Raw genomic sequence first — 55,327 nt, forward strand, 5'->3', positions numbered from 1 at the left:
CCGCGGCGACGGCGTGGACCTCGGCGCCGGCGCCCGGCGTGAAGTCCGTGCCGTGGTGCGCGCGCGAGAACTTCGACAGGTACGACGTCGAACCGAACTGCGCCGAGATCGGCACACCCACCGGGAACGGCCACTGCACGGCGGCCGTCTCGTCGTTCACCCAGGTGCCGGCGAACTGCGTCACACCGGACTGGGCGGCGACGTCGGCCATGGACTCGATGTCGTACTCCCCCGAACGGGCGAGCGTGGTCTCACCGGCGTCCGAGTTGGCGACGTACGCCTGGATCTCGGGAGCGTCGGCGTCGGTCGCATCGGCGGCGAGCGAGATGTCACCCGTGACGTCCTGACCGAACGAGCCGACGGCCGAGACGGGGGTGGTCGTGCCGATCGCGAGAAGACCGACGACGCCGACCACGCTCAGGGAGAAGGATGCCGCAGCAGCCCGCTTCAGCAGCACGCGACCACGTCGCGGGCGGCGCGGCTGCTCGGCCATGCGGACGCGGGTCGTGCGCCGTGCGTGCTCCTCGGCGTCGACGGCGGCCCGGGCGACCTGGACGGGCGTCTCACCGGTGAAGGAGAACACCTTCGCCGCCAACTCGAACTCGTCGACGGCGGGTCCCGCATCCTGCGGCGAGGTGTGGGTCGAGGACGCCGACGGCAGGACGATCGTCTCGTCGAGAAACTGGGGCACCCGCGGAGCTTCGGGGACGGGCGGAACGACTGTCGCCGTACGCGGGGTGCGCGTACGGCGACGAAGAGGAAGGGTGGCGGCGGAGGTATCCGAGAGCGCCTCGGCGAGGGTCTCAGCGACGACCGACTCGACGATCGAGGGGGACGCGGACTCGCGGTTCGCGGATTCCGACTCGGCGACGGTGGACTCCGCCGACGCGGCGGCGCGGTCGCGACGACGGCGCAGCGCCGGGGTCTCGCTCGCCTGGACCATTGCGATGACCTCGCCCATCGCCGCGACAGCCTGCACCGCGGCGACCTCGGCCTCGCTCGCAGCCGGAGCGGCGGCGGCGCGGCGCCGAAGCTCCGCACGGGTCAGCGGCGTGGCGCCGGACACAGGGGACTGCCGGTCGCGACGCGTTGCGGGCGCGTCGGTGGGGGAGGTCTCGAAAGTCAAACGTGCGGGCTCTCGGGTAGAGCGGCGGGGGCCGCGGGCTGCAAGGTCAGAATCCTCCGCTCGGGCAGCGAAGGTAACGATCAGATAAACACGCTACACGACGGGGCTGAGAATGGCATGTCCGTTCACAACCCGATCGCGGCGACGATCCTGTGGAGGAGGTCCGGTCCGGCGGCGACCGTCATCTCGCGGCCGGGGAAAACGTCCGGCGCACCCGTCACGAGACCGCCCGCCTCGGTCACCAGCAGCGCACCCGCGGCGTGGTCCCACGGATGCAGACCGCGCTCGAAATAGCCGTCCAGGCGCCCCGCCGCGACGTACGCGAGGTCGAGCGAGGCCGCGCCGGCACGGCGGAGGTCCCGCACGAGCGGCATGACCGCCGCGACGCGGGCGAGGTCGCCCTCGTGGTGCTTCGGGTCGTACCCGAATCCGGTCGCCACCAGCCCGCCGGCCGCGCCGACCTGCGACACCGTGAGGCGCTGCTCGTCCCGCCAGGCGCCGCCGCCGCGGACGGCGTGGAACGTCTCCCCCACCGCCGGGTTGTGCACGACGCCCGCGAGCGCTGTCCAGGTGGGCGGTGTCGGCTCACCGGAGACCGCGGCGATGCTGACGGCGTAGTGCGGCATCCCATAGGCGTAGTTCACCGTGCCGTCGATCGGATCGACCACCCAGGTGATGTCCGAGGTGCCCCGCTCGGCGCCGGACTCCTCGCCGAGGAAACCGTCGTCCGGGCGCTCGGCGGCGAGCCGCGCCCGGATGAGCGCCTCGACTTCGCGGTCGGCCTCGGTCACGATGTCGGCGATCGCGGACTTCGTCGCGGCGATGGCCACACCCTCCTCGCGGCGCTGCCAGGCGAGGGCACCGGCTTCGCGGGCGATGTCGAGGGCGAGGTCGGCGAGCGCAGCGGCATCCATCCCTCCACGCTACGCCGCTAGGTTGAGCACCATGAGCGCCAGTCGCGACGTCATCATCATCGGCGGAGGCCACAACGCCCTCGTCGCCGCCGCCTACCTCGCCCGGGCAGGACGCACCGTCACGGTGCTGGAGCGGCAGGACCACGTCGGCGGCGCCGCCGTCTCGGAACGGCCGTGGGCGGGCGTCGACGCACGCCTCTCGCGCTACTCGTACCTCGTGAGCCTGCTCCCCCGCACCGTCATCGACGACCTGGGGCTGCGCATCCGCCTGGAACGCCGCCGCTACTCGTCGTACACGCCCCTGCCGGACGACCCGAGCCGGGGCATCCTCATCGACAACGCGGATGCCGCGGCCACCGCCGCGAGCTTCGCGCGGGCCACCGGGGACGCCGACGAAGCGGGCCGGTTCGCGCGCTTCTCGGAGCGTCTCGCCCCGCTCGGCGCGGCGCTGTTCCCCACCGTGACCGCGCCGCTGCAGCGGGAACGCGACGCCCGCGCGGCCGTCGGCGACGACGCCCTGTGGGAGGCCGTGAGCGCCCGTCCGCTCGGGGAGTTCCTGCGCGACGGCCTGCAGACCGACGTCGCTCGCGGTATCGCCTTCACCGACGGACTGATCGGCACGTTCGCGCGCTCGGACGACACCTCCCTGCGCCAGAACCGGTGTTTCCTGTACCACGTCATCGGCGGCGGGACCGGGGACTGGGACGTCCCGGTCGGCGGCATGGGTGCGGTCAGCGGCGAGCTCGAGCGGGCCGCACGCGCTGCCGGCGCCGAGATCCGCACCGGCGCCGAGGTCACCGCGGCCTCACCGGACGGCGAGGTCGTCCTCGCCGACGGCGATCGGCTCGGTGCCCGCGTGCTGCTCAGCGGCGTCGGTGCGGCGGTTCTCGACCGCCTCCTCCGCGCGGGCGGCGCCGCGGGAACGGGAGCCCCGACGCCCGAGGGCGCGCAGATCAAGGTCAACATGCTGCTCTCGCGACTTCCGCGTCTGCGCGACACGGCGGTGGACCCGCGCGCCGCGTTCGCGGGGACGTTCCACATCAACGAGACGCTCTCGCAGCTGGATGCCGCCTACGACCGGGCGGCGGAGGGCGGCATCCCGAATCCGCTGCCGGCCGAGATCTACTGCCACTCCCTGACCGACCCGTCGATTCTCGGGCCGGAGCTGCGGGCCTCGGGTGCGCAGACGCTGACCCTGTTCGGACTGCAGGTGCCGCACCGGCTCGTCGCGGAGGGCGTCGTCGACCGGGACGCCCTGTGGGCCGCCGCGCAGCGTTCGCTCGACGCGGTGCTCGCCGAACCGATCGCCGACGTGCTGTACCGCGCACCGGACGGCTCGCCGTGCGTGGAGGCGCGGACGACGGCCGACCTCGAGCGGGATCTCGGGATGCTGGGCGGCGACATCTTCCACGGCGACCTGTCGTGGCCGTGGGCCGCGGACGACGAACCGCTCGAGACCCCCGCGGATCGGTGGGGGGTCTCGAGCGGTGTCGAGGGTGTTCTGCTGTGCGGGTCGAGCGCCCGGCGCGGCGGCGCCGTCAGCGGGATCGGCGGCCACAACGCCGCGATGGCGGCCTTGGAGATGCTGTCGCGCTGAGGCTCAGTGCTGCTGCGGCGGGACGGGCGGCGCCGGGGGCGCGTCGGGCGCGCCCGGGAGGGGCGGCACCGGCGGGACTTGCGGCGAGGGAGCATCCGGAGCAGCGGGCGCGTCCGGCGCGGATGCGGGCGCCGGCGGAGCAGCGGGAGCTGCCGGGGCCGCCGGAGCCGCCTCGGGAGCCGACGCCCCGTCCGGCGTCGTGGCGCCGTAGGGCTGCTGCGGGTAGGTGGGCCAGCCGGTGTAGTACGCGTTCCAGTCGGGGCTGCCGTCGGGCATGACCGGCAGGGGCGTGCGACCGTCGGCGTACGTGGGCCACGCCTGCGCAGGCGCCGTGGCCGACGCCGTGTACGCACCACCATCGGGCTGACCCGACGTGGCGTACGCCTGCGCGCCGTAGGGCGCCGCGACCTGCGGACGCTCCTTCTTCGGGGCGAAGAGGGCGTTCACGAGCGGGACGAGCGCCGTGCCCACGGCGGCGAGGATCGCGACCGACACGAGCACGCGCCAGTAGATCTCGCGGAACTCGACGAACTCCTCGAGCATCAGCGGGATGATCAGCATGACCGCGAGGATCACGACGAGACCCATCGTCACGTAGGTGACGATGCTCGTGAAGGTGGTCTGGTAACGGGCGAAGGCCTTCGCGTAGAGGCGGATGTGCAGCAGCGCGCCCTGCAGGATCAGCAGGATGAGGAGGAACTTGAAGAAGCGCTCGGCGCCGACGCCGTAGTCGCCGGCGGCCTCCGGCATCCAGATCATGAACGCGCCGATGATGAGCGCGACGACCCACGACACGATGCTCGCGAGAGCGAACCACGCGGGGCGACGGCTGGCGAGGGATGCCTCGAGGATCGAGATCCCGGCGAAGGCCGCGAGCAGCAGGATCGTCAGGAACGCTCGCCCGACGATGCCGTTCGAGTCCCCGAGGAGCACCCACACGACGCAGACGATCGCCGCGGCGATCAGGGCGCCGATCGCGACCCAGATCGCTGCGCGGAAGATCCTGTTCGAACGGGGGGCGGTGATCGGTTCGCTCATCCTCGACATCCCTTCGGCGGAGGCCTCCCCCGCACTCGCCCCCATCCTGTCAGACCGGCCGATGAGCAGGTCGGATGTCCACAGGGGTGGCGGCGCGTCACCGGGGTGTGGAGGACATCACCCGGGGAGGACGACCACCGGCAGCTCGTCGGCGCTCACCTCGTCGATCTGCGCGACGTCGGCGTACGCCTCCACCACGCGGGGCGACCCCCACTCGGTGCGCCACACGGTGGCGTCGGGCCACAGGACGACGTTGTCGTGCGGGCCGATCCAGATCGTCGTGATCTCGATCTCGCGGCCGTCGGTGAGGATCAGCCGACTGGACTGGGTCTGCGCGCCGTCGAACTCATCCGGCTCGTCGGGGGTGTACGCGCGCAGCGGCATGTCGGTGAAGGCCCGCATCCACTCCGTGATGAGCGCGGGGTCGCGCACCGTGAGCCGATCGACGGTGTCGGGCACGTCGGTCGAGGGGTACTCGAAGAACTCGATGGCGGCGACCTGGTCGGGGGCGACGGCGATCGAGCGTTCCGCGACCGGCGCGCATCCCGCGAACGCGACGGCGAGAGCGGCGGCTGTCGCGGCGGCGGCGGCGCGGATCGATCGGTGCGTGGTCATCCTGCCCGCAGGCTATCGCGCGGCATCCCCCGCGGGAACGGGAAAGGGCTGCGGAGATCTCCGCAGCCCTTCGTGGTGGCGAGTGAGGGATTCGAACCCCCGAATGCAATGCAGTCTGATTTACAGTCAGATCCCTTTGGCCGCTTGGGTAACTCGCCAGGTGCGCACCCGCCCGGCTTGTGCAGTCGACCGGAGGCGCGATCCCCTACTCTACCCTCCCCGCGGGCGTGACGAAAACCGCGGCGTCAGGCGGCCGACGCGACGCGCTCGACGAAGGATTCGAGGCGGTGGCGCGTGCCGTCGATGCGGCGATCCACGCTCGCCCGGATCTCGCTCGGAGCCAGCGGCCCCGCGATGCGGACGTTGTCGTGGCAGGTCAGGTCGGCGCACACGTAGGTGCCGACGCTGTCGCCGCGGTCACCGGCATCCCCGGTCCGTCGAGCGGTGAACATCGTGACCTGATTGCCCGGCTGCATCGTGTGGCAGATGTTGCACATGGCGGAGCGACCTTGCGTCGCGCCGTTCGCGGCGCGCAGCACGATGCCGGTCGGGTGCCCGTCGATCTCGGCGACGACGTAGCCGCGGCTGCGCGTCGTGGGATCGCGCCACGCGAGGAAGTCGAGGTGATCCCACTCGAGCAGCGGGAAGTCGTGGGGCGGCTCGAGGCGTTCCCGCTCGTCCTTCGTCGCATTCACCAGCACGTCGCGCAACTGGTCCTCTGTCAGCGGCCGCATCAGCCCATTGTACGAAGGGGCGGATGCCGCGGCTCCGCCGACGTCAGGCGCCGAGGTTAAGGATGAGCGAGGCGGTGCCGACGAGACCGATCCCCGATGCCGTGCCGATCGCGGGCCACAGGAACCCGCGGCGGCGGATGCCCGCGAAGACGAGACCGACGATGCCGGTGAGCATCGCGACCGACCCGCCGCCGACCAGGAGGGCGAAGGCCGGAATCAGGAGCCAGCCGTACTGTTCGTCGACGGTCGCGGCGAGCAGCAGGACGAACAGGGTCGGCAGCACCGAGAGCACGACGAGCGCGACGGCGGCGATGCCCCACGCGCGCTGGGCGAGAAGCGGAACGGCGGGCGTGGTCACCCCGTCAGGCTACGGGTGGACGCGATCGCGGATGCGGCGACGCGCGGAACGTCAGCCCTGCGCCGCGATCGTGCGGCTCGTCGGCCGCAACTGCACGCGGTCGCCGGGCTGCAGGACGTGCTCCGGTCCGCCCGCCTCGTTGAACGCCTGCACGGTGATCGCGTCGACGCAGAAGCGGTCGCCGATGCCGCGGTAGGTGTCCCCCGGCTGCACGGTGTAGAAGGTGGGCTTGCCGTCGACCTTCTCGACCGGGCCCTCGGCGTACTCGCCCTTGCCGGTGTCGACGACCGTGCCCGACATGCTGACCGGGATCCGACCTTTCGCGTTGGGCTCTGCGAGGGAGATGCGCGCGATGGCGTCGCAGTCCTGATGCGTGCGGTAACCGCCCTTGGCCGCCTCGTTGAGCGCCAGCGCCTCGGGCTGCCCCTCGGCGAGGACGGCGAGGTAGTCGCCGGCGTAGATGTCGCCCGCACCGCCGAAGTTGTTCGCGCTGTTGAAGTCCTCGCTGGCGAGGCAGAAGCGCTCGACGATCGCCCAGTACGAGTCGCCCGAGACCACCCGGTAGACCGTCGCGAGGCCCTTCCCGTTGGAGCGCTCGACCACGCCGGTCGCTCCGGGCGAGATGTCGCCGCGGTCCGTGCCCGCCGGAACGCCCAGGCACTTGCTCTCGGGCGCCGGGGTCGTCTCGACGGGCGTGGGAAGCGGCACGAGCCGCGTTGGCGTTGGTGTGGGCGTGGGTGTCGCCGTCCACGGCGGTGCCGCCGACGTGGGCGGCGCCTCGGCGACCACCTCGTCGGTCGGGATCATCCCGATGACAGCGGGCGCGGCGAGAGCCAGCAGGCCCACCACCGACCCCACGGCGATACCGAGCATGATCTTCCCCCGACGATCCATACCTCGACGCTATCCGTCCCGGGTCACGGGCGCGCAACGATCGTCCGGCGCTACGCGAATGACCGACACGCCGCGATTGATCGAATGGCGAGAGGCCCGGCTACGTTCGAACCGATGAATCGCGCTCAGAAGATCACCGTCGGCATCTGCGCCGCCGTCTTCGTCGGCCTCGCCGGCATGACGGTCGCTCCGCTTCTGGCTGTTCCCACCGCCGATCCGGAGGCTGTTCCCACCGCCGATCCGGACCTGGTCGTTGCGCCGAAGCCAACCGCGGTTGCGTCAGCGACGCCGACCACCGCGCCGATCCCCCACGCGCCGCTCGACGACTACTCCTACGTCTCGATCATCTGCGACCAGCGACCTCCGGGGACCGACCTCGGAGAGATGTGGTCCAGCGGCGCTCAGGGTACGGTCGAGGACCGGAACGCTGATGGCCTCGCCACGCTCTACACCGTGGGCCGAGGTGATGTCTACACGTCGGTGGTGGAGCGCTTCTGCCTCGACGCCCGCGAGTTCGACCGGCTCAACGGCATCACCGACGGCCAGCTCTACTACGGCGACGTCGTCGCCTTCCATGAGGAGGCCGCAGGCCGCGCCCAGCGCGCCGACCGCATCCCCAGCGACAGCGGCCCGGTCTACTACACCCACCAGGACTGCACCGGCCCGATCGCCCGCGTCGACATCTACTCGATCGAGGGCGACCCGGAGGGCGAGATGCGCGTGGGCATGACCGGCACCCCGCGCGACACCCGCGAAGGGAAGTACGCCTCGGGCAACGTCGAGATCGTGGACGGCCAGCCGGTCTACTACTTCGTCGAGGCGGGCGACACCTGGCGCGGCATTGGCGATCGCTTCTGCACCGACTCACTCATGCTCTCGATGTACAACGAGCGCGCGGGGCTCGTCGGAGATCCGCTCCACCCCGGCGACGTCGTCGAGATCACGCCCCAGCGCAAGACGGTCCCCGACATGGAGCCGAGCGCGTGACCATGCCGACCCCCGCGAAGCTCGCCTCCGCCGTCGTCGCCGGTCTGCTCTCGATCGCGCTCGCCGGATGCACGATCGGCACCACCCCGGAGCCGTCGGAGACGATGGGCACCGTCCCGCCGCCCGCTCCGGCTCACTCAACGCCGCCGCCCCGCCCTGTCGTCAGCGACGAGCAGATCGCCGCGATCGAGGTCGCGCCCACCGATTACGTCGTCGTCGAGGGCGACACCGCCTGGGGGATGGCCAGGGCGCACGGCATCCCGATCTGGTACGTCCCGAACGGCTGGCTCCACCCCGGCGACGTCATCGACCTGACCGTCGATCGTTCCGACCAGTGGCGCGAATACCTCGACAGCACGAACTGATCGAACGCGCCACGTCGTCGCGGGGCCTCGCCATCTCGACGGCGGTACCCTCGAACGCATGGCCAGCGACAGCTCATTCGACATCGTCAGCAAGATCGATCGCCAGGAGGCGGACAACGCGCTCAACCAGGCGCGCAAGGAGGTCGAGCAGCGCTACGACTTCAAGGGCACCGGCGCCTCGATCGAGTGGAGCGGCGAGTCGATCCTCATCAAGGCGAACAGCGACGAGCGCGCCAAGGCGGTGCTCGACGTCTTCCAGTCGAAGCTGATCAAGCGCGGCATCTCGCTGAAGAGCCTCGACTCCGGCGAGCCCCAGCCCTCAGGCAAGGAGTTCCGCATCGTCTCGACCCTCAAGGAGGGCATCTCCTCCGAGGACGCGAAGAAGATCAGCAAGATGATCCGCGACGAGGGCCCCAAGTCGGTGAAGGCGCAGATCCAGGGCGACGAGCTGCGCGTGCAGTCGAAGTCCCGCGACGACCTGCAGGAAGTGCAGCGGATGCTGAAGGCCGCCGACCTCGACGTCGACCTCCAGTTCGTCAACTACCGCTGAGCACAGCGCCCGAGCACCACGGGAGCGCGGGCGGGTTGTCAAGCCCGCGCGAGCGTCGGAGCCCTCACTTAGCGTGGCAGGTCAGCACCACGAGCTTGTGAGGTCCCCGCTGTGCCTGAGCACCACCATTCCACCCCCGGCACGGTCTGGGCGCGCGTCGAGGACGGCTTCCACGTCGGCAGTCGCGACGGCAACTTCCTGGGGTACATCGAACGGCGGGGGGACAGCCGCTACGTCGCGTTCGACATGCGCTCCACCGCGGTCGGCACCTTCGCCGACCTCGTCTCCGCGATGCGGACGCTGTCCGCCGAGACCGTTGCCGGGACCGCCGGCATCCTGACGATCCGGGAGAACCGATGACCGACTCCCCCGCCGTGTTCTCCGTCGTGTATTCGAGCATGGCGACCGCGCCGCTCGATGACGGCGCGCTGCGCGAACTCCTCGAGCAGAGCCGGACCTCGAACGCCGAGCGCGACGTGACGGGGATGCTGCTGTACCGGAACGGCCGCTTCATCCAGATCCTCGAGGGCCCCGAACGGGCCGTCCGCGACACGATGGCGAAGATCGAACGGGACCCCCGCCACGACCACCTCCGGGTGCTGATCGACGAGTTCATCGACGAGCGCAACTTCGCCGAGTGGACCATGGGCTTCGAACCCATCACGACCCCGGACGCCGAGGCGCCGGAAGGCTTCCGTGACACGTTCGACGACCTCGAAGCGCACGGCGACCCGTCGGCCACCCTGCGGGCGGCACGCGAGCTGAGCCTCTGGTTCCGCGTCCGCGCGACTCAGCCGCGCTGACCGGACGACGAACGGCCCGAACCCCCTGAAGGATCCGGGTCGTCGTCGCGTCAGCGGCTCAGAGCGTGCGGGCGAACGGGTCGAAGTCGACCGGCACCGGCGGGACCGTTGCAACGGTGCTGTCGATCTCGAGGTACTGGCCGGTCTCGGCCGAGTCCTGCGCCGAGAGCAGCACGTCGAGCACGTGGAAGCCGAGCTCGCCGGTCGCGACGTGCGGCCGGTTCTCTGCCACGGCGCGCACCATGTCGAGCACGCCGAGGCCGCGGCCGACGACCGTGCCCTGCTGCTCGACCTCGATCCACTCCTGCTCGGTCTTCATACCGTCGCGGAACACACCGAGCGGCTTGACGTACGCCGTGCGCCCCTCGAAGCGGTTGGGATCGGGCAGCACGATCGAGCCCTCGGTGCCGTGGATCTCCACGACGCCGTGACGCTCGAGCGCCGAGTCGAAGCTCAGCAGGTGCGTGCCGTGCTGGCCGCCCTCGAAGGTCGAGAGGACCTGCACCGACGAGGGCACCTCGACGGGGAAGGTCTCGCCCGCGCGGGGACCGGTGTGGATGTGACGCTCCGTGCGGAATCGCGACCCGCGCGCGGCGACGCCGGCGATAGGCCCCAGCAGGCTGACGAGGGCCGAGAAGTAGTACGGACCCATGTCGAGCAGCGGGCCGGCACCCTTCGCGAACAGGAACGCGGGCTCGGGATGCCACAGGTCGGGGCCCTGCGTCTGGAACGCGGTCTGCACGAACAGCGGGGTGCCGATGACACCCTCGGCGATCGCACGCTTCGCGGTCTGGAAACCCGGGCCGAGGATCGTGTCGGGCGCCGAACCGACGCGGACACCCGCGGCCTCGGCATCCTTCAGCAGCTGACGAGCACCCTCACGGTCGAGGCCCAGCGGCTTCTCGGTCCACACGTGCTTGCCGGCGGCGACCGCCTGCGCCGAGACCGCGATGTGCGACTCGGGGATCGTGAGGTTGACGACGAGCTCGACCTCGGGGTTGGCGAGGACGTCCTCGAGCGTGCCCCACGAGGGCACCCCGTGCTCCTCGGCCTTCGCCTTCGCGCGCTCGGGGATCAGGTCGCCGATCGCGACCACCTGCACGTCGGGGAACGACGTGAGGTTCTCGAGGTAGGTCTGGCTGATGACACCGGCACCGACGATGCCGACTCCGACGGGACCGGTCATGCGATGAACCCGCCGTCCTTCAGGAAGGCGTACGAGGCCGCGATGTCCTCGAAGACGTCGCCGGGAGCCTTGTCGTACTCGATGACGGCGAACTTGATGCCCGTGCCCGCCTGCAGCGACTCGGCGAGGGGCACGTCGCCCGTGCCGGCGCGCAGCTGCTCGAGCGAGTCGGAACCGAACGCGTCGGCGCCGGGCGCCCACGGGTTGGATGCCGGGGCGATGCCGTCCTTGACGTGCACGGCGACGAGCCGGTCGCCGAGGCTCTTCACGAGCGCCGGCACGTCCTGGCCGCCGGTGAGCGCCCAGAACAGGTCGAGCTCGATCTCGACGCGGTCGTCGGTCAGCTCGAGGAAGCGCTCGTAGGCGGTCTGACCGCCGAAGTCCGCCACGAACTCCTGCGCGTGGTTGTGGTACCCGACCGTCAGGCCGAACTCCGCGGCCTTCTCGGCGGCGCGGTTCATGCGCTCGGCGATGTCGGCGACACCCTCTTCGGTGAGCCAGCGCTCGGCGGGCACGAACGGGTCGATGACCGTCGTCATGCCGATCGTCGCGGCCGCCTCGAAGACGACCTCGGGAGCGGGGGTCGGGATCGAGCCGTCCGGGGTCCAGAGCTCGTCCGAGAGCAGCGGCGCGTGGCCGGTGGGAGAGGCGAGGCCGCTGGCGTCGAGGGCCGCGCGGATCTCGTCGGGACGCCGCACGAAGTCGAACGCCTCCACGTTGCGCAGGCCGATCGCAGCCAGCTTGTCGAGCGATCCGGACATGTCCTCGCTGAACTCTTTGGCGAGTGTGTAGAGCTGGACAGAGGCGAGTGGCAGAGCCATGGGCCTTCCTTCGTACGTCGTTGTCGGATGCCGCGGGGCGGCGTGGCCACGACGATAGCAGAAAAACCTCCAGTTGGAGGTTTTTCGTCGACGGCCCTACTCTGTCCCCATGGGTCAGGACGACGAGGGCGTGATCGGCCGCCGCGGATCGCAGCCGAAGGGCGTCGCCCGGCGGCAGGAGATCCTCGATCGCGCGATCGAGGTCTTCCGCGAGCGCGGGGCGCACGGCACGTCACTCCGCAAGATCGCCGAGGCCATCGGCGTCTCGCACGCCGCCCTGCTGCACTACTTCGACTCGCGCGAACAGCTGCTCGTCGCCGTCTACAAGCACGCCGAGGACAGCCGCGTCGACTCCCCCGACCTCCGCCCCGGCATCGACACCATGATCGAGGCGGCGATCAAGAACGTCGAGGTGCCCGGTCTCGTCACCCTGTATTCCACCCTGCTCGCCGCCTCGCTCGAGACGGAGTCCGGCGTCGGGCGCGAGTTCTTCACGGCCCGTTTCACCGGGCTCCGCGCCACGATGACCGAGAGCCTGCGGCGACAGCAGGCCGAGGGCCTGGTGCGCGACGACGTCTCGGCCGAACACCTCGCGTCGCTTCTGATCGCGGCATCCGACGGTCTGCAGATCCAGTGGCTGCTCGATCCGGCGGTCGGGCTGGAATCGACCCTGCGCACCCTCGGCGCGCTCTTGCGCCCGCCCGCATGACCGGGCCGCACCTCACGCGCCGGCTCGTCGTCGTCCTCGGCTTCCTCTCGGCGGTCGGTCCGTTCGCGATCGACATGTACCTCGCGTCGCTGCCGCAGATCGCCCGCGAGCTCGACGCTGCGCCCGCGACGGTGCAGTTGACGCTGACGGCTTTTCTCTTGGGCCTCGGTGTCGGCCAACTGCTGCTCGGACCGCTCTCGGACATGTGGGGACGTCGACGGGTGCTCCTGCTCGCGACGAGCGCCTTCACCCTCACGAGCATCGCCCTCGTCGCGGCGCCGACCATCGAGGTGTTCATCGCCCTGCGGCTGGTGCAGGGACTGGCGGGCGCGGCCGGCGTCGTGATCGCCCGCGCCATCGCCGTCGACCTCAGCACGGGCCGCACCGCGGTCCGGGCCCTCAGTCTGATCGCGACGGTCGGCGGCCTCGGCCCCCTCGTCGCTCCCCCGATCGGCGGACTGGTCGCCTCGTTCTCGGGGTGGCGCGGGGTGCTCACGGCCCTCGCGGTCATCGCCGTCCTGATGCTCGCGCTCGCCTGGCTCGTCGTGCCGGAGTCACTGCCTCGCGAACTCCGCCACACCGGCGGGCTGCGAGCCATGCGATCGTCGTTCGCCCACTTCGTGCGGGACCCGATCTACCTCGGCTACACCGGTGCGTACGTCGCCGGGTTCGCGGGCCTGTTCGCCTACGTCGCGGCATCCCCCTTCGTCGCCCAGGTGATCCTCGGGATGCCGCCCTTCCTCTACGGCCTCGGCTTCGCCGGGGGCGGGGTCGCACTGCTCGTCGCGAACCTGATCAACGCGACCTACGCACCGCGCATCGGACCGGAACGGATGCTGGTGGTCGGCGCCGCGCTGGGCGTCGCGTCCGCGACGGTCATGACGGTCTCGGCGGCCACCGGCATCCTGTCGATCCCGCTCTTCCTCGGCTGCGCCTTCGCCACCATGGGGGCGGCGGGTCTCACATTCGGCAACGCGAACGCGCTCGGCCTCGCCCGGGCGACGCCCCGCAACCGCGGCGCTGGCGCGGCCCTCATGGGCGCGTCCCAGTTCGCGGTCGGCGCGCTCATCACCCCCGTGGTGGGCCTGTGGGGCGAGGAGACCGCGGTGCCGATGGCGTGCGTCATGCTCGTCGGCGCGCTGCTCAGCCTGACGCTCGGGATCGCCTCGAACCGCGCGAGCGCCCGATCGCACCCGTCGTGAGCCACCTTTCGAGCGCACGGTAGGCCTGCTCGCGAGGGCCCGGACGCGACAGGAAGAGGTCGTGGATGCCGCCCTCGATCCGCGCGAGCGTGATGTCGCGCCCGATCCGGGTGGCGGCGCGGGCGATGTCGTCGACGACGAGCACCGAGTCGCTGCCGGTCATCTCGGCGTTCCACGCGAACGGATTCGTCGACGCGGTCGACAGCATCACGAGGGTCGGAACACCCACGTCGATGCCCGCCGACACCCGACGGTGCCCCTCGACGATCGCGGCGAGCCAGCCCGGGTGCGTCGGGAACCCGCGCTCAGGCCGCCACTCGCGCCGGTAACCGCGGACGGGCAGCGCGCCGACCTCGGTCTGCGCGCGGGTGTAGAAGCCGAGGTCGACGACGGGGTGCGCACCCAACGGATCGACGCGCGCCCGCATCTGCACGAGGGGCGACAGTGCCTGGCGCCCGAGGGTGCCGATCTGCAGCTCGAGCCACGGGCTGTTGAGGACGAGCCCCGCGAGGCGGCCGTGGTGCCGCGAGGCCCAGAGCGTCGCGGTGAGGCCGCCCGTCGAATGCCCCATCATCACGAGCCGACGCCGCGACGGCGCACCCTCGGGACCGTGGCCCATCGCGTCGAGGGCTGTGGCGATGTCGGCGTCGTACACCTCGAGCGACGTCACGAACCCGGGCGTCTGGCCGGGGCGCAGGCTGCGGCCGTACTTGCGCAAGTCGAGCGCGTGGAAGCGCGCTCCGTGCGAAGTCCAGAACCGGGCGAGCTCGACCTGGAAGAAGTAGTCGGACCAGCCGTGCAGATAGAGGACGTCGACGTCGCGCAGCGGCCCCGTCAGCCGCGCGAGCGTCGGCGGCTCGAGGCGGACGAGCGTCGCGACGACCTCGCCCTCCTGGTCGGTGCCGAGGGGCAGCGTCAGGGACTGGAACGGACGCCCGAGGACATCCGTCTCCCACTGGCCGCTCATCGGAGCCTCACTCCCCGCGCGAGACCCGCACCATCTCGTCGCGGTCGACGACCTTGATCCGCTCGCGCTCATGAGGTGCGCCGAGGGCGACCTCGTGCTCGTCGAGCCGGTGCCAGCCGTCGAGGTCGGTCCACGCGACCTGACGCTCGGCGAGGAGCGCGATGATCGCCTCGTCGGACGGGTCCTCGGGGGTCCACCACGAGGCCTGGTCGTTGATGAGGTGACGGATCGTCTCCATGGCGTCGGACTTCGTGTGACCGATGAGGCCGACCGGGCCGCGCTTGATCCAGCCGGTCGCGTACACGCCGGGGACCCGCTCGTTCGAGCCCTTCTTCAGCACCTGACCCTCATGGTTCGGGATGACGCCGTGTCGCTTGTCGAACGGCACGTCCGGCAGCGGCGAACCGAAGTAGCCCACGGCACGGTAGACCTGGCCGACCGGGATCTCGCGGAGCTCGCCCGTGCCCTCGACCCCGCCGGAGCCGTCGGGACGGGTGCGCTCGGTGACGATCGCCGCGACGCGGCCGTCGGCATCCTTGGTGATCTCGACGGGACGCGCCCAGAAGTGCAGGTGCAGCCGGCGACTCGCCTCGCCGCCGGCATTGTTGACGCTCGGCCGCTGGCGCCACGACTGCAGGACGCGGTCGATGACCATGACCTGCTTGTTCGAGGCGATCGCGGCCTTCGAGGCCTCGTCGTAGTCGAAGTCCTCGTCGTAGACGACCATGTCGACGTCGCGCAGCTCGCCGAGCTCGCGCAGCTCGAGGGGGGTGAACTTCACCTGCGCGGGACCGCGACGGCCGAACACGTGCACGTCGGTGACGGGCGAGGCCTTCAGACCCTCGTAGACGTTCGCGGGGATCTCGGTGGGCAGCAGGTCGTCGGCGTGCTTGGCGAGCACGCGCGCCACGTCGAGCGCGACGTTGCCGTTGCCGAGGACCGCGACGGATGCCGCATCCAGCGGCCACTCGCGCGGGAAGTCCGGGTGGCCGTCGTACCAGCTGACGAAGTCCGCGGCGCCGAACGAGCCCTCGGCGTCGATGCCGGGGATGTCGAGGTCGGCGTCCTTGATCGCGCCGGTCGCGAAGATGACCGCGTTGTAGTGCTTCTTCAGGTCGGCGAGCGTGATGTCGACACCGAAGCGGACGTTGCCGAAGATGCGGATGTCGCCGCGGTCGAGCACGTCGCGGAGCGCGTTGATGATGCCCTTGATGCGCGGGTGGTCGGGGGCGACGCCGTAGCGCACGAGACCGTAGGGCGCCGGCAGGTGGTCGAACAGGTCGATCGAGACGTCGAACTTGCGCTCTGCCTTGAGGAGGATGTCCGCCGCGTAGATGCCGGCGGGTCCTGCGCCGACGATGGCCAGCCGGAGCTTGGTCATGGGTGTCCTTTCCGAGAGCCCGCGCGCGGGCGTGACGAAGAAGCGGCGGTTCCGCCGGTGATCAGCTGGAGCGGTCGACGACGACCTGCGCGAAGCGCGTGAGCGCCTCACGGACGAGGCCGTCCGGGAGGGGCGAGAGGGCGGCGACGGCGCGGTCCGACCATTCGTGCGCGAGGCGGCGGGTGGCCTCGGTCGCGGGGTGGTCGCGCAGCTGCGCGAGTGGGGCGTCGAGGATGACGGGGTCGGCGCCGTCGGAGATGCGGGCGACACCCTCGTCGATCGTGACCTTGAGCGCCTGCGAGGCCGGGTCGGTCGCACGGCCGAGGAGCAGATAGGGCATCGTCGGCACGCCGGCACGCAGGTCGGTGCCGGGGACCTTGCCGGTCTCCTCGGCGTCGGCCGACAGGTCGATGACGTCGTCGAGCAGCTGGAAGGCGACACCCACGCGCTCGCCGAACTCGCGCACCGGCGCGGCGTACTCGTCGGAGGCATCGGAGAAGACGACGCCGGTCTCGGCGGCGGCGGCGATCAGCGAACCGGTCTTGTCGCTGAGGACCTGCAGGTAGAAGTCGACCGGGTCGTCGCCCGGCTGGGCGCCCACGGTCTCGTGCATCTGACCGAGCACGAGGCGCTCGAAGGTGTCGGCCTGCAGCCGGATGGCGCGCTCGCCCACCTGGGCCATGAGCTGGCTGGCACGCGAGAAGAGCAGGTCGCCCGTGAGGATCGCGACGCTGTTGCCCCACACCGCGTGGGCGCTGGGAACGCCGCGGCGACGGTCGGCCTCGTCCATGACGTCGTCGTGGTACAGCGAGCCGAGGTGGGTCATCTCGAGCGCCGTCGCGCCGGCGAGGACGTCGTCGGTGACCCCGGAGCCGAGCTGCGCCGTGAGGATCGCGAGCATCGGCCGCATCCGCTTTCCGCCCGCCTCGTAGAGGTAGCGCGAGGTGACGTCGGCGAGCGAGTCCCCGACCTTCAGCTCACCGGCGAGGCGGGCTTCCACGAGGTCGAGTCCCTCTTCGACCGTGGCGAGCAGCTTGCGCATGCGCGGGCCCACGAAGATGCGCTCGGTGACGCCGAGACGGCTCGCGATCTGCGAGCCCGGAGTACCGGGACGGGGGGTCATGCCTCCAGCGTACCCGTCGCGCCTCAGGCCCGGCCCGGGGTTGCGGGCTTGCGCGCGCGGTGCAGTGCGACGATCCCGAAGCTCAGGTCGCGCCAGGCGACCTGCTCCCACCCGGCGGCGCGGATGCGGCCGGCCAGGGTGCGCTGATCGGGCCAGTCGCGGATCGACTCGTTGAGGTAGTCGTAGGCGTCGGCGTTCGAGCTGAACGCCCGCGCGACGACGGGCAGGACCCGGTCGTTGTAGAAGCGGTAGAGCCCCCGCATGAGCGCTGCCGGAGGGTGCGAGAACTCGCAGATGACCAGGCTCCCGCCGGGCTTGGTGACGCGGAGCATCTCGCGCAGCGCCGTGTCGGGGTCGTTGACGTTGCGCAGCCCGAACGAGATCGTCACGGTGTCGAACTCCTCGTCGCCGAACGGCAGGGCCGTCGCGTCCGCCTCGACGAAGGACAGGTTCGGGATGCCGCCGTGCCGCCGCTTGCCCTCGGCGATCATCCCCGCCGAGAAGTCGCCCGCGACGACCTCGGCACCCGAGCGGGCGAGCGAGACCGAGCTCGCCCCGGTGCCGGCGGCGAGGTCGAGGATCCTCTGGCCTCGGCGCGGGGCGATGGCGCGCGTCGTCGCGATGCGCCACAGCTTGTCGTTGCCGAGGCTGAGGATCGTGTTGGTGCGGTCGTAGCCCGCCGCGACCTCGTCGAACATGCCGCTGACGCGCGCGGGATCCTTGCCGAGGTCCGCGCGGGTGGACGGGGTGCGGGAGGGCTGTTCGGTCACGTGTCGAGCCTAATCGGGGCGGGATGCCGCGGGGCTGCCCCACGGGGCTCGGGTGGGTGCGGCCGGATTAGGCTGAGAGCGTGACTTCGACTGCGCTCGGCGCTCCCCGGCTGCGCGCCGTCACCCGCCGCATCGAGCCGGTCGACGACCCCCTCTCCTACGCCGCTCCCGGCGACCCGACGGTCTGGTCGCGTCGCGGCGACATGCTCGTCGGCTGGGGCCGCGCCGCCGAGCTGCCGGCGGGAGAGTCCGTCGTCGCCTGGTGGCGGGCGGTGTCCGAGGTCGCCGAGGTCGACGACAAGGTGCGGATGCCGGGGTCCGGCCTCGTCGCGTTCGGGGCCCTGCCGTTCGACCCGGCCCACAGCGCGGCGACGCCGACGCTGACGGTGCCGAAGATGATCGTCGGCCGCCGGGGCGAGACGAGCTGGGTCACGCATGTCTTCACCGACGGCGAGCCCGAGCGTCCCGAGCCGCAGTCCATCCCGTTCGGACCGCACTGGTCGGCGGTCGTGGGGCCGGGGGCCTGCACACCCGACGGCTACCAGGCGGAGGTGCGGGCCGGGCTCGAAGCGATCGTCTCGGGCGAGGTCGCCAAGGTCGTTCTCGCCCGCGACCTGGTCGGGTCGGTGCCCGCCGGGTCGGACCTGCGCCGGCTGGTGCGCGCCCTCGCCTCGGCCTACCCCGACACGTGGACCTTCGCCGTCGACGGCGCGATCGGCGCGAGCCCCGAGACCCTCGTCACCGTCTCGGGCGGCACCGTGACCGCCCGTGTGCTGGCGGGGACCGCCGCGCGCGGTGCCGACGCCGACGCGGACACCGCGGCATCCGTCGCCCTGGCGACCAGCGCGAAGGATCTCGACGAGCACCGGTACGCCGTGCAGAGCGTGCTGACCGCGCTGCGCGCGCACACGACCGCGCTGGTGGCCGAGCCCGAGCCGTTCATGCTGAAGCTGCCGAACGTGTGGCACCTCGCGACAGATGTCGAGGGCACGCTCTCGGGCCACGCGTCGGCGCTCGACCTCGTCGAGGTGCTTCACCCGACGGCGGCGGTCGCCGGGACTCCGACGCAGGCGGCGCTCGAGGTGATCCGGCGGGTCGAGCCGTTCGACCGCGGGCGCTACGCCGGGCCGGTCGGCTGGATCGACGCGAACGGCGACGGCGAGTGGGCCATCGCGCTGCGGTGCGCGCAGTTCGACGTGCACGGCGAGGGCGACATCGCGCTCATCGCCCACGCGGGCGCGGGCATCGTCGCCGGGAGCGACCCGGAGACCGAGATGCTCGAGACCCGGGTGAAGTTCCGCCCGATCGTCGACGCACTCGCCTGAGGGCGGTCAGACGTCCGCGAGGAACGTCTCGACGACCGCGGCGAAGTCGGAGTGGTCCTGCGGCCGGTGACCACGGCCCGGTAGTGTCCGGCGATGCGCACCGTGTCGCTCGAGCACCTCGGCGATCGCTTCGTACTCGGCGTTCCAGCCGCCTGTGACCACGAGGGTCGGGATGGCGCGCAGCTTCGCGGCGTCCACGCCGAACCCCCACGGCGGTCGCCTCGCCGCGAAGCGCGCGACCCCGGCACGCTCGGATTCCCAGCGCGCCGGGTCGGCGGGGCCGCCGAACATGAGGGGCCGCACGATGGACCAGTAGCCGAAGAGGTCACCGGTGTCGGCGAAGGCTTTCGCGCGAGTGATTTCGGCGATGTGGGCCTCGATCGCGGGATGACCTCGAGCGATGTCGTAGAGCGCCGGCTCGACGAGGACGAGAGCTCGGGGCGACAGCCGGGCTGCGCCGAGCGCGACGGGGACGGCGGCGGCGGAATGGGCGAACACGGTCGCGCCTCGCGGTGCGGCATCCATCGGCGCGGCGGAGAGCGCGTCGAGCGGGAGGGTGAGGTCGAGCGGGAGGTACTGCGCATCGCCGGGCCCCGACGAGGGCCAGGCGGAGGAGCCGTCGCGGTCGGTGCTGTGAACGTACAGTCGCACGGGTTCAGGGTACGACTGGGGCGTCCTCGGAGAGGCCGATCAGCTCCGCGATGACCCGCGGGTGGGCCAGCACACGGAAATGACCGCCCGTGTCGAGACGCACGTTCTTCGCGGCGCCCGGAAGCTCACTGCCTTCCGGGATGTGCGGATCGAACCGGCCGTAGATCGAGACGATGCGCGCGTTGACCTCGTGCTCCCGCGACAGGGCGACGATCGTGGCGTTGCGCGGGGAGAAGATCCGCAGCGACGGGAGGACCATGAGTCGGCCGTAACGTGATCCGCCGAACGGGGTGGCCACGGCGAGCATGCCATCCACGCGGCCGGTGGGCGCGTCGACGACCATGGTGCGTTTGCCGACCAGTCCGCCCTTGCTGTGCGCGAGCAGCACGCAGCCGCGCAGGTCCTGCTCGGCAAGGTAGCCGACGACCCGGGCGGCGGCGTCATCGACGGGACGTCGGTTGCGGCGGAGCACCGGCAGGACGTGCACGGGATGCCCGCGGTCGTGCATCGCGCGGATGAGCGGCGTCATGAACCGCCAGGTCTCGTACACGCCGGGGAGGATGACGATGGGCGTGAGCTCACCCGTCAGGAACTGCCGCGGATCGGTGCGCGTCAGGGTCGCGGCGACCTGCCAGCGCAGCGCAAAGAGGTAGTCGCGCGCCCACCATGCCGCGTTGCGGACGAGAGAGGTCATCGCGACTCCTGCCGTGCGCGGAACGCGACGATCGCGTCGGCGATCCCTCGCGGGGCGCTGTGCTGGACGACGTGTCCGCTGCCGGGGATCTCCGACGTCTCGGCATCCGCGGCACCGGCGGAGAGCCGTCGACACCACGCCGCCCCCGCGATGGGGTCGCGCGCACCGCGGATGACGAGCAGAGGGCGTGCGAGCGCTCGCACCCGGTCCTCGGTGCGGTAGGCGAGCATGTGGCGCAGTTGCCGCAGGTACCAGGGGATGCCGCACCTCACGTAGTCGCTGAGGACGAGCCAGTTCGCGAGCGGCGGCTCGCGGAAGATGTCGAGCGCCAGCGCGAGTGCCTGGGCTGTGGGTGTGCGGTGCCGGTCGTCGGCGACGGGACCCATCGCGACGACGTGCGTGACCAGATCGGGACGCTGCGCGGCGAGTTCGATCACCCACTGGCTGCCCATCGAGTGGCCGACCGCGACGACCGGCGGGAGTTTGAGGTGTGCGAGGAGGCGGGCGATCGCGGCGGCCATCGCAGGGACGTCGAGCTCGCGGGCGGGCTGAGGGAGCCCGCCGAACCCCGGCAGATCGATCGAAAGGACGGCGTGGTCGTGCGCCAGCTCGGCGTGGAGGCGGCGCAGATAGCGGTGCGACATGCCGATGCCGTGCACCAGGAGGTACATGTGCGCCGCGTCGGCGCGCGGCGAGAGGACGACGCGGAAGGTGGTGCCGCCGACCGTGACCTCCTGGATCGACGGCCCGTCTGGACGTGCCCTCACGCGATGCCTTTCGTCGCCGGAGAGGTTCACGGTAGCCGGGTGCGGGAGGTGTGGAGCGGGGGTTGACCTGGCGGTGTGGGGTTGCGTGTGGGGCGGGTGCCCGGGGGGGTGGGCGCGGATTCGGATGAGGTGGCGGCATCCCAATCCGGCGACGATGTCCGAACCCGGCGCGATTACGGAGTGCGCTGAGGGGTGGATGCTGGGGCTGCACCGGTACGGAGGGTGCGAGAGATCTGCCGCACATCGAACCCGCGAAGAATGTGAGGACTCTCATTTTGGGGGTGTGCATAACGTGTGTTCTGGGCCCGTTTTGCCGGGGTGGATGTCGGTGGTGGGTGGCAGAGTTCAGGTATGGCGGATGCGGCGGAAACCCCCGGTGGCGAGGACTATCTCGCCGCCCTGGCGGGCATCGTCGCTGATGTTGGGGCTGTGGCCGTCGAGTTGGCGCGCGTGCAGGTCCGGGAGCTTCGGGCGCTGGCCGCTGCAGGGCGGTTGGCGGAGGCGCAGACTGCTCAGCGCAACGCGCGTGTGCAGGTCCACGACATGGCCCTGCGGTCGATCGCGGCCGAGGTCGGCGGGGTCATGCGCGTGACGGATCGGACCGTCCAACGCCGGATCGGTGAGGCGCGGACTCTGGTCGAAGGGTTTCCGGCGACGGTCGAGGCGTGGGAGCAGGGGCGGATTATCCGCGGGCACGCGATCGCGATCCTGGAGACCGGGACGAGCCTGCCTGCGGAGATGTGGGCGGAGTTCGAACAGATCGCGATCAGCCGATGCGAGAAGGACACCCCGAACCGGGTGCGGGGCGAGTTGGAGGTCCTCGCGCACCGGATGCATCCCCGCTCGTTCGCCGAGCGGCATGAGGAAGCTGCCGCTGGGCGGTACGTCCGGATCGTGCCCGGACGAGACGGGATGTCCGACGTGGTCGCGACCTTGCCGACGGTGATCGCCGAAGGAATTTGCGACCGATTGACGCAGCAGGCAAGGGCGATCATCGACACCCGTGACGAACGGACTGCCGCTCGCGGCGGTGCGGGTGTTGCGTTCGGGGACGCCGCCACGACACTCACTGGTGACGAAGAGGGCAACGACGATGACGCCGCCGCGATCATCGCCACCGACCAGCGCTCCATCGACCAGGTCCGCGCTGACGTGTTCGCCGACCTCCTCCTCGCCGGGACCCCGGCCCTGGATGACACCCGCGACACCACCGCCGGCCCGCTCGGAGCGATCCGCGCACGCGTGCAGGTCCTCGTCCCCGCCGCCACCCTCACCGGAGAAGACGACGGGCCCTGCGACCTCACCGGCCGGTCCCCGATCGACCCCGCCACCGCCCGGACGCTCGCCGGCGGTACTCAGATCTGGGAGCGTCTGTTCCACGACCCGACCACGGCGGTCACGGTGTCGACCGATTCGTACCGTGTCCCGTCCGGGATGCGACGGTTCCTGCAAGCCCGCGATCAGCACTGCCGGTTCCCCGGATGCCGCGTCGCGGCGATCCGCTGCGAAGTCGACCACACCCACGACCACGCCCTCGGCGGACGAACCGAACTGTCGAACCTCGCCCACCTGTGCCAGAGGCATCACTCCATGAAGCAGTTCACCGCGTGGAGAGTGCGACAACTCAAGGGTGGCGTCCTGGAATGGACCTCACCCCTCGGCAGGACCTACAGAGAAGACGCACCTATCCCCGCGGTCGCGTTCAGCCCTGCCGCACCACCACCACCGCCCACCCCAGCGGAACCCGCGCCCTTCTGACGCCCGCGGCGCGAACAAGCGCGTCCCGCCGCGCCTCGCCGCCACGGCCCACTGCCTACACTCGACCAATGCCGATGTCCGACTACGTCGCCTCCCTCCGCGCGCGCATCGGCACGGACTTCCTGCTCCTGCCGGGCGTGACCGCCGTCATCCGCGACAGGCAGAATTTCCTCCTCGCCCGCCACCGCCACTCCGGACTCTGGAGCCTCATCGGCGGCGGGGTCGAGCCCGGGGAGGAGCCTGCCGAGTCCCTCGCGCGGGAAGTCCTCGAAGAGACGGGCGCCCGCGTCCGCATCCGCGGCATCGTCGGGGTCTACGCGGGCGAACCGATGATGGTCACGTACCCCAACGGCGATCAGGTCGGATACGTCACCACCGCTTACGACTGCGGACTCACGAGCGACGCCACACCCGACGGCGACGAGCTGCTCGAGATCGCCTGGTTCCCCCGCGACGCGATCCCCACCCTGCCCCGCCGCGACTGGATCGACCGCGTCATCGGCGACGTCCGCGACGATCTGTAGGGTGCCGCCATGACGACCGACATCCGCGACGACCGCACCGTCGTCCTCCTGCACGGCTGGCCGGGACTCCCCTCCGATTACGACGCGGTCACCGCCGACCTGACCGACCACCGCACCCTCACCCCCGACCTCCTCGGCATGGGGACCGGGTTCGACGGCATCCCGAGCGTCGAGGCATCCACCGCCGAATCGCACGCCGAACGCGTCCTCGCGCAACTCGACGAAGCCGGGATCACGAGCGGCGTCATCATCGTCGGCTACGACATCGGCAGCCGCATCGCCCAAGCCGCCCTCCGCGCAGACCCGAGCCGGTTCCACGGCGCCGTCCTCACCCCGGCCTACCCGGGCATCGGCGACCGCGCCGCATCCCCTGCCCTCGCGTCTGTGTTCTGGTACCAGCACTTCCACCGCGACCCCGTCGCCACCCAGCTCATCGACGGCGACGAACGCGCCGTCCGCACCTACCTCACCCACACCTGGAGCAGTTGGCGAGCGGATGCCGCGCCCCCGCCGCACCTCGACCAGATCATCGCCGCCTACGCACGGCCGGGCGCGTTCGCCGCCAGCCTGCAGTGGTACGTCGCCAACCGCGGCTACACCGCCGACACGGCCCCCATCACCGTTCCGACGACGATGCTGTGGCCCGGCGCCGACCCGCTGTTCCCGACCGACTGGGCCGACAGACTGCCCGACCACTTCACCGACGTCCGCCTCGACGTCATCCCCGGATGCGGGCACTTCGCCCCCGTCGAGCGGCCCGACGCCGTCGTCCGCGCCATCCGCTCGCACCTCGACTGACCGCTCAGGTCGCCGCGAGCCGCGCCTTCTCGGCCTCGACGTCGAAGTCCGCCGCCGGCCACTGCGGATCGATCCGCTCCAAGACCTCGATCAGCAGCGCCTGCACCGCCAACCGCGCGTACCACTTGTGGTTCGCCGGCACCACGAACCACGGCGCGCGATCCGTCGACGTCCGATCGAACACCGCCTGATACGCGTCCATGTACGCCGGCCACAGCTCCCGCTCGTCGACGTCGCCGGGGTTGTACTTCCAGTGCTTGTCCGGACGCTCGAGCCGCTCGGTCAGACGCGCCTTCTGCTCATCGCCCGAGATGTGCAGCATGATCTTCACGAGGTGCACACCGCGCGCCGCCAGCCCGTCCTCGAAGTCGACGATGGCGCCATACCGGCGCTCGATCTCCTCGGGAGCCGCGAGCTGCCGCACCCGACCGATCAGCACGTCCTCGTAATGCGACCGGTCGAACACCCCGATGTACCCGGGCTCGGGAACCTCCCGCTCGATCCGCCACAGGAAGTCGTGCGACAGCTCCTCGGGCGTCGGCTTCTTGAACGCCTTCAGATGCACGCCCTGCGGATCCGTCGCGCCGATCACATGCCGAACGATCCCGCCCTTGCCCGCCGAATCCATCGCCTGCAGCACGAGCAGCACCGACGGGGCATCCGACTGCGTGCGACTCTGCGCGTACAGCCGCTCCTGCAACTGATCGAACTCCTCCGCCGCGGCGGCGAGATCCGCCTGCCCCGACTTCTTGTCGCCGTCGTACCCGGGCGTCGACGCCGGGTCGACATCGGCGAGGCGGAACCCCGCCCCCACGCGCAACAGCGTCGACGGAGACCCGGTCCAGTGATCGTCAGCACTCATGCGGCACATCCTGCCCTGCCGGAGACCTGCGCGCGACGGTCTTGCGGATGCCGCGGCTACCGCGTCAGCGGCACCTCGATGATCTGGCGGCCCCCGGCCGGCGACGTCAACGCCTGGTCGAGCGCGCCCCGCGTCGTCACCCGGCGGTACTCCCACCCGTACGCGCGGGCGACCTCCTCGATCCGTGCCGTCTGCGGCGTGAACTGCACCCGGTCGAACGCCTCGGCACCGGCGATCCCGGCAACCTCCAGACCGTCGAAGATCGTCCCGCCGCCGTCGTTGCCGACGATGACCTGGATCCGCGGCTCCCCCTCGGACGGAGGATGCAGCAGCGCCCCCACGTCGTGCAGGAACGCCAGGTCGCCCAGCAGCACCCGCGTGACCCCCGGCGTCGCACCGCGCTGCGAGGCGGCCGCGATCCCGAGCCCTGTCGCGACCGTGCCGTCGATGCCGGCGAGCCCGCGGTTCGCGTGCACCGGCACCTTCTTGCCGCCGAGGATCTCGTCCGCCACCCGGACCAGCCGCGACGACCCGAACAGCAGCCGGTCGTGCGGCCACGTGGCCCGCCACACGGCATCCACCAGAACCGCCCGATCGACGGGCGCGCGGATCGCGCCGAGCTCGGCCGAGATCGCCCCCAACCGCTCGGCCGGCACCGGCGACGACAGCGCATCGGCATCGGGCGCGGCGGGACTGAGGTCGACGATCTGCTCCCGCGACGCCCGCATCCACGCTCCGAGCCACTCCCGGTCCGCGGCCGCCGACGGAGCGGTCACGCCGTCCACGGCGACCGTCGTGCCGTTGAGGTTCAGCTGCTCGCCCGGACCGCGCACCGCCAGCACCTCGACGTCCGCGCGACTCAGCAGCCGGGCCACCTCGCGGCTCAGCGTCGGGTGCCCGAACACGACCGCCCGCTCGACGCGGCCGCCGAGCTCGGGGTCGGACAGCAAACGCCGGTACCCGTGCACGAGGTGCCGACCGAAGCGCGCGCCACTCACGATCTCGGCGATGAGCGGGAACCCGCCCTCGTGCGCCAACTGCTCGGCATCCGTCCCCGCATCGGCGCCCGCGACGACGACCGTCCGCGGCCCCGCCTCGAGCACGACCGGCTCCGCACCGGCGACCTGGAGCGCCGCGCCGACGCCCCCGCCGCCCTGGTAGTGCGCGCCCCACTCCGTTTCGGCGGTCCCGTCGGCGGCGTCCGCAGGGTCGGATGCCGCGACGACTCCCGTCGACGACAACAGCCACTCCGGCAGCGCACCGGCGAGCGGCTCGCGGAACGGGACGTTGAGGTGCACGGGCCCGGCGACGCGGGATCCGGCGCCCACCGCGGCATCCCACCCCTCGTCGGCGGCGGCGCGGAAGGGCGCCACCTCGTCGCCGTCGATCGCGTCGGACAGGACCTCGGCGACCGGCAGGTCGGATTCGAGACGGACGAAGCCCGAGAACATCCCCGGCTGACGGGTGGCCTGGTTCGCGCCGACCCCGCGCAGCTCGGGCGGGCGGTCCGCGGTCAGCAGCAGCAGCGGCACACCGGAGTGGTGCGCTTCGAGCGCGGCGGGGAGGAGGTTCGCGACAGCGGTGCCGGACGTGCAGATCACGGCCGCCGGCATCCGGTTCTCGCGTCCGATGCCGAGCGCGGTGAACCCGGCGACGCGCTCGTCGATGCGCACGTGCAGCCGGATGAGGCCGCGCGACTCGAGTTCGGCCGCGACCAGCGCGAGGGCCTGCGAGCGGGAGCCCGGCGAGAGGACGACGTGGCGCAGCCCGCGCTCGATCAACCGGCCGAGCAGCGCCGCCGCGGCGTCGGTCGCGGGCGCACGGCCGGATCCGTCGCGCGTCATGTCAGGAACGCGACCCGCGCGACTCTTCGTCGGAGTCGTCGTCCGCTGGCGGGTCGACGGGGCGCTCGCGCGGGTCGGGCGCCTCGGAGTCAAGGGCGGCGAGCTCCTCCTCGAGGCGGCGGATGCGCTCGTCCTGATCGCTCGTCGTGTTGAGGCGACCGAGGAAGTCGGGGTCGTCGTCGGGGGCGCGGAAGACCACCCGGTTCGACGAAGCGCGCGAACGACCGATGACGAACCAGAGGATGCCGCCCACGACCGGCAGCAGGATCACGATAAGCAGCCAGATCGGCTTGCTGACCCCGCGGTGACGGGTCGGGGACTGCACGGCGCAATCGACGATGCTGTAGACCCAGAACGCGGCCAGCAGCAGCGCCAGAACGAGGTACACGCGCGCCATTCCTCCATCCTAGGTGCGCGCCCGCGGCCCGAGGCGGCCCGGGCGAACCCCCGGGTGCACGGCCGTAGAATGGCGGTATGCGCGCCCGCTCAGCCTTCGTCTACGCGCTGCTGCGGCTGCTCGCCTTCTTCGTCCCGTTCGGGATCATGATGCTCTTCCCGGTGCTGCGCGAGCAGTACTGGCTCGCGGCGATCTTCGCGGCCCTGATCGGACTGAGCCTCTCGATGCTCTTCCTGCGTCGCCCCCTCGACGAGGTCTCGACCGGCATCGCCGAGACCCGCGCGGCGCGCAAGCGTGCCGAGAGCGACGAAGCCGTCGAGGACGCCGCGAACTGACGCTCAGGCGACGTACGCCCAGAGGATGAACCCGCTCCACGCGAGCGACGCGAGCGAGCTGAGCTGCAGCGCGACGATGAGCTCCCGCGGGGTGCGGTACGTCCAGACGATGAGCGTCGCCGACAGCGTCGCGAGCAGCACGATGAGCGACAGCCACGCCACCGGGTAGAAGACCGCCAGCACCGGCACGACCGCGAACGGCACGAGCATGAACACGGTGTAGAGCACCTGCGACGCGCGCTTGCCGATGAGCACGGTCAGCGTGCGCTTGCCGGCGACGCGGTCCTGGTCGATGTCGCGCAGGTTGTTCGTCACGAGCACGCCGCACGCGAGGGCGCCGACGGCGATCGAGGGCACCCAGGATTCCTGCGGCACGGACCCCGCCTGCACGAACGTCGTCCCGATGACCGCGACGGGGCCGAAGAAGACGAAGACGAACAGCTCGCCGAGGCCGAAGTAGCCGTACGGACGTTTGCCGCCGGTGTAGAACCACGCCGCGACGATGCAGACCGCGCCCACGGCGAGCAGCCACCAGAACTGCGTGCGGATGACGATCGCGAGGCCCGTGACGGCCGCGATCCCGAAGAAGAGAAGGGCCGCGATCAGGACGGCGCGGGGCGCGACGCGTCCCGAGGCGGTGAGGCGGGTGGGGCCGACCCGGTGGTCATCGGTGCCGCGGACGCCGTCGCTGTAGTCGTTCGCGAAGTTGACCGCGATCTGCAGCGACACCGCCACCACGAGGCAGCACAGCGCGAGCACCCAGTGGAACCCGGCGCCGACGGCGATCGCCGCGCCCGTGCCGACGAGGATCGGGCTGATCGCGAGGGGCAGGGTGCGCAGCCGCGCGGCGCCGATCCAGTCGCGCGCCGTCACCGGGGCGGGCTTCGGCGGGGCGGACGAGACGCGCGCCTTCGCCGGGTTGCCGCGCGAACCGGAGCGCTTCGCGGCGGGCTTACGGGAGGTCTTTCGGGATGCGGCCACGAGCAAGGATCCTATTCGTCCTCCGCCAGCAGCCGTCGGAGCAGCGCCCGGTCGGGCTTGCCGCTCGTCGTCAGCGGCACGGCGTCGAGCACGAGCAGCTCGCGCGGTCGCGCCGGCGCCCCGATCGCCGCGGCGACGACCCGGCGCGCCTCCTCGAGCACATCGGGCTCGCTCCGGTCGGCGAGCGCCGCCCGCGAGAGGACGACGACGGATGCCGCCCCCCACCGCTCGTCCGTCGTCGGTACGATCACGGCGGCCTCGAGCCCCGGCACGGTGCGCACGGCCCGCTCGACCCGGTCGAGCGAGACGTTCACCCCGCCCGAGACGATGACGTTGTCGCGGCGCCCCGCCACCCGCAGCACGCCGTCCTCGACGGAACCGGTGTCTCCCGTGCGGTACCAGCGCGTCCCGTCCGCGTCGCGCACGAACACCTCGGCGGTGAGCTCGGAGTCGCCGAGGTAGCCGTCGGCGAGCGTCGGGCCGCTCAGCTGCACCTCACCGTCTGCGATCCGCACCTGCACGCCCTCGAGGGGCCGCCCGTCGTAGACGCAGCCCCCGCTCGTCTCGGTCGACCCGTAGGTGCGGACGATCCGGGCGCCCAGGGCCGCGGCCCGTTCGGCGAGCGCGGGCGGGAGGGCCTGCCCGCCGACGAGCACGGCCTCGAACGAGGCGAACGCGCGGGCGACCGCGGCATCCCGCTCCCCCGCCTCGACCAGCGTCTGCACCTGCGCCGGCACGAGCGACGTGTACGTCGGGATGCGGCGCCCGCCCTCGCTTGCGGCCATCGCCGATGCGGCGGCGGTGAAGGTCTGCGCCGTGAACGAGCCTGCGAGGATCGCGGGGTCGCGCCCTGCGACGAGCGCGCGCACCATGACCTGCACGCCGGCGACGTAGGTCGCGGGCAGGGCGAGCAGCCAGGCGCCGCTGCCGATCCGCTCGGCGGTCGCGAGCGCCGACGAGGTCAGTGCCGACCGGCTGAGCGCGACCGACTTGGGGTAGCCCGTCGATCCGCTCGTCGTGACGACCACCGCGGTTCCGGCGGGCACCTCGTCCGGCAGGTCCGACGCGGCACCGAGCGCGACCGCGGGCCCCGCACCGAGCACCGCGGACCGCAGCGCGCGCAGCACGGCGCGGGGATCGGCGGAGTCGAGCGCGCGCAGCTGCATCGCGGGACTCAGGAGTGGTACGGGTACGGCGACCAGTCCGGGTCGCGCTTCTCGAGGAACGCGTCGCGGCCCTCGACGGCCTCGTCGGTACCGTAGGCGAGCCGCGTCGCCTCACCGGCGAACACCTGCTGGCCGACCATCCCGTCGTCGATCGCATTGAACGCGAACTTCAGCATGCGGATCGCGGTCGGCGACTTGCCGAGGATCGTCCGGGCCATCGAGATCGCCTCGCGCTCGAGGTCGGCGTGCGGCACGACGCGGTTGACGGCGCCCATCTCGTACGCGCGCTGCGCCGAGTACTCCTCGGCGAGGAAGAACACCTCGCGCGCGACCTTCTGGCCGACCTGACGCGCCATGTACGCCGAGCCGTAGCCCGCGTCGAACGACCCGACATCCGCATCGGTCTGCTTGAAACGCGCGTGCTCGGCGCTGGCGATCGAGAGGTCGCAGACGATGTGCAGCGAGTGCCCGCCGCCGGCCGCCCAGCCGGGGATGACGGCGATGACGACCTTCGGCATGAACCGGATGAGGCGCTGCACCTCGAGGATGTGCAGGCGTCCCGCCCGCGCGGGGTCCGGAGTCGTCGCATCGTCAGCGGCGTAGGTGTAGCCGTCACGACCGCGGATGCGCTGGTCGCCGCCGGAGCAGAACGCCCACCCGCCGTCCTTCGGGCTCGGACCGTTGCCGGTCAGCAGCACGACGCCGATCCTCGGGTCCTGCCGCGCCGCGTCGAGGGCGCGGTACAGCTCGTCGACGGTGTGCGGGCGGAAGGCGTTGCGCACCTCCGGCCGGTCGAACGCGATGCGCGCGATCCGCCCGTCCGTCGAGACGTGCGCGGTGATGTCGGTGTAGGCCTCGGCGCCGGGCGCCGCGGTCCACTCCGCCGGGTCGAAGAGCTCGGAGACGGTCACCCGGCCAGCCTACGCGCGGGGCCGAGCCGAGCGGATGCCGCACAGCGTCACACGCGCCGTCGCGAGGAGCCGCACACCCCTACCCTGGAGCGGTGATGTCCCGCGCCCTCCCCGCCCTCGCCGCCGCCGTGCTGGCGCTCACCCTGTCCGCCTGCGCGCCCGCCGCGCCGAAGGCCGATCCCGGCTCGCCGTCGCCGGCGCCGTCCGCCGCGACGTGCACCGCCGACTCCGGGGTGACGGTCATCGTCGATGGCGGGAACCTGCCGGGCGCGGACGAGGTCGCGCTCGACACGTGCGTGCCGGCCGACGAGCCGATCGCCGCGACCGACGCCCTCGCCGCCGCCGGGGTCGAGCTCGAGGGGACGACCGAGTACGGCGACGAGATCGTCTGCCGCGTGAACGGACAGCCGTCGGCCGACGAGCCGGTCGGCTCGACCGAGGACCCCGATTACGTCGAGTCCTGCGAGAGCATGCCCGCCGGCTTCGCGTACTGGGGCCTGTGGGTGCGCCCGTCCGCCGACGCGGAGTGGGGCTTCGCGCAGGAGGGCATCGCGACCCTGCAGCTCTCGCCCGGCGAGAGCCTCGAACTTCTCTTCTCGCTCGACGGCGAACCGGCGGCGCCGACGCCGTGACCTTCCGACCCGGACCGCTGCGCGCCGCGGCCGCCGTCGCGGCCGGGTTCGTCGTGGTCCGGGTGCTGTACCGCGTCCTGTTCGGCGGTGCCGACGGCGACGGGACGCTCCTCCTCGACCTGTCGTCCTGGCGTCTGCCCCCACCCTTCGCGCACGTCGAGGTGCTCGGCCCGGTGACCGCCGGCGGGATCGCGGAGGCCGCGGCATCCGCTCTGCCCATCGCGGTGCCGCTCCTGATCGTCGGCGCGCTCGTCGCGGTGCTCGACGCGCCGCGACTGTTCGCGCGTGCGGCGCGCCGCGGTCCCCTGCAGGGGCTCGCGCGCGCCCTCGCGCTCGCCTGGGCGACGCTTCCGGCGCTGGCCGACGCGGTGCGCGCCGCGCGACGGGCCGCGCGCCTTCGCGGCGAGCGCGCCGGCGTGCGGCTGCTCGCCCCGGTGCTCGAACGCACGCTCGAGCGGGCCGTCGCCCTCGGGACGGCGCTCGAGCTGCGCGGCTACGCCGGCGCGGGAGCGGTCGCGCAGGCCGACCCCGTCGTGCGCCTCGACGGCGCCGCGTGGGGCTTCGGCGACCGGACGATCGCGGCCGTCGACCGGCTCGACCTGACCGCCGGCACGCTCACCCTCGTCGTCGGTCCCACCGGCGCCGGCAAGAGCACCCTCCTGCGCGGACTCGCCGGTCTGCACACGACGACCGACGGCGGATGGAGCGCCGGGACGGTCGACGTGGTCGGGATGCCGCGCGACACCCGGCTCCCCCGCGACACCGCCCGGTCGGTCGGGACCGTGCTGCAGGATCCGCGTCAGGGCTTCGCGGCCGAACGGGTGCGCGACGAGATCGGCCTCGCACTCGAGCTGCGGGGTGCGGCGACGCCTGAGATCGATGCGCGGGTCGCCGAGGTCGCGGAGCGCGTCGGTGTGACGGCGCTCCTCGACCGCCGCGTGCGCGAGCTCTCGGCCGGCGAGGCGACCCTCGTCGCAATCGCGGCCGCGGTCGTCGACGCCCCGGCACTGCTGCTCGTCGACGAGCCGCTCGCGGATCTCGACACCGCCGCCCGCGCCCGGATCGTCGCGCTGCTCACGGATCTCCCTCGCCGGTCGGGCGTGTGCGTCGTCGTCGCCGAGCACCGCACGGACGAGTTCGCGGGCGTCGCGGACGGCGTCGTCGGCGTCGGGCGGCGGGAGGAGGTGCCGCTGCCCCGTTCGGGCGCGCGGCAGGTCGGGGCGACCGTTCTCGAGGCGCACCGGCTGACCGTCCGCCACGGCGCGCGGACCGCGGTCGACGCCGCGGACCTCCGCGTCGCGGCGGGCGAAATCGTCGCCGTGCAGGGACCGAACGGCGCGGGCAAGTCGAGCCTCCTCACGGCGCTCGCCCTCGGCGCGCCGGGGGCCCGGGCGACGGGCCGTGTCGCGCTCGTGCCCGATGCCTCGGACGACCTCTTCGTGCGCGACACGGTCGAGGCCGAGTGCCGTCATGCCGACCGTCGGGCCCGCACGACCGGCACCGCCGCGGTGTTCTTCGACCTGATCGGGGTGCCCGCGGAGTCCTCCGCGGCGACGGCGCTGAGCCGGCGGCATCCGCTCGATCTGTCCGCCGGCCAGCGACGGTGTCTCGCGATCGCGATCCAGTGCGCCCGGCGACCCGCGGCCCTGCTCGTCGACGAGCCGACGCGCGGCCTCGACCCCGCCGCCCGCGCGCTCGTCGCCGCGGCGCTCGTGCGCACCGCCGAGGCCGGCGCCGCCGTCGTGTTCGCGACGCACGACGCCGAGCTCGCGGGCGTGCTGGCCGATCGCGCGGTGCGGATCGACGGCGGCGTGCTGCGTCCGGGCGGCCTGCCGTCGGATTCGGAGATCGTCGCGGGATTCGGATCGAACGTGCCCCCGGCATCCGAATCCCGCGACGTGGTCCGGATCCGCGAACGATCGGATGCCGCGCTCGCCCGCCCGCGCTCGCGCGGACTCGTGCTGCTCGCCGCGAACCTGCTCGCCGCCGGTGCGTTCGCCTGGCCGCTGGTCGCGGCCGCGCTGCCGTCGCAGGCGCAGGCCGCGGCGCCCGTCATCGCCCTCGCGCTCGCCCCTCTCGCGGTCGTGCTCGTCGCGACGGCGGTCGACGCGTCGATCCGGTCGGCCCACACGCTCGCGCTGCTGGCGACGCTCGCCGCGATCGGCGGCGCGATCCGGCTCGCGTCAACCGGGGTCGGCGGCGTCGAGGCGCTGTTCGTGCTGCTGATCCTCGCCGGCCGCGCCTACGGCGCACGGTTCGGGATGCTGCTGGGCGCCGCGTCGCTGCTGCTGTCGTCGCTCGTGTGGGGCGGGGTCGGGCCGTGGCTGCCGTTCCAGATGTTCGCGTGCGGCTGGGTCGCGGCGGGCGCCGCTCTCCTGCCGGCGCGGGTGCGGGGGCGCGGCGAAGTCGTCATGCTGGCGGGGTACGGGGTGATCGCGTCGTACCTGTTCGGCCTGGTCATGAACCTCTGGTTCTGGCCGTTCGCCGTCGGGGCGGGGACGTCCATCTCCTACGTCCCCGGCGCGCCGCTGACCGAGAACCTCGCGAGCTTCCTGCTCTACTCGCTCGTCACCTCGACGGCCGGCTGGGACACCGTGCGGGCCGTCACGACCGTCGTCGGCCTCGCTCTCGTGGGTCATCCGCTGCTCCGTTCACTGCGGCGGGCCAAGCCGATGTCGCGCCCGGTCGCGCCCTCCGGGGCGCCCGAACCCGTCACCGTCGTGCGAAGCTTGTAGGGCGGCTCTCACCCCCGACGAGCGCCGCGGAAGGACACCCGCATGAAGATCACGAGATCCTCCGACTGGCGGGACGCTCTTCCGTTCGAGACGCCCGTCCTCGCCGCCGACGCGGTGCCCGGCGAACCGACCCGCTGCGTGAGCTGCCCCGCCGGCAGCGAGCCGCGCGAGCGCACCGAACTGTGGGTCGTCAAGCACCGGCATCCGAACAATCACGCCGGCTTCGTGCGGTACTACTGCGCCGAGCACGCCCCGAAGACCGCCCCGCCGCCCCCGCCGTCGGTCGCGAGCCCCGGGCGGGCCCGCGGTTCGGCGGCCAAGGCACGGCCCGAGCGCACCGCCGCCCCCAAGCGGCCCGCAGCGTCGCTCGACGTGGTGCGGGCGATGTGCCCGGACTGCTTCGTCGAGGTCTCCGCGACCGGCGTGTGCGGGATGTGCGGCCAGCAGGTCGCCTGAGCCCGGGTCAGGGCTCGTCGGGCGCGGTGTTCGACAGCCACCACTCCTCGAGGTCGTCGACCGCCGCGAGCGACAGCAGACCCGAGCGTGTGGACGGAAGACCGATGATCTCACCCTCCTCGCCCTCGGCGGCGACGGAGAGGCTCCGGAACAGCAGGACGTCGGCGCCGTCGACGGTCAGTCGGAGGTGCGGCTCGTCGCCGTCGTACAGCTCCCATCGGCGACGGTCGTCGTCCGTCGATGTGACGACGTCGTCGCACGCGGCGATCAGGCCCACGAACGGTGCGGCAGCGGCATCCGCCGCCGAGGGGAACCGCCAGGTCGACGCGGCATAGGCGAACTCCGCGCCGGTCGTCATGTCGACCCGCACGCGAGCCGAGGTCTGGCGGAGCGACCCCGCCGCGAACATGTCATCGAGAGGTGCCGACAACGCCGGGGAGTCTCCGATCACGGGCGAGCAGACTGTCGTCGCGCTCTCCGAGGTTCCCTCCGGGGCACACGCTCCCTCGCCTCGCTCGTATCCCGCCAGGGTCCACTCCATCGACGCCACCTCATCGACGCCCGGCAGCCCGTCCGTCGAGTTCGCGACCGTAAGATCGACGCTGCGTTCGCGCGTGCAGGATGCGGGCTCCGCGGGCGGGCGGTCGACCGTCCGTGTCGGCGTCGGTGACGTCTCGGATTCCAGCTCCGCCGTCGAGACGCACCCGGTGAGAGCGAGGACGGCGACGGCGGCGATGACGGACAGCCCCCGGAACAGCTGCATGGTCACCCTCGAGGCTCGCGGCTGAACGCTGCGGCAGCCTGCGTCTGCCACCACTCCTCGGCCGCGTTCACGCTCGCTTCCGGGAGCAGCGACGATTCCGTGGCGGTCAGCCCCGCATCCTCGCCCTCCGTGGTGACCGGCCGCGCGCTGCGGACGACGAAGACATCCCGGCCCTCGAGCGACGCCACGACCGCGGGTTCGGTCCCCTCGAAGATCCGCACTCGACCGTCGCCGGCCTGCGACCCTTCGCACGCGGCGAGCGCGTCGAGGATCGGCGCTGCCTGAGCCTCTGCCGGCGTCGCGAACCGCCACGCCTGCATCCCCAGGACCAGGTACTCCTCGGCGGTCGTGCGCCCTTCCACGTAGCCCGCGATCTGGCGCTCCGCCCCAACGGCGAACATGTACTCGACGGGAGCGCTGGAGACGGCCCGCGACACGTCGTCGAGAGAGGCATCCGGCGCCGCACAGGTCTCGACGGTGCCCACCGGCTGCGTGGAGACCGGCGCGCACGCACCGTCACCCCTCACGAGGTCATTGCCGGACGCCGTCCACCCGGCCATCGGGTCCGCCGGCTCGATCACACCGAGCACCTCGTCGAGGTTGATGAGCATCGTCGTGTCGCCGGCCCATTCCGCGCACCGCGGCGGCTCGGTGACCTGCTCGGCCGATGCGGCCGGTGTCCGCTCGGCGCTCGGCGTCGGGGACTGCTCGGACTCGAGGCTCGCCGTCGAGACGCAGCCGGCGAGCGCGAGCGAAGTGAGTAGCACGGCGGCGAGTCGGAGGAGACGCATCCTCGCAGTATGCCGTGTCCGAGCCCTCGCCTACCGTCGGCAGCGTGACGGAACCGGTGCGGTGGTGGTGGCAGCGGCGCCAGTTCTCGCGCGGCGTCGACGTGCCCTACCCGGTCGGCACGTACCGGTCGGCGTGGGCCGCCTACCCCGAGCTCGTGCGGCAGTACCACCCCGACCTCAACGAGGGGATCTCGCTGTCGCAGATCCCGCCGGCGGCCGACGTCTTGCTGTGCTGGGAGTGCACGGCGGGCCACCGCTTCGCGGCGACCCCCTCCGAACAGCGCGAGCGACCGGGACGCGTCCGGCGGCGGTCGGCGTGGTGTCCCGAGTGCTCCGCCCTCGCGGCGCCGCGACCGGTGAAGGTCGTCCAGCGGGTGGATGCCGCGCAGGTGCTCGCCGCCGTCGACCGCGCCAAGGCGGTGCGGATGCCGGTGGCCCCCGCTCCGGCCCCGCGATCGAAGCGGGCGGCGCCCGCGGTCTGCGAGAAGACCCCCGACCTTCCCGTCGGGGAGCCCTTCGTCAGCGAGTGCGCGCCACGACCGGCATCCGCTGCCGAAGGCCGACTGCGACAACAGCTTTCGCAGGCGCTCCTGTTCACCGAGGGGATGACGGCGGTGCGCGTCGGGCGACCGTTCTTCCGGCACCGCGAGGTGTGGCCCGACATCCTGTTGCCCGAACTGCGAGTCGCGATCGAGTACGACACTCCGGGCCGTCACGGGCTCGAGCACGTGGGAAAGCGGGAGGCATCCGATCGGCGGAAAGACGCCCTGCTGCGCGCCGCGGGCTGGGAGGTCGTGCGGGTGCGCACCGGCGGGCTCGAGCCCCTCGGCCCGCACGATGTCGTACTGCGGACGGCGGGCACGAAGACGGTTCCGGCGATCATCGACGCGCTGCGTGGGATCCGCGGCGACATGGTCGTCGACGCCTACCGGCGCTGAGTCAGATCGGCTCGTCCCAACTGATCACCCGGGCGTTGCCGAGCGGCACCGTGCCCGGTGCGAGCACGTGCGGGATGCCATGGAACCACGCCCCGCTCACGCCTCGCCGCACCATCTCCTCGAGCCACGCACGGTTGGCCGGCGGGATCTCGGTCGCGGTGACGAAGGATGCCACCTCGAACGGCACCACCTCCGACGGGTCGATCGCGTCGCCGACCGCCGACACCGTGCGGTCCAGGACGACGGTCCCCGGCGGCAGGTCCGCGGCGGGGATCGCCCAGAACTCCGTGCGCGGGAGTTCCTTGCCTCGCACCTCACGCCAAGCGCGCCAGATCGCGTGCGGGTGTACCGGGCTGAGGAACACCACCTCGGTCCACGATCGCCCCGTGCCGGGGATCGCGGTCTCGCGCAACCGCCGCCGCTCCGAGGTGTCGTCGTACTTCGCCATCGCCCGCGCGTGTGCGGTCGGGTCGAGCATCGCCAATTCGGATGCCGGGACGAGCGCCTCGCCGACGAGGTCGAGCCGCTGGTGGAAGACGAGGTTCACGCGGCGGGTCGCACGCCGTCGAAGGGGGTCAACGTGCGCAACCCGGTCTCCCCCACGTGCAGGAACAGTCGGAGCCGGCCGTCCTGCGACATCGGATCGCGGGGACCGTACGGCGCGTCCGAACAGTTGTCTGCCGTCGAGCCGACGCGGATCTCCTCCTCGACCGCGACATCGCCCTTCTCCACGTCGGCGACGGTCACACGGTAGGCGTTGGCGTCGAACCCCAGGATGTTCATCGTTCCGTCCGGTTCGATGTCGTCCGTGAGCACGACGACGTCGGCGTCGCGCGCACGATCCTCGTCGGACTCGTAATCCACCCAGCTCGCGCACGATTGCGAGGTGCACCCCGTCAGAGACGCGGCGACCAGAAGAACCACCACGACACCCGCACGCCTCATGCCGACCCCCTCACCCGAGAGTGTCGCACCTGCGGCGCCCGTCTCAGGCGAGCGCGACCGCCGTCCACGACACCGGGGGCAGCGTGATCCTCAGCGTGCCGCCGTCCAGAGCGGCGGAGTCGTTCGCGCGCGGCGCGACGCGCTCGCGATCGGCGAGCGTGTTCTTCGCGTACACGTCGTCGTCCGAGAGCGTGTGCGTCTCGGCGATCGAGGTGGCCCCGAGGCCCGACACGTCGACCGATACCTCGATCGACTCGGTCGTGCTGCGGTTGACGAGGAACACGGCGCTCCGCCCCGTGGCGTCGTCGTGCGTGGCGACGGCGTCGACGAGCGGCACCTCGCCGAACACGGCGGTCTCGTACGACGGCGCGTCGACGAGCACCCGCATCGCCTCGCCCTGCGCGAGGCGCGACGTGAGCGAGAACGGGAAGAACGTCGTCTGGCGCCACGCCGGTCCGCCCGGCTCGGTCATGATCGGCGCGATGACGTTCACGAGCTGCGCGAGCGACGCGCTCGCGACGCGGTCGGCGTGCTTGAGCAGCGAGATCATGAGGCTGCCGAACACCACGGCATCCACCACCGAGTAGACGTCCTCGAGCAGTCGCGGCGCGACCGGCCAGTTGTCGATGCCGTCGATCTTCTCGACGTTCTCCCACCGCGAGAGGTACCAGACGTTCCACTCGTCGAACGAGATGTCGATCTTCTTCGACGACCGCTTGACGGCCGCGACATGGTCGGCGGTCGCGACGACCGTCTCGATGAAGCGGTCCATGTCGACCGCCGAGGCCAGGAAGCTGCCGATGTCGCCGTCCTTCTCCTCGTAGTACGCGTGGCACGAGATCAGGTCGACGTCGTCATACGTGTGGCTGAGCACGACCCGCTCCCATTCGCCGAACGTCGGCATCGTCGCACCCGACGAGCCGCAGACGACGAGCTGGATCGACGGGTCGAGCTGCCGCATCCCCTTCGCCGTCCGCGACGCGAGCTTTCCGTAGTCCTCCGCGGAGCGGTGACCCAGCTGCCAGGGGCCGTCCATCTCGTTGCCGAGGCACCACATACGGATGTCGAAGGGCTCGGTCGCGCCGTTCGCGACGCGCTGGTCGCTGAGGGTCGTGCCCGAGCGGATGTTGCAGTACTCGAGCAGATCGATCGCTTCGAGCGTGCCGCGCGTGCCGAGGTTCACGGCCATCATCAGGTCGCTGCCGACCTTGTCGAGCCACGACGAGAATTCGTGCAGGCCGACCTCGTTGGTCTCGGTCGAGTGCCAGGCCAGGTCGAGGCGGCGCGGGCGCTCGGCGACGGGACCGACCGAGTCCTCCCAGCGGAAGCCCGACACGAAGTTGCCGCCCGGGTAGCGGATCGTGTCGACCCCGAGCTCCTTGACGAGGTCGATGACGTCGGTGCGGAACCCCTCGGCATCCGCCGTTTCATGACCCGGCTCGAAGATGCCGTCGTAGATGTGCCGGCCGAGGTGCTCGACGAAGCCGCCGAAGATCTTGCGGCGGACCTCCCCGATGGGGGCTGCGGCGTCGACGATGAGGCGTGCGGAGGTCATTTTGGGCTTTCTTGGTCAGACCGGTAAACGTTGTAATTCATGATGGCGGCGCGGATGCCGGGCGTCAAGCGTCAGCGGACGCAATGGATCCGCGACGGCACGCCGCGGCAGGCGACCCGGGACCGGCGTGTCGCGCGAGATCCATTGCATCCGCGATCACCGAACGAGCGGATGCCGGGCGTCGAGCGTCAGCGCGCCGGCGCGGACTCCCGCACGCGCACCTCGAAGGGTGCCGACACCACGCGCGCCTCGCCCGCGGCATCCCCCACCCGGCCCAGCAGCGTGTCGACCGCGGTCTGCGCGATCCACTGCCGACCCGGGTCGATCGTCGTGAGCGACGGGATCGCGTACGCCGCCTCGTCGAGGTCGTCGAACCCGACGACGGCCACCTCGTCGGGCACGCGTCGCCCCGCCTCCTGCAGCGCGCGGATCGCGCCGAGCGCGAGGGTGTCGTTCAGCCCGAACACCGCGTCGAAGTCCACGCCGCGCGCGAGCAGGTCGCGGACGGCGTCGGCGCCGCCCGCCCGGTCCCAGAACCGGGTCTCGACGATCAGGTCCGGATCGTGCGCGACGCCCGCGTCGGCGAGAGCCGCGCGGTGGCCCCGCAGCCGCAGCCCTGCCGCGCCGTCGTCGTCGTGCGCGCCGAGGACGGCGATGCGCCGACGTCCGGCCGCGAGCAGATGCTGCGTCGCGGCCCGCGCCGCGTCGACGTTCTGCATCGTCACGTGGTCGACGGGCGCGTCGTAGACCCGTTCGCCGAGCAGCACCGTCGGGTACGTCCGCGGGCGGTCGGCGAGGTCGGATGCCTCCAACCCCAGCGGACTGAGGATGAGGCCGTCCGTCAGCCCGAGCCGGGGACTGCGCAGCAGCTCGCGTTCCCGGTCGCGTTCTCCGCCGGTCTGCTCGACGAGCACGACGACGCCGCGCTCCTCGGCGCGGGCGATGACCATCCCCGCGAGCTCGGCGAAGTAGCTGAACGAGAGATCCGGCACGGCGAGGGCGATCACGCCCGTCCGTCCGCTGCGGAGGCTCCGGGCGGTCAGGTTCGGGGTGTACCCGAGCTCCGCGATCGCCCGCTGCACCTTCTCCCGCGTCGCGGGGCGGACGTGCGGATGCGCGTTGATGACGTTCGACACCGTCTTGATCGACACGCCGGCCACCCGTGCGACGTCGTGCAGTGTCGGTGTCATCCGCCCTCCCGGCGTCACTGTACAGCGGAGCGCAACCCCTGCGTGGCCGGCGGTCGCGGTGCCTAGGCTGACGCCATGACCTCGACAGCCAAGAGCGCGGCCCACGACGCCAAGAACAGCCGGGCGGTCCACGTCCTCGCCCGGGCAGGCTTCGCCGCGAGCGGGATCGTCCACATCCTCATCGGCGTCATCGCCATCTCGATCGCCCTCGGCGGCGCCGGCGGGCAGGAGGCCGACCAGTCGGGCGCCCTCGCGCAGCTCGCCGCAGCCCCCGGTGGCATCTTCCTGCTATGGGCCGTGACGATCGGGCTGGCCACCCTCGGGCTGTGGCATCTGCTGAGCGCCGTCGTCGACCGCAGCGCCGACTCCGGCAAGGACCGCGCCGTGCACATCGTCAAGAACGGCGCGAAGGGGCTCGTCTACCTCGCCCTCGCCGTCACGGCGGGCACGTTCGCCGCCGGCGGGTCGTCGAGCTCGTCAGGCTCGACGACCTCGCTCACCGCGGGCCTGCTCTCGACGCCCGGCGGTGTGTTCCTCGTCGTCGCCATCGGGATCGTGCTGATCGCCATCGCGGGGTACCTCGTGGTCAAGGGCGTCACGCGACGCTTCGAGCGCGACCTGAGCATGCCGGGCGGGACCGCGGGCCGCGGCGTGCGGATCCTCGGCACCGTCGGCTACATCGCCCGCGGCGTCGCGATGGCGGGTGTCGGCGTCCTGTTCCTCTTCGCCGCCGCGACCAACGACCCCGAGAAGTCCAGTGGACTCGACGGAGCCCTGCGCACGATCGCCGACCTCCCCGCCGGCAAGATCCTGCTCGTCCTCGTGGGCGCCGGCTGGATCGCGTACGGCGTCTACGCCTTCTTCCGCGCCCGCTACACGCGCCTCTGAGGCCCGCTCACCGGGCGCCCGTCAGACCGAGAAGTACTTCGCCTCGGGGTGGTGGAACACGAAGGCATCCGTCGACTGCTCGGGATGCAGCTGCAGTTCCTCGCTGAGCTCGACCCCCATCCGTTCGGGATGCAGCAGCTCGACGACCTTGCGCCGGTCCTCCATGTCGGGGCACGCCGGGTACCCCAGCGAGAAGCGCGCGCCGCGGTACTCGAGCTTGAAGAGGCCGGCCGTGTCGGCGGGATCCTCGCCGGCGAAGCCGAGCTCGGCACGGATGCGGGCGTGCCAGAACTCGGCGAGCGCCTCGGTCAGCTGCATCACGAGCCCGTTGAGCTCGTAGTAGTCGCGGTACCGGTCCTCGGCGAAGAGCTTCGCGGTGACCTGGTCGATCCGGGCGCCCGCCGTCACGAGCTGCACGGGCAGCACGTCGACCTCCCCCGATTCGCGGGAGCGCACGAAGTCCGCGAGGCAGAGGTGCCGGTCGCGCCGCTGGCGCGGGAACGAGAACCGCAGCCGCTCGGTGCCGACCTCGCCCCCGGATCCGCCGTCGGGCGCGAGCAGCCCCGGCACGCCGAGGCGACCGGCGGCATCCGCGCCGTGGTGCAGCACGACGACGTCGTCGCCCTCGCTGACGACGGGGAAGTAGCCGTAGGCGACCGACGCGTCGAGCATGCCCTCGGCGAGAATGCGGTCGAGCCAGTACCGCAGCCGCGGCCGCCCCTCGGTCTCGACGAGCCGCTCGTACGTGAGGCCGTCGTCGCCGCGCCCGGGTTTGAGCCCCCACTGCCCCATGAACGTCGCGCGTTCGTCGAGGAAGGCGGCGTAGTCGGCGAGCGCGACACCGCGCACGATCCGGGTTCCCCAGAACGGCGGGGCCGGGACGGGGTTGTCGGATGCCACGTCCGACCGCCCGGGCATCGCCTCGGGCTCGGTCAGGGTGAGCTTCGACCCCGCCGAGTGGATGCGCTTCTTCAGCGGCGGGAGACCGACGGATGCCGGGTCCGCCCCGCGCGCGATCTTCACGAGGGGCTCCATGAGCGCGAGGCCCTCGAAGGCGTCCTTCGCGTAGCGGACCTCGCCCGGGAAGATCCCGGCGAGGTCGTCCTCGACGTACGCGCGGGTCAGCGCCGCGCCGCCGAGGATCACGGGCCACCGGCCGGCGAGCCCGCGCGACGCGAGCTCCTCGAGGTTCTCCTTCATGACGACCGTGGACTTCACGAGCAGGCCGCTCATGCCGATGACGTCGGCGTCGTGCTCCTCGGCGGCGGCGATGATGTCGGCGATGGGCTGCTTGATGCCGAGGTTCACGACGGTGTAGCCGTTGTTGGTCAGGATGATGTCGACGAGGTTCTTGCCGATGTCGTGCACGTCGCCGCGGACGGTCGCGAGCACGATCGTGCCCTTGCCCGACGCGTCGGTGCGCTCCATGTGGGGTTCGAGCAGCGCGACGGCGGTCTTCATCACCTCGGCGGACTGCAGGACGAACGGCAGCTGCATCTGGCCGGCGCCGAACCGCTCGCCGACGACCTTCATTCCCTCGAGCAGGTGGTCGTTGATGATCTCGAGCGGGGCGATGCCGCCCTCGCGCGCGAGGTCGAGGTCGGCCTCGAGGCCCTTGAGCTCTCCGTCGATGATGCGGCGCTCGAGCCGCTCCCCCACGGGCAGGGCGGCGAGCTCGGCGGCGCGCTGGTCGCGCAGGGCGGCCGTGTCGACGCCCGCGAACATGTCGAGCATGACGGCGAGCGGGTCGTAGGTGACGTTGCCCTCGGCATCCGTCTCGCGCCGGTCCCACACCAGGTCGAGCGCGACTTTCCGCTGCTCCTCGGGGATCGAGGCGAGCGGCACGATCTTGGCCGCGTCGACGATCGCCGAGGTGAGCCCCGCCTGCGTCGCCTCGTGCAGGAAGACCGAGTTGAGTACCGACCGCGCCGCCGGGTTGAGCCCGAACGACACGTTCGAGACGCCGAGGGTCGTGTTGATGCCGGGGTACTTCTCGACGAGTCCGCGGATCGCCTCGATCGTCTCGATCGCGTCGCGCCGCGTCTCCTCCTGACCGGTCGCGATCGGGAAGGTGAGGCAGTCCACGACGATGTCCGAGACCCGCATCCCCCATACCCCGACGAGCTCGTCGACGAGCCGCGACGCGATGCGCAGCTTGTCGACGGCGGTGCGCGCCTGGCCCTGCTCGTCGATCGTGAGCGCGATGACGGCGCTGCCGTGCTCCTTGACCAACGGCATGATGCGGCCGAACCGGCTCGTAGGGCCGTCGCCGTCCTCGTAGTTGACCGAGTTCACGACGGGGCGCCCGCCGATGAGCTCGAGGCCCGCCTGCAGGACGGCGGGCTCGGTCGAGTCGATGACGAGCGGAAGAGTGGATGCCGAGGCGAACCGCGACACGATCTCGCGCACGTCCGCGACCCCGTCGCGACCGACGTAGTCGACGCAGACGTCGAGCAGGTGCGCGCCGACGCGGATCTGGTTCCGCGCGATCTCGACGCAGTCGTCCCACCGCCCCTCGAGCATCGCCTCGCGGAACGCCTTCGACCCGTTCGCGTTCGTGCGCTCCCCGATCGCGAGGTAGGCGGTGTCCTGGTCGAACGGCACATGCTGGTACAGCGACGCGACCCCCGGCTCGGTGACGGGCGACCGCGGTGCCGGCGCGGCGACCGGGCGCAGGCGCTCGACGACGGCGGCCATGTGCTCGGGGGTCGTGCCGCAGCATCCGCCGACCAGTCCCAGCCCGAACTCGCGGACGAACTGCTCGTGCGCCGTCGCGAGCTCGTCCGGGGTGAGCGGGTAGTGCGCCCCGTCGGCAGTCAGCACCGGGAGTCCGGCGTTCGGCATGCACACGACCGGCACCGTCGCGTGCTTCGACAGGTGCCGCAGGTGCTCGCTCATCTCGGTGGGACCGGTCGCGCAGTTGAGACCGATCCCGTCGACACCGAGGGGCTCGAGCGCCGTGAGCGCCGCACCGATCTCCGACCCCATGAGCATCGTGCCGGTCGTCTCGACCGTCACCTCGACGAGGATCGGCAGACGGATGCCGCGATTCACGATCGCCTGCTTGCAGCCGTTGACGGCGGCCTTGGTCTGCAGGAGGTCCTGCGACGTCTCGATCAGCAGCGCGTCGGCGCCCCCGTCGATGAGGCCCTCCGCCTGGAGCGCGAAGGTCTGCTTGAGGTGGTCGTAGGTCGTGTGACCGAGGGTCGGGAGCTTCGTGCCGGGGCCCAGGGATCCGAGCACCCAGCGGAGGCGGCCGTCGCGCGCCTCGGCGGCGTCGACGCGTTCCCGCGCGATGCGCGCCCCGGCGGCGGCGAGCTCGTGGATGCGGTCGTCGATGCCGTAGTCCGACAGGTTCGACCAGTTCGCCCCGAACGTGTTGGTCTCGATCGCGTCGATCCCGGTGGCGAGGTATTCGTCGTGGATGGCGGCGATCATGTCGGGGCGCGAGACGTTGAGGATCTCGTTGCACCCCTCGAGCTGCCGGTAGTCCTCGAGCGTCGGGTCGTGCCGTTGCAGCATCGTGCCCATCGCGCCGTCGGCGATCACGACCCGCTCGGCGAGCGCGTCCAGCAGCGCCTGCGCCCGGGCGGGGCGCGGGACGGACTCGACGTCGAGCGGGTGACAGAGGGCGAGGGGGCTGCTCACCCGCGCGAGTCTACTTCCGGCGCGGCATCGCGGACCCGCCCGCCGACCACGGGCGTCACGACCGCGACGAGGGCCAGGATGGGGGCATGCACCTGCCTCCGCTGGCCGACCTGCGCGCGAGCGCGCGGGTGGTCGCCCTCCCGCTCCACACCCGCTTCCGCGGCATCGACGTCCGCGAGGCGCTGCTGCTCGAGGGACCGGAGGGGTGGGCCGAGTTCTCGCCCTTCGTCGAGTACGACGACCGCGAGTCGGCGGCGTGGCTCGCGGCCGCGATCGAGTACGGCTGGGAGCGCACGCCCGCGGCGGTGCGCGACACGGTCCCGGTGAACGCGACGGTGCCGGCGGTGGCCGCGGCATCCGTCCCCGAGGTGCTCGCCCGGTTCGACGGATGCCGTACCGCGAAGGTCAAGGTCGCCGAGCCCGGGCAGACCCTCGCCGACGACGTGGCGCGCGTGCGGGAGGTGCGCGCCGCGATGGGACCCGAGGGCCGCATCCGCATCGACGCCAACGGCGCGTGGAACGTCGACGAGGCCGAGCACGCCGTGCACGCCCTCGCCGGGTTCGACCTCGAGTACGTCGAGCAGCCGTGCGCGACGGTGCCCGAGCTCGCCGAGCTGCGCACCCGCATCCGCTGGATGGACATCCCGATCGCCGCCGACGAGAGCGTGCGCAAGGCGGACGACCCGGTCGCCGTCGCCCGCGCGGGCGCGGCGGACCTCCTCGTGATCAAGGTGCAGCCCCTAGGGGGCGTGCGTCGTGCGCTCGAGATCGTCGCCGAGGCGGGGCTGCCGGCCGTCGTCTCGAGCGCCCTCGACACCTCGGTGGGCCTGGCGATGGGCACGGCCTTCGCCGCGGCCCTGCCCGACCTCGCCTTCGACTGCGGGCTGGGCACTGCGTCGCTGCTCGCCGCCGACGTCGCGGCGGAGCCGCTGCGGCCGCGGTCCGGCGCGCTGACGGTCGGTCGCGTCACCCCCGACGCCGCGCTGCTCGACGCGCACGCCGCAGCGCCCGAGCGGCGGGACTGGTGGCTCGCTCGCCTCGAGCGCTGCCACGCGATCCTCGCCGAGTAGGCGTCAGGCCTCGCCGACCAGCAGCGGCACGAGCTGCTCGAGGCGCGACTGCATCGCCCGGTTCGCCTGGCGCTCCGTCAGCCGCTCGAGGGCCGCCTGCACGCTGCACTGCTCCGACACGTCCAGCAGCAGCGAGGCCGCGTCGGCCACCGGCATCCGCAGCGGCAGTCCGTGGCGCTCGCTCACGTCGCGGACGATCGTCTCGATGCGGCCCAGCATCTGCGCCCGCCACGCCAAGAACGCCTCCGCCAGTCGCGGGTCGCGCAGCGCCTGCGTCCGCACCTCGCTGAGCAGCTGCGGCTCCATTCGTTCCGCGAGCGACATGTCGGCGATCTGCCGGACGAGATCGAGCGGACTGTCGGTGCCGGAGAGCCGCCGGACGCGCACCGACACCTCGTCGAGCTTGTCCTCCGAGAGCCGCGTGATAAGGGCGAGGAAGAGTTCGTCCTTGGACTCGAAGTTCGAGTAGAACGCGCCGCGGGTGAACCCCGCGCGCTCGCAGATCGCCTCGACGGATGCCGCATCCAGTCCGACCTCGGCGAACACCTCGTGCGCCGCCTCGAGCAGGCGCGCTCGCGTGTTCTCTCGGCTTCGCGTCATCTCACACCCACCCCTCAGGCTCGGCACCGGCGTGCGGGTCTACGATACACATGTGTATCGGATACAGCGCTGTATCGAACCCGTCCGACTCTGACCAGGAGCGCCCGTGTCCACCATCCTCTTCACCCTCGGCCGATGGGCCTACCGCCACTCGTGGCGCGTGCTCATCGCGTGGATCGTCCTGCTCGGGATCGTCGGCGGCGGCGTCGCCCTCTTCGCCAAGAGCACCGACAACTCCTTCACGATCCCGGGCACCGAGGCGCAACAGGGTCTCGAGCTGCTGAACCGCACGTTCCCGCAGGCGAGCGGCGCGAGCGCGCAGCTCATCGTCGTCGCGCCCGAGGGCGAGACCGTCGAGGACCAGCCGCTCCGGGGAGAGATCGACGACCTGGTGACGATGCTCGGCGACATCGACGGTGTCACCTCGGCGACCTCGCCGTTCGACGAGATGGTCGACGGCCTCGTCTCCGACGACGCCCGCGCGGCGCTCGTCCAGATGCAGTTCGACGGTCAGTCCACCGAGGTGTCCGACGCGACGATCGCCGCCGTCGAGAAGGCCGCGACCGACTTCCACGACCAGCTGCCCGCCGGGGCGCAGTCGGCGCTCGGCGGAGACCTGTTCGCTGCGTCGATCCCCGCCCTCTCGATCGTCGAGGTGATCGGTGTGCTCGTCGCGCTGTTCGTCCTCATCGTGACGTTCCGCTCGTTCGCCGTCGCCTGGTTCCCGCTCGTCAGCGCACTCATCGGCGTCGCCCTCGCGATCGCCCTCATCTTCCTCTCGACCGCCGTCACGACGATCTCGTCGACCACCCCCATGCTCGCCGTGATGCTCGGGCTCGCGGTGGGCATCGACTACGCCCTGTTCATCGTGTCGCGCCACCAGGATCAGGTGCGCGCGGGGATGGACCCCGAGGAGTCCGCCGCCCGCGCCGTGGGCACCGCGGGCTCGGCGGTCGTGTTCGCCGGCGTGACGGTCATGATCGCCCTCGTGGGCCTCAGCATCGCCGGCATCCCGTTCCTGTCGACCATGGGCATCGCCGCCGCCGTCGCCGTGGCGGTGGCCGTCGCGGTCGCCGTCAGCCTGACACCGGCCCTCCTCGGGTTCGCGAAGGGCCGCGTGGTCGGCTGGGGCGGACGGATGCTGCAGCGCGGCGTCCCGACGCGACGCCGCAAGAAGGAGGCCGACGAGACCGAGGCCGAGGCCGAGGCCGAGGCCGACACGACGGATGCCGCGCCCGCGGCCCCCGCCGTCATGCCGCCCAACCGCTGGGTTATGCTCGTGACGCGGCATCCGATCATCGCGACGGTCGCCGTCATCGTCGGACTCGGCGTGATGGCGATCCCCTCGGCGAGCCTGCACCTCGCCCTGCCCAACGCGGGCGTCCAGCCGCCGTCGAGCCAGGCGCGTCAGGCCTACGACCTGAACGCGGAGTACTTCGGCGCCGGGTCGAACGGCCCGCTCGTCATGACCGGCACGATCGTCACCTCGACCGATCCGCTCGGGCTGATGGACGACCTCAAGAAGGAGGTCGAGGCGATCCCCGGCGTCGAGCGCGTCGCCCTGGCCACCCCGAACGAGACCGCCGACACCGGCCTCATCCAGATCGTGCCGACCACCGCCCCCGACGACCCCGCGACCGCCGACCTCGTGCGCGAGCTGCGCTCGCACCACGACGAGTGGGAGAAGGAGTACGGCGTCGACCTCAAGGTGACCGGCTACACCGCCGTCGGTATCGACGTCTCCGATCGTCTGGGCGCGGCCCTGCTGCCCTTCGGGATCTTCGTCGTCGGCCTCTCCTTCATCCTCCTGATGATCGTCTTCCGGTCGATCTGGGTGCCGCTCAAGGCGACCCTGGGCTACCTGCTGTCGATCCTCGCCGCCTTCGGCGCGGTCGCCGCGGTGTTCGAGTGGGGCTGGCTCGCCGACCTCCTCCACGTCACGCGGACGGGCCCCGTCATCAGCTTCATGCCGATCATCCTCATGGGCGTGCTCTTCGGCCTGGCGATGGACTACGAGGTCTTCCTCGTCTCGCGCATGCGGGAGGACTTCGTCCACGCCGTGCGCGCCCGCGGGGGCCGTGCCGACCGCGCGACCGCCGTCGCCGCCGTCCGCAGCGGCTTCACCGCGTCAGCGCGCGTCGTCGTCGCGGCCGCCGTCATCATGTTCGCCGTCTTCGCGGCGTTCGTCCCCGAAGGCGACAGCTCGATCAAACCAATCGCCCTCGGGCTCGCCGTCGGCATCGCCGTCGACGCCTTCCTCGTGCGCATGACCCTCACCCCCGCCGTCATGGCCCTGCTGGGCGAGAAGGCGTGGTGGATGCCGCGCTGGCTCGAACGCCTGCTGCCCAAGGTCGACATCGAGGGCGAGGCGGTCGAGCACGAGCGCAGCCACGCCGACTGGCCCGAGCCGGACTACCGCGGCGCGCTGGCGGCCGACGACCTCGAGGTCCGCGCCGAGACCGCCGACACCGATCTCGTGCTGTTCTCCGGCGCGAGCGTCCGGCTCGACGACGGCGGCACGCTCCTCGTGACCGCCGACGACCCGCACGTCTCGCGGGCGTTCCTGCTGACCGTCGCCGGGCGCATCGAGCCGGCGGCCGGACTGCTCCGGGTCTCCGGGCACCTGCTGCCCGGGCGCGCGCCGTGGGTCCGCGCCCACGTCTCGGTCGCCGACCTCGCCGGTGCCGACGCCCCCCTCAGCGAGCTGCGCAGCGCCCTCGCCGGGCGCACGCGCTTCGTCGTGATCGCCGGGCTCGACACCCTGACCGGGGCATCCCGCGATCAGGCCGCCGCGCTCCTCCGCGACGCCGCCAACAGGGTCGCCGCGAAGGCCGGTGCGCTGACGATCGTCGCCTCGGCGCGCGACCTCGACGCGGCGCGGGCCCTCCTCGGCGACGCCTACCGACCGAAGCCCGAGCTCCTGCGCCTCACCGCCCCCATCCTCCGCACGACCGACGCCGACACCCAGGTGATCCCCTCATGACTCTCCCCTTCGAACGCGCACAGACTCGACGGCCCGTCTCGTGGCTCACGCTGCTCGGCGTGCTCCTGCTGCCGGCCGTGATCGGCGGCATCCTCGTCGCGGCGCTCTACAACCCGACCGAGCGGCTCGACGCGATGAACACCGCCATCGTCAACAACGACGAGCCGGTGGAGGTGAACGGGCAGACGACACCCCTCGGGCGCCTCCTGACGGCCGGACTCGTCGAGGGCTCCGACGACCTCGACAGCAACCTGACGTGGACGATCTCCAACGAGGACGACGCGACGGAGGGCCTCGAGGACGGCACGTACGACGCGATCGTCACCATCCCGAAGAACTTCTCGGCCGCCGCCACCTCGACCGCCCCCGGCGGCACGCCCGAGCGCGCGACGATCGAGCTGACGCCCTCCCCCGACGCGCGCATCGTCGACGACGCCATCACCAACCAGGTGACGAGCACCGCGGCATCCGTCCTCGGCGAACAGCTGACCACGACCTACCTCGAGAACGTGTTCCTCGGCTTCACCACCCTGAACGAGCAGCTCGGCAAGGCCGCCGACGGTGCGACGCAGCTCGCCGACGGCGCGACGAGCGCCGCCGACGGTGCCGCGCAGCTCGCCGACGGCGCGACGACCGCGGCCGACGGCGGCTACTCGCTCGCCGACGGCGTGCGGCAGCTGTCGTCCGGCGCGTCCGGCATCGCGTCGGGCGCGGGGGCGCTCTCCACCGGCGCGACCGGCATCGCCGACGGCGCCCGCGGCCTCGCCGACGGTGCCGGTACCGCGGCGGACGGCATCGACCGGCTCGCGGACGGCGCCGACCAGCTCGCGGACGGCGCGGCGAAGACCTCGACGGGCCTCGACGAGTGGGCCGCCGGTGCGCGGCCGATCGCCACCGGCACGCAGGAACTCGCCGACGGGCTCACGAAGGCGGCCGAGCAGACCGCGGCCATCCCCGCGGTCCCGAGCGGCATCGTCGACGGGATCAAGGCGCTCACCGCCGACGGCGCGCAGAACCGCGAGGCGGTCACGGCCGCCGTCGAGGCGATCTCGGCCGCCGCCGAGGCCTGCGACCCCGCGGTGGCGGGGTCCGAGCTGTGCGATTCGTTGACGGACGCCGCGGCCCAGGCGACGACGGCGCTTCCCGGCCTGCAGGCCACCGTCGGCGACGCGGAGCAGCTCGCGAAGGACATCGACACCCTCGCGAACTTCGGACCGACCCTGACGCAGGGGCTGCAGACCTCCGCCGCCGCGGCCCAGCAGCTCGCGACCGGGATGGGGCAGCTCGCCGACGGTGCCGACCAGCTCGCCGGCGGGGCGGGCCAACTGTCCACCGGAGCCGCCGGGCTCGCCGACGGGGCAGGGCAAGCCGCGACGGGTGTGCGCCAGCTCGCGGGCGGCGCCGACCAGCTCGCGGGCGGCGCCGACCAGCTCGCGTCGGGCGCGGGGCAGCTGTCGACCGGGGCTCAGGCCCTCGCCAGCGGCGCGGGGACCGCCGCCGAAGGAACCGACCAGCTCGCCGACGGCGTGGGCGCGCTGGCGACCGGGGCCGGCGAGCTGTCGACCGGCGTCGGCAAGCTCGCCGACGGCACCGGTGACCTCGCCGGCGGCCTCGACCAGGCGGTCGACGGTGTGCCCTCCTACACCGATGCGCAGGCGAAGGACCTCGCCGCGGTCGTGGCCGAGCCCGTCGTCGCCGACGGCACCGGCACGTCGCTGTTCGGGGCCTCGGCCGTCCCTCTCCTCGCGACGCTCGCCCTCTGGTTCGGCGGTCTCGCGTCCTTCGTCGTGCTGCAGGCGATCCCGCGCACGGCGCTGTCGTCGCGTCGGTCGTCCGCGGCCCTGGCGCTGCGCGCGCTCGCCCCGGGCGCCGCGGTCGGCGCGCTGCAGGGCCTGCTCGTCGCGGGTGTCGTCCAGCTCGCCGCCGGGTACGACCTCGGCGCGTGGGCGCTGTTCGCGGCGATGTGCGTGCTCGCCGGTGTCGCGTTCGCCGCGGTGAACCACGCGCTGGTCGCCCTCCTCGGCGGCATCGGGCGCTGGGTCTCGGTGCTCGTGGGCGTTCTGGCGGTCGCGACGGGCATCGTCTCCACCGTTCCGGGCACGCTCCTCGACGTCGCCGGGCTCCTGCCGACGGCCCCCGCGTACACGGCGATGCTGGCCGCATTGACGGATGCCGGGGGCGGCGCCCCCGCCGCGATCGCCCTCGTCGTCTGGACGGTGCTCGCGATCGCCGCGAGCGTGCTGGCCGTCACGCGGCACCGCTCCACGTCCGCCCGCGCGGTGCTCGCCCAGCCCGCCTGAGCGGCGGCGCCGGGCCCGCGCGGGACGACCGCGCGGGTCAGCGGGCGAGGCGGATGCCGGTGGTCATCGTCAGCTCGACGCCACCGGGCACCTCGGCCGAGGCCAGGGCGACCGTGATGGCCTCGACCTCGGCGAGCGAGGTCAGGTGCGTGCCGCCGCACGGCAGCTCGACGGCTCCCTCGGGCAACTCGCAGCGCCACGTGCGCCAACCGGCGAGGGTGCGATCCTCGCGATGGATGCCGATGGCTCCGGGCGTCCCGGCCCAGCCGGCGAGCGTCGCGTTCGCGCGTTCCTCGACGGCGCGCAGGTCGTCGAGCGCAGCGGGGTCGAAGCCCTTCCGGCGCAGCGACTTGCCGATGCGGTAGACGTCGGTCGAGCCGTAGGCCGTGATGCGGGACGTCTGGATCGCGAGCATGTCGAACGCGGGGTGACCCGCGGCATCCGTCGGGGCGTCCTTCTTCCAGGCGTCCGCGAGGGCTGCGTCGAGCGCGAGCGAGGCGAGGTGGCATGCCGTGTGCCCGGCCGACAGGGCGGCGCGCAGCCCGGCGTCGACCTCTGACTGCACGACGGTGCCGACCGCGGGGGCGGGACCGTCGACGACGTGGACCACGACGAACGTCCAGCCCTCCGTCCCCATGCGCACCGGCAGATCCGCACCCACGACGAGATCCTCGTCGTGCACTCCCCCGGTCACCGTGTCGACGACGCGGAGCTCCCCGTCCGGGGTGCGCAGGACCCCTGTGTCGGCGGGCTGGTCGGGCCACGCCGTGTCGACGGGGTGGAACGGCGTGCTCTCGAGGACGACGCCGGCGCGGCCGCCTGCGAGGGTCGTGACGTGGGTGACGACCGACGAACCGGTCAGGGCGCCGTCGGGGTAGGTGACGACGGTGGCGGCGAGCGGGGTCACGGGATCAGCTGGGCAGGCCGCTGTAGGAGTGCAGGCCCTGGAAGAACTGGTTCACGATCGTGAAGTTGAACAGCACCGCCGTGAAGCCCACGATCGACAGCCACGCCGACCGGGTGCCGCGCCAGCCGCGCGTCGCGCGGGCGTGGATGTATCCGGCGTAGACGACCCAGATCACGAAGGTCCAGACCTCCTTGGTGTCGAAGCCCCAGTAGCGGCCCCACGCGTCGTTGGCCCAGATGGCGCCGGCGATGAGGGTGAAGGTCCAGAGCACGAACCCGATGATCGCGAAGCGGTAGGCGAGCGACTCGAGCACGTCGGCGCTCGGCAGGGTGCGCAGGAACGGCAGACGGGTGCGGGGCGCGGCATCCGACCCCACCGCGGCCAGCGCGAGCCGCTCGCGGCGCGACTGCAGCAGCTGCACGACCGAGAGCGCGAAGGCGATCGCGAGGAACGCCGACGCCAGCGACGCGACGAAGACGTGGATGACGAGCCACACGCTCTTGAGCGGGTCGGACAGCGGCACGACCTCGACGTAATACGCAAGAGCCGCGCCGCCGAGGAGGACGACGATGAGGCCGTTGATGAACGCGCCGAGGAAGCGCAGGTCGTACTTGACGAGCACGGTGAGGAAGACGGCGACGACGAGGAGCGTGCCGGTGAGGGCGAACTCGTAGTTGTTCGACCACGGCACCCGGCCGGCGGCGATGCCGCGGGTGACGTCGGCACCGAGGTGGAACAGCCACGCGATCGTCGTGAGCACGACGCCGAGCCGGGCGAACAGGAATCGCCCGCGCTGCGAGGGCGCCGCCTCGAGCGCGATCTTGGCCGCGGCCTCCTCCGCACGGATCTCGTCGATCGTCTGCCCGCCGCCGGCGGCGACGAGTGTGCGCGCCTGCGTCTTGGCCTTGGCGTCCTGAGCGGCGATCGCGAGCTCGGACCGGCGCGCGAGGTCGACGGTGAAGGCGAGGAAGCCGAGCGTGTAGATCGCGATCGCGGTCCACAACAGCAGGACGGAGATGTCATCGAACGACATGGGGTCCTCCGGAGGAGATGGGTGGTTTCAGTCTACGTTCGCCGGGCTGACCGGGGCGGATGCCGGTTGCTCGCCCAGCGCGGTGCCGTGGCGGCGGGCGAGGTCGGCGACCGCGACGGCGATGGCCGGGTCCTCGCCGCGGGCCAGGCCCGCGTACTCGATGCGCACCTCGTCGTCGCCGACGGGGGTCGCCTTCACCCACATCCGGCGGCGCGGCACGAACAGCGCCGTGAACAGCCCGAGCATCGCGAGGATCGCGAAGACCAGCACCCACGTGGCGCTCGAGTCGTTGTGGATCGACAGCGAGACGTACCGCTTGACCGACTCGGGTGCGCCGGCGCTGCGCTCGTCCTCGAAGGTCACCGTGCCGCGGCCGCCGGGCAGGTCGACCGTCTGCCCGGGTGAGAGCTCGAGCGAGGGGGCGTCGGCGTTGCGGCCGGCGATCTCGGTCATGCCGTCGGTGTCGAGCGCGTACACCGAGCGCGGCGTGCCGTCGTCGATGCCGAGGTCGCCCTCGTACACGAAGAAGGTCAGCCGCGGGTCGAGGAGGTCGCCGTACGCCGAGGTCAGCGCACCGGTGTCGAGCTCGGCGACCGTCGGGTAGAAGAAGCCGACCATGCCGAGCTGCTCGCCGCCCGTGTCGGGGATCTTCACGACGCCCTGCGAGGTCATCGTCGCGCTCTGCGGCAGGAACGGGACGGACTCGCTGAACACGACGTCGCCGGCGCCGTTGCGCACCG

At 72.1% G+C, this 55,327-nt stretch carries 54 protein-coding genes and 1 tRNA gene (2 of these 55 cut by a window edge); 21 read left to right on the plus strand and 34 right to left on the minus strand.

Annotated elements, in window-relative coordinates; all coding sequences use genetic code 11:
• Together Q9S71_RS01675 and Q9S71_RS01680 are read right to left on the minus strand one after the other, a co-directional pair.
• Positions 1–1,066 carry the 5' portion of a M23 family metallopeptidase gene (locus Q9S71_RS01675; RefSeq protein ID WP_311860160.1) on the minus strand. Its footprint begins 278 nt before the window's first position, so 1,066 of the gene's 1,344 nt are visible here — the first part of the coding sequence; its start codon is at positions 1,064–1,066; its stop codon lies beyond the left edge, outside the window.
• A gap of 185 nt (positions 1,067–1,251) precedes the next feature.
• Positions 1,252–2,040, minus strand: a complete 789-nt coding sequence (locus tag Q9S71_RS01680) for an inositol monophosphatase family protein (protein WP_311860161.1) — start codon at positions 2,038–2,040, stop codon at positions 1,252–1,254.
• A gap of 31 nt (positions 2,041–2,071) precedes the next feature.
• On the opposite strand from Q9S71_RS01680, the gene Q9S71_RS01685 reads away from it, so the two are divergent.
• The gene (locus tag Q9S71_RS01685) at positions 2,072–3,637 is read left to right on the plus strand and encodes a phytoene desaturase family protein (RefSeq protein ID WP_311860162.1); all 1,566 of its coding nucleotides are present in this window, start codon (positions 2,072–2,074) and stop codon (positions 3,635–3,637) included.
• 3 nt (positions 3,638–3,640) lie between these two features.
• Here Q9S71_RS01685 and Q9S71_RS01690 read toward each other — a convergent pair whose 3' ends face one another.
• The 6 genes from Q9S71_RS01690 to Q9S71_RS01715 form a co-directional block, all read right to left on the minus strand.
• Positions 3,641–4,675: a hypothetical protein gene (locus Q9S71_RS01690; RefSeq protein ID WP_311860163.1), complete on the minus strand. Its 1,035-nt coding sequence runs from the start codon at positions 4,673–4,675 to the stop codon at positions 3,641–3,643.
• Positions 4,676–4,792: 117 nt separating this feature from the next.
• On the minus strand, positions 4,793–5,290 hold the full coding sequence (locus tag Q9S71_RS01695) for a hypothetical protein (protein ID WP_311860164.1): 498 nt from the start codon (positions 5,288–5,290) through the stop codon (positions 4,793–4,795).
• A 73-nt stretch (positions 5,291–5,363) separates the two neighbouring features.
• Positions 5,364–5,448, minus strand: a tRNA-Tyr gene (locus Q9S71_RS01700).
• 87 nt (positions 5,449–5,535) lie between these two features.
• Complete coding sequence (locus Q9S71_RS01705) at positions 5,536–6,024, minus strand: FBP domain-containing protein (RefSeq protein ID WP_064002942.1); 489 nt, start codon at positions 6,022–6,024, stop codon at positions 5,536–5,538.
• A gap of 43 nt (positions 6,025–6,067) precedes the next feature.
• Complete coding sequence (locus tag Q9S71_RS01710; RefSeq protein WP_311860165.1) at positions 6,068–6,382, minus strand: hypothetical protein; 315 nt, start codon at positions 6,380–6,382, stop codon at positions 6,068–6,070.
• A gap of 51 nt (positions 6,383–6,433) precedes the next feature.
• Positions 6,434–7,276, minus strand: a complete 843-nt coding sequence (locus tag Q9S71_RS01715; RefSeq protein WP_311860166.1) for a LysM peptidoglycan-binding domain-containing protein — start codon at positions 7,274–7,276, stop codon at positions 6,434–6,436.
• Positions 7,277–7,390: 114 nt separating this feature from the next.
• Between Q9S71_RS01715 and Q9S71_RS01720 the strand changes: the two genes are divergently transcribed.
• From Q9S71_RS01720 to Q9S71_RS01740, 5 genes are all read left to right on the plus strand, one after another.
• Positions 7,391–8,263 carry a hypothetical protein gene (locus Q9S71_RS01720; RefSeq protein WP_311860167.1) on the plus strand — a complete coding sequence of 291 codons (873 nt, stop codon included), beginning with the start codon at positions 7,391–7,393 and terminating at the stop codon, positions 8,261–8,263.
• Positions 8,260–8,628, plus strand: a complete 369-nt coding sequence (locus tag Q9S71_RS01725; protein ID WP_311860168.1) for a LysM domain-containing protein — start codon at positions 8,260–8,262, stop codon at positions 8,626–8,628. Before Q9S71_RS01720 ends, Q9S71_RS01725 begins: the two co-directional genes overlap by 4 nt.
• A 58-nt stretch (positions 8,629–8,686) precedes the next feature.
• Entirely contained in the window at positions 8,687–9,178 is a 492-nt protein-coding gene (locus tag Q9S71_RS01730; RefSeq protein WP_217530714.1) for a YajQ family cyclic di-GMP-binding protein, read from the plus strand.
• 111 nt (positions 9,179–9,289) lie between these two features.
• Positions 9,290–9,538 (plus strand): hypothetical protein, encoded by a 249-nt coding sequence (locus Q9S71_RS01735; protein ID WP_311860169.1) that lies wholly within the window; start codon positions 9,290–9,292, stop codon positions 9,536–9,538.
• A complete protein-coding gene (locus Q9S71_RS01740; RefSeq protein WP_311860170.1) occupies positions 9,535–9,981 on the plus strand; it encodes a BLUF domain-containing protein in 447 nt (148 codons plus the stop codon). Before Q9S71_RS01735 ends, Q9S71_RS01740 begins: the two co-directional genes overlap by 4 nt.
• A gap of 58 nt (positions 9,982–10,039) precedes the next feature.
• Here Q9S71_RS01740 and Q9S71_RS01745 read toward each other — a convergent pair whose 3' ends face one another.
• Together Q9S71_RS01745 and Q9S71_RS01750 are read right to left on the minus strand one after the other, a co-directional pair.
• Complete coding sequence (locus Q9S71_RS01745) at positions 10,040–11,167, minus strand: Gfo/Idh/MocA family protein (protein ID WP_311860171.1); 1,128 nt, start codon at positions 11,165–11,167, stop codon at positions 10,040–10,042.
• A complete protein-coding gene (locus Q9S71_RS01750; RefSeq protein WP_311860172.1) occupies positions 11,164–11,988 on the minus strand; it encodes a sugar phosphate isomerase/epimerase family protein in 825 nt (274 codons plus the stop codon). The genes Q9S71_RS01745 and Q9S71_RS01750 overlap by 4 nt, the downstream gene beginning before the upstream one ends.
• A gap of 109 nt (positions 11,989–12,097) precedes the next feature.
• Here Q9S71_RS01750 and Q9S71_RS01755 point away from each other — a divergent pair, with 109 nt between their 5' ends.
• Positions 12,098–12,697: a TetR/AcrR family transcriptional regulator gene (locus tag Q9S71_RS01755; protein WP_217530708.1), complete on the plus strand. Its 600-nt coding sequence runs from the start codon at positions 12,098–12,100 to the stop codon at positions 12,695–12,697.
• Positions 12,694–13,899 carry a multidrug effflux MFS transporter gene (locus Q9S71_RS01760; RefSeq protein WP_311860173.1) on the plus strand — a complete coding sequence of 402 codons (1,206 nt, stop codon included), beginning with the start codon at positions 12,694–12,696 and terminating at the stop codon, positions 13,897–13,899. Before Q9S71_RS01755 ends, Q9S71_RS01760 begins: the two co-directional genes overlap by 4 nt.
• On the opposite strand, the gene Q9S71_RS01765 is transcribed toward Q9S71_RS01760, so the two are convergent.
• The 4 genes from Q9S71_RS01765 to Q9S71_RS01780 all read right to left on the minus strand — a co-directional run bounded on the left by Q9S71_RS01765 (position 13,841) and on the right by Q9S71_RS01780 (position 18,140).
• On the minus strand, positions 13,841–14,866 hold the full coding sequence (locus Q9S71_RS01765; protein ID WP_311860174.1) for an alpha/beta hydrolase: 1,026 nt from the start codon (positions 14,864–14,866) through the stop codon (positions 13,841–13,843). The genes Q9S71_RS01760 and Q9S71_RS01765 overlap by 59 nt on opposite strands.
• 7 nt (positions 14,867–14,873) lie before the next feature.
• The gene (locus Q9S71_RS01770; RefSeq protein WP_311860175.1) at positions 14,874–16,247 is read right to left on the minus strand and encodes an FAD-dependent oxidoreductase; all 1,374 of its coding nucleotides are present in this window, start codon (positions 16,245–16,247) and stop codon (positions 14,874–14,876) included.
• 61 nt (positions 16,248–16,308) lie between these two features.
• Complete coding sequence (locus tag Q9S71_RS01775) at positions 16,309–17,370, minus strand: polyprenyl synthetase family protein (RefSeq protein ID WP_311285397.1); 1,062 nt, start codon at positions 17,368–17,370, stop codon at positions 16,309–16,311.
• Between the two features lie 23 nt (positions 17,371–17,393).
• Complete coding sequence (locus Q9S71_RS01780; protein WP_311860176.1) at positions 17,394–18,140, minus strand: demethylmenaquinone methyltransferase; 747 nt, start codon at positions 18,138–18,140, stop codon at positions 17,394–17,396.
• 80 nt (positions 18,141–18,220) lie between these two features.
• Between Q9S71_RS01780 and Q9S71_RS01785 the strand changes: the two genes are divergently transcribed.
• Positions 18,221–19,465, plus strand: a complete 1,245-nt coding sequence (locus Q9S71_RS01785; protein ID WP_311860177.1) for an isochorismate synthase — start codon at positions 18,221–18,223, stop codon at positions 19,463–19,465.
• Positions 19,466–19,471: 6 nt separating this feature from the next.
• Here the strand turns inward: Q9S71_RS01785 and Q9S71_RS01790 are convergent, their stop codons facing one another.
• Genes Q9S71_RS01790 through Q9S71_RS01800 form a run of 3 tightly spaced genes read right to left on the minus strand, consistent with a single transcriptional unit; the run spans position 19,472 to position 21,577 of the window.
• Positions 19,472–20,116, minus strand: a complete 645-nt coding sequence (locus Q9S71_RS01790; protein ID WP_311860178.1) for a hypothetical protein — start codon at positions 20,114–20,116, stop codon at positions 19,472–19,474.
• A 4-nt stretch (positions 20,117–20,120) separates the two neighbouring features.
• Positions 20,121–20,810 carry an esterase/lipase family protein gene (locus Q9S71_RS01795; protein WP_311860179.1) on the minus strand — a complete coding sequence of 230 codons (690 nt, stop codon included), beginning with the start codon at positions 20,808–20,810 and terminating at the stop codon, positions 20,121–20,123.
• Complete coding sequence (locus Q9S71_RS01800; RefSeq protein ID WP_311860180.1) at positions 20,807–21,577, minus strand: alpha/beta fold hydrolase; 771 nt, start codon at positions 21,575–21,577, stop codon at positions 20,807–20,809. Before Q9S71_RS01800 ends, Q9S71_RS01795 begins: the two co-directional genes overlap by 4 nt.
• Before the next feature lie 351 nt (positions 21,578–21,928).
• Between Q9S71_RS01800 and Q9S71_RS01805 the strand changes: the two genes are divergently transcribed.
• The 3 genes from Q9S71_RS01805 to Q9S71_RS01815 all read left to right on the plus strand — a co-directional run bounded on the left by Q9S71_RS01805 (position 21,929) and on the right by Q9S71_RS01815 (position 24,657).
• A complete protein-coding gene (locus tag Q9S71_RS01805) occupies positions 21,929–23,335 on the plus strand; it encodes an HNH endonuclease signature motif containing protein (RefSeq protein ID WP_311860181.1) in 1,407 nt (468 codons plus the stop codon).
• Between the two features lie 68 nt (positions 23,336–23,403).
• A complete protein-coding gene (locus Q9S71_RS01810) occupies positions 23,404–23,859 on the plus strand; it encodes an NUDIX domain-containing protein (RefSeq protein ID WP_311860183.1) in 456 nt (151 codons plus the stop codon).
• 9 nt (positions 23,860–23,868) lie between these two features.
• Entirely contained in the window at positions 23,869–24,657 is a 789-nt protein-coding gene (locus tag Q9S71_RS01815) for an alpha/beta fold hydrolase (protein ID WP_311860184.1), read from the plus strand.
• Between the two features lie 4 nt (positions 24,658–24,661).
• On the opposite strand, the gene Q9S71_RS01820 is transcribed toward Q9S71_RS01815, so the two are convergent.
• From Q9S71_RS01820 to Q9S71_RS01830, 3 genes are read right to left on the minus strand one after another with little or no spacing between them, the layout of a single operon-like run.
• Complete coding sequence (locus tag Q9S71_RS01820) at positions 24,662–25,519, minus strand: PPK2 family polyphosphate kinase (protein ID WP_311860185.1); 858 nt, start codon at positions 25,517–25,519, stop codon at positions 24,662–24,664.
• 56 nt (positions 25,520–25,575) lie between these two features.
• Entirely contained in the window at positions 25,576–27,363 is a 1,788-nt protein-coding gene (gene menD, locus Q9S71_RS01825) for a 2-succinyl-5-enolpyruvyl-6-hydroxy-3-cyclohexene-1-carboxylic-acid synthase (RefSeq protein ID WP_311860187.1), read from the minus strand.
• A 1-nt stretch (position 27,364) separates the two neighbouring features.
• Positions 27,365–27,760: a PLD nuclease N-terminal domain-containing protein gene (locus Q9S71_RS01830; protein WP_311860188.1), complete on the minus strand. Its 396-nt coding sequence runs from the start codon at positions 27,758–27,760 to the stop codon at positions 27,365–27,367.
• 77 nt (positions 27,761–27,837) lie between these two features.
• On the opposite strand from Q9S71_RS01830, the gene Q9S71_RS01835 reads away from it, so the two are divergent.
• Entirely contained in the window at positions 27,838–28,095 is a 258-nt protein-coding gene (locus Q9S71_RS01835) for a DUF4229 domain-containing protein (RefSeq protein ID WP_311860189.1), read from the plus strand.
• Positions 28,096–28,098: 3 nt separating this feature from the next.
• Here the strand turns inward: Q9S71_RS01835 and Q9S71_RS01840 are convergent, their stop codons facing one another.
• From Q9S71_RS01840 to Q9S71_RS01850, 3 genes are read right to left on the minus strand one after another with little or no spacing between them, the layout of a single operon-like run.
• The gene (locus Q9S71_RS01840; RefSeq protein ID WP_311860190.1) at positions 28,099–29,076 is read right to left on the minus strand and encodes a 1,4-dihydroxy-2-naphthoate polyprenyltransferase; all 978 of its coding nucleotides are present in this window, start codon (positions 29,074–29,076) and stop codon (positions 28,099–28,101) included.
• 11 nt (positions 29,077–29,087) lie between these two features.
• Positions 29,088–30,242 (minus strand): AMP-binding protein, encoded by a 1,155-nt coding sequence (locus Q9S71_RS01845; RefSeq protein ID WP_311860191.1) that lies wholly within the window; start codon positions 30,240–30,242, stop codon positions 29,088–29,090.
• Between the two features lie 8 nt (positions 30,243–30,250).
• The gene (locus Q9S71_RS01850; RefSeq protein WP_311860192.1) at positions 30,251–31,153 is read right to left on the minus strand and encodes a 1,4-dihydroxy-2-naphthoyl-CoA synthase; all 903 of its coding nucleotides are present in this window, start codon (positions 31,151–31,153) and stop codon (positions 30,251–30,253) included.
• A 95-nt stretch (positions 31,154–31,248) separates the two neighbouring features.
• Here Q9S71_RS01850 and Q9S71_RS01855 point away from each other — a divergent pair, with 95 nt between their 5' ends.
• Genes Q9S71_RS01855 through Q9S71_RS01865 form a run of 3 tightly spaced genes read left to right on the plus strand, consistent with a single transcriptional unit; the run spans position 31,249 to position 34,976 of the window.
• Entirely contained in the window at positions 31,249–31,785 is a 537-nt protein-coding gene (locus Q9S71_RS01855) for a hypothetical protein (RefSeq protein WP_311860193.1), read from the plus strand.
• Positions 31,782–34,520, plus strand: a complete 2,739-nt coding sequence (locus Q9S71_RS01860) for an ABC transporter ATP-binding protein (protein ID WP_311860194.1) — start codon at positions 31,782–31,784, stop codon at positions 34,518–34,520. Before Q9S71_RS01855 ends, Q9S71_RS01860 begins: the two co-directional genes overlap by 4 nt.
• 42 nt (positions 34,521–34,562) lie before the next feature.
• Positions 34,563–34,976 (plus strand): glucose-6-phosphate dehydrogenase, encoded by a 414-nt coding sequence (locus Q9S71_RS01865; RefSeq protein ID WP_311860195.1) that lies wholly within the window; start codon positions 34,563–34,565, stop codon positions 34,974–34,976.
• A gap of 7 nt (positions 34,977–34,983) precedes the next feature.
• On the opposite strand, the gene Q9S71_RS01870 is transcribed toward Q9S71_RS01865, so the two are convergent.
• Entirely contained in the window at positions 34,984–35,739 is a 756-nt protein-coding gene (locus Q9S71_RS01870; RefSeq protein WP_311861669.1) for a hypothetical protein, read from the minus strand.
• A gap of 2 nt (positions 35,740–35,741) precedes the next feature.
• Positions 35,742–36,530 (minus strand): hypothetical protein, encoded by a 789-nt coding sequence (locus tag Q9S71_RS01875; RefSeq protein WP_311860196.1) that lies wholly within the window; start codon positions 36,528–36,530, stop codon positions 35,742–35,744.
• 44 nt (positions 36,531–36,574) lie between these two features.
• Here Q9S71_RS01875 and Q9S71_RS01880 point away from each other — a divergent pair, with 44 nt between their 5' ends.
• Positions 36,575–37,468, plus strand: coding sequence for a zinc-ribbon domain-containing protein (locus Q9S71_RS01880; protein ID WP_311860197.1), 894 nt, complete (start codon positions 36,575–36,577; stop codon positions 37,466–37,468).
• Position 37,469: 1 nt separating this feature from the next.
• On the opposite strand, the gene Q9S71_RS01885 is transcribed toward Q9S71_RS01880, so the two are convergent.
• The 4 genes from Q9S71_RS01885 to Q9S71_RS01900 form a co-directional block, all read right to left on the minus strand.
• Entirely contained in the window at positions 37,470–38,015 is a 546-nt protein-coding gene (locus Q9S71_RS01885) for a hypothetical protein (protein ID WP_311860198.1), read from the minus strand.
• On the minus strand, positions 38,012–38,413 hold the full coding sequence (locus Q9S71_RS01890; RefSeq protein WP_311860199.1) for a hypothetical protein: 402 nt from the start codon (positions 38,411–38,413) through the stop codon (positions 38,012–38,014). The genes Q9S71_RS01885 and Q9S71_RS01890 overlap by 4 nt, the downstream gene beginning before the upstream one ends.
• Positions 38,414–38,456: 43 nt before the next feature.
• Positions 38,457–39,968, minus strand: coding sequence for an arabinosylfuranosidase ArfA (gene arfA, locus Q9S71_RS01895; RefSeq protein WP_311860200.1), 1,512 nt, complete (start codon positions 39,966–39,968; stop codon positions 38,457–38,459).
• Positions 39,969–40,156: 188 nt separating this feature from the next.
• Positions 40,157–41,158, minus strand: coding sequence for a LacI family DNA-binding transcriptional regulator (locus Q9S71_RS01900; RefSeq protein WP_311860201.1), 1,002 nt, complete (start codon positions 41,156–41,158; stop codon positions 40,157–40,159).
• A 75-nt stretch (positions 41,159–41,233) separates the two neighbouring features.
• Here Q9S71_RS01900 and Q9S71_RS01905 point away from each other — a divergent pair, with 75 nt between their 5' ends.
• On the plus strand, positions 41,234–42,046 hold the full coding sequence (locus tag Q9S71_RS01905; RefSeq protein WP_311860202.1) for a DUF1206 domain-containing protein: 813 nt from the start codon (positions 41,234–41,236) through the stop codon (positions 42,044–42,046).
• 21 nt (positions 42,047–42,067) lie between these two features.
• On the opposite strand, the gene metH is transcribed toward Q9S71_RS01905, so the two are convergent.
• The gene (metH, locus tag Q9S71_RS01910; RefSeq protein ID WP_311860203.1) at positions 42,068–45,694 is read right to left on the minus strand and encodes a methionine synthase; all 3,627 of its coding nucleotides are present in this window, start codon (positions 45,692–45,694) and stop codon (positions 42,068–42,070) included.
• An 86-nt stretch (positions 45,695–45,780) separates the two neighbouring features.
• On the opposite strand from metH, the gene Q9S71_RS01915 reads away from it, so the two are divergent.
• Positions 45,781–46,764, plus strand: a complete 984-nt coding sequence (locus Q9S71_RS01915) for an o-succinylbenzoate synthase (protein WP_311860204.1) — start codon at positions 45,781–45,783, stop codon at positions 46,762–46,764.
• Positions 46,765–46,767: 3 nt separating this feature from the next.
• Here the strand turns inward: Q9S71_RS01915 and Q9S71_RS01920 are convergent, their stop codons facing one another.
• A complete protein-coding gene (locus Q9S71_RS01920) occupies positions 46,768–47,364 on the minus strand; it encodes a TetR/AcrR family transcriptional regulator (protein WP_311860205.1) in 597 nt (198 codons plus the stop codon).
• 106 nt (positions 47,365–47,470) lie between these two features.
• Here Q9S71_RS01920 and Q9S71_RS01925 point away from each other — a divergent pair, with 106 nt between their 5' ends.
• Together Q9S71_RS01925 and Q9S71_RS01930 are read left to right on the plus strand one after the other, a co-directional pair.
• Positions 47,471–50,347: an MMPL family transporter gene (locus Q9S71_RS01925; protein WP_311860206.1), complete on the plus strand. Its 2,877-nt coding sequence runs from the start codon at positions 47,471–47,473 to the stop codon at positions 50,345–50,347.
• Positions 50,344–52,647 (plus strand): YhgE/Pip domain-containing protein, encoded by a 2,304-nt coding sequence (locus Q9S71_RS01930; protein WP_311860207.1) that lies wholly within the window; start codon positions 50,344–50,346, stop codon positions 52,645–52,647. The genes Q9S71_RS01925 and Q9S71_RS01930 overlap by 4 nt, the downstream gene beginning before the upstream one ends.
• A 37-nt stretch (positions 52,648–52,684) precedes the next feature.
• Here Q9S71_RS01930 and Q9S71_RS01935 read toward each other — a convergent pair whose 3' ends face one another.
• The 3 genes in view from Q9S71_RS01935 to resB are tightly spaced (at most 27 nt apart) and all read right to left on the minus strand, a layout consistent with a single transcriptional unit that may run on beyond the window.
• Positions 52,685–53,554 carry an alanyl-tRNA editing protein gene (locus tag Q9S71_RS01935; RefSeq protein ID WP_311860208.1) on the minus strand — a complete coding sequence of 290 codons (870 nt, stop codon included), beginning with the start codon at positions 53,552–53,554 and terminating at the stop codon, positions 52,685–52,687.
• A 4-nt stretch (positions 53,555–53,558) separates the two neighbouring features.
• The gene (gene ccsB, locus Q9S71_RS01940) at positions 53,559–54,587 is read right to left on the minus strand and encodes a c-type cytochrome biogenesis protein CcsB (RefSeq protein ID WP_311860209.1); all 1,029 of its coding nucleotides are present in this window, start codon (positions 54,585–54,587) and stop codon (positions 53,559–53,561) included.
• 27 nt (positions 54,588–54,614) lie between these two features.
• Positions 54,615–55,327, minus strand: the 3' end of a protein-coding gene (gene resB / locus Q9S71_RS01945) for a cytochrome c biogenesis protein ResB (RefSeq protein WP_311861672.1). Its footprint extends 1,039 nt past the window's final position; only the last 713 of its 1,752 coding nucleotides appear in the window; its start codon lies off the right edge, out of view; it ends in the stop codon at positions 54,615–54,617.

Origin of the sequence: Microbacterium gawkjiense, from assembly GCF_031932225.1 — a bacterium.
Lineage (GTDB): Bacteria > Actinomycetota > Actinomycetes > Actinomycetales > Microbacteriaceae > Microbacterium > Microbacterium gawkjiense.

Bases quoted from the DNA above. Each gene is read 5' to 3' on its own strand.
- Q9S71_RS01685 (WP_311860162.1), top strand. From the start codon at position 2,072: ATGAGCGCCAGTCGCGACGTCATCATCATCGGCGGAGGCCACAACGCC.
- Q9S71_RS01810 (WP_311860183.1), top strand. From the start codon at position 23,404: ATGCCGATGTCCGACTACGTCGCCTCCCTCCGCGCGCGCATCGGCACG.
- Q9S71_RS01795 (WP_311860179.1), bottom strand. From the start codon at position 20,810: ATGACCTCTCTCGTCCGCAACGCGGCATGGTGGGCGCGCGACTACCTC.
- Q9S71_RS01775 (WP_311285397.1), bottom strand. From the start codon at position 17,370: ATGACCCCCCGTCCCGGTACTCCGGGCTCGCAGATCGCGAGCCGTCTC.
- Q9S71_RS01730 (WP_217530714.1), top strand. From the start codon at position 8,687: ATGGCCAGCGACAGCTCATTCGACATCGTCAGCAAGATCGATCGCCAG.
- Q9S71_RS01770 (WP_311860175.1), bottom strand. From the start codon at position 16,247: ATGACCAAGCTCCGGCTGGCCATCGTCGGCGCAGGACCCGCCGGCATC.
- Q9S71_RS01870 (WP_311861669.1), bottom strand. From the start codon at position 35,739: ATGCAGCTGTTCCGGGGGCTGTCCGTCATCGCCGCCGTCGCCGTCCTC.
- Q9S71_RS01755 (WP_217530708.1), top strand. From the start codon at position 12,098: ATGGGTCAGGACGACGAGGGCGTGATCGGCCGCCGCGGATCGCAGCCG.
- Q9S71_RS01820 (WP_311860185.1), bottom strand. From the start codon at position 25,519: ATGAGTGCTGACGATCACTGGACCGGGTCTCCGTCGACGCTGTTGCGC.
- menD (WP_311860187.1), bottom strand. From the start codon at position 27,363: ATGACGCGCGACGGATCCGGCCGTGCGCCCGCGACCGACGCCGCGGCG.
- Q9S71_RS01875 (WP_311860196.1), bottom strand. From the start codon at position 36,530: ATGCGTCTCCTCCGACTCGCCGCCGTGCTACTCACTTCGCTCGCGCTC.
- Q9S71_RS01680 (WP_311860161.1), bottom strand. From the start codon at position 2,040: ATGGATGCCGCTGCGCTCGCCGACCTCGCCCTCGACATCGCCCGCGAA.
- Q9S71_RS01915 (WP_311860204.1), top strand. From the start codon at position 45,781: ATGCACCTGCCTCCGCTGGCCGACCTGCGCGCGAGCGCGCGGGTGGTC.
- Q9S71_RS01695 (WP_311860164.1), bottom strand. From the start codon at position 5,290: ATGACCACGCACCGATCGATCCGCGCCGCCGCCGCCGCGACAGCCGCC.
- Q9S71_RS01765 (WP_311860174.1), bottom strand. From the start codon at position 14,866: ATGAGCGGCCAGTGGGAGACGGATGTCCTCGGGCGTCCGTTCCAGTCC.
- ccsB (WP_311860209.1), bottom strand. From the start codon at position 54,587: ATGTCGTTCGATGACATCTCCGTCCTGCTGTTGTGGACCGCGATCGCG.
- Q9S71_RS01705 (WP_064002942.1), bottom strand. From the start codon at position 6,024: ATGCGGCCGCTGACAGAGGACCAGTTGCGCGACGTGCTGGTGAATGCG.
- Q9S71_RS01760 (WP_311860173.1), top strand. From the start codon at position 12,694: ATGACCGGGCCGCACCTCACGCGCCGGCTCGTCGTCGTCCTCGGCTTC.
- Q9S71_RS01690 (WP_311860163.1), bottom strand. From the start codon at position 4,675: ATGAGCGAACCGATCACCGCCCCCCGTTCGAACAGGATCTTCCGCGCA.
- arfA (WP_311860200.1), bottom strand. From the start codon at position 39,968: ATGACCTCCGCACGCCTCATCGTCGACGCCGCAGCCCCCATCGGGGAG.
- Q9S71_RS01720 (WP_311860167.1), top strand. From the start codon at position 7,391: ATGAATCGCGCTCAGAAGATCACCGTCGGCATCTGCGCCGCCGTCTTC.
- Q9S71_RS01930 (WP_311860207.1), top strand. From the start codon at position 50,344: ATGACTCTCCCCTTCGAACGCGCACAGACTCGACGGCCCGTCTCGTGG.
- Q9S71_RS01905 (WP_311860202.1), top strand. From the start codon at position 41,234: ATGACCTCGACAGCCAAGAGCGCGGCCCACGACGCCAAGAACAGCCGG.
- Q9S71_RS01855 (WP_311860193.1), top strand. From the start codon at position 31,249: ATGTCCCGCGCCCTCCCCGCCCTCGCCGCCGCCGTGCTGGCGCTCACC.
- Q9S71_RS01740 (WP_311860170.1), top strand. From the start codon at position 9,535: ATGACCGACTCCCCCGCCGTGTTCTCCGTCGTGTATTCGAGCATGGCG.
- Q9S71_RS01715 (WP_311860166.1), bottom strand. From the start codon at position 7,276: ATGGATCGTCGGGGGAAGATCATGCTCGGTATCGCCGTGGGGTCGGTG.
- Q9S71_RS01830 (WP_311860188.1), bottom strand. From the start codon at position 27,760: ATGGCGCGCGTGTACCTCGTTCTGGCGCTGCTGCTGGCCGCGTTCTGG.
- Q9S71_RS01890 (WP_311860199.1), bottom strand. From the start codon at position 38,413: ATGAGGCGTGCGGGTGTCGTGGTGGTTCTTCTGGTCGCCGCGTCTCTG.
- Q9S71_RS01750 (WP_311860172.1), bottom strand. From the start codon at position 11,988: ATGGCTCTGCCACTCGCCTCTGTCCAGCTCTACACACTCGCCAAAGAG.
- Q9S71_RS01815 (WP_311860184.1), top strand. From the start codon at position 23,869: ATGACGACCGACATCCGCGACGACCGCACCGTCGTCCTCCTGCACGGC.
- Q9S71_RS01845 (WP_311860191.1), bottom strand. From the start codon at position 30,242: ATGCAGCTGCGCGCGCTCGACTCCGCCGATCCCCGCGCCGTGCTGCGC.
- Q9S71_RS01900 (WP_311860201.1), bottom strand. From the start codon at position 41,158: ATGACACCGACACTGCACGACGTCGCACGGGTGGCCGGCGTGTCGATC.
- Q9S71_RS01920 (WP_311860205.1), bottom strand. From the start codon at position 47,364: ATGACGCGAAGCCGAGAGAACACGCGAGCGCGCCTGCTCGAGGCGGCG.
- Q9S71_RS01805 (WP_311860181.1), top strand. From the start codon at position 21,929: ATGGCGGATGCGGCGGAAACCCCCGGTGGCGAGGACTATCTCGCCGCC.
- Q9S71_RS01745 (WP_311860171.1), bottom strand. From the start codon at position 11,167: ATGACCGGTCCCGTCGGAGTCGGCATCGTCGGTGCCGGTGTCATCAGC.
- Q9S71_RS01865 (WP_311860195.1), top strand. From the start codon at position 34,563: ATGAAGATCACGAGATCCTCCGACTGGCGGGACGCTCTTCCGTTCGAG.
- Q9S71_RS01835 (WP_311860189.1), top strand. From the start codon at position 27,838: ATGCGCGCCCGCTCAGCCTTCGTCTACGCGCTGCTGCGGCTGCTCGCC.